The 57,671-nt window shown below is 67.9% G+C and carries 43 protein-coding genes (2 of these 43 cut by a window edge); 26 read left to right on the top strand and 17 right to left on the bottom strand.

What is annotated here, in order from left to right; genetic code table 11:
• Positions 1-778, bottom strand: partial view of a tetratricopeptide repeat protein gene (locus tag EDC25_RS06025; RefSeq protein ID WP_164484028.1) — the 5' end (the start) only. Its footprint begins 2,192 nt before the window's first position; 778 of the gene's 2,970 nt are visible here — the first part of the coding sequence; it begins with the start codon at positions 776-778; the stop codon falls past the left edge of the window.
• A gap of 151 nt (positions 779-929) precedes the next feature.
• Complete coding sequence (locus tag EDC25_RS06020; protein ID WP_123521979.1) at positions 930-1,796, bottom strand: YihY/virulence factor BrkB family protein; 867 nt, start codon at positions 1,794-1,796, stop codon at positions 930-932.
• A gap of 316 nt (positions 1,797-2,112) precedes the next feature.
• Between EDC25_RS06020 and EDC25_RS06015 the strand changes: the two genes are divergently transcribed.
• The 14 genes from EDC25_RS06015 (at position 2,113) to EDC25_RS05950 (ending at position 17,797) form a co-directional block, all read left to right on the top strand.
• Positions 2,113-3,132 carry an N-acetylornithine carbamoyltransferase gene (locus EDC25_RS06015; protein WP_123521980.1) on the top strand — a complete coding sequence of 340 codons (1,020 nt, stop codon included), beginning with the start codon at positions 2,113-2,115 and terminating at the stop codon, positions 3,130-3,132.
• Between the two features lie 56 nt (positions 3,133-3,188).
• Positions 3,189-4,421 carry an argininosuccinate synthase gene (locus tag EDC25_RS06010; RefSeq protein WP_123521981.1) on the top strand — a complete coding sequence of 411 codons (1,233 nt, stop codon included), beginning with the start codon at positions 3,189-3,191 and terminating at the stop codon, positions 4,419-4,421.
• Positions 4,414-5,499, top strand: a complete 1,086-nt coding sequence (locus EDC25_RS06005) for an acetylornithine deacetylase (protein ID WP_123521982.1) — start codon at positions 4,414-4,416, stop codon at positions 5,497-5,499. The genes EDC25_RS06010 and EDC25_RS06005 overlap by 8 nt, the downstream gene beginning before the upstream one ends.
• Positions 5,496-6,818: an acetylglutamate kinase gene (locus EDC25_RS06000; RefSeq protein ID WP_123521983.1), complete on the top strand. Its 1,323-nt coding sequence runs from the start codon at positions 5,496-5,498 to the stop codon at positions 6,816-6,818. The genes EDC25_RS06005 and EDC25_RS06000 overlap by 4 nt, the downstream gene beginning before the upstream one ends.
• A 5-nt stretch (positions 6,819-6,823) precedes the next feature.
• Complete coding sequence (locus tag EDC25_RS05995; protein ID WP_123522039.1) at positions 6,824-7,444, top strand: GNAT family N-acetyltransferase; 621 nt, start codon at positions 6,824-6,826, stop codon at positions 7,442-7,444.
• Positions 7,441-8,397, top strand: coding sequence for an N-acetyl-gamma-glutamyl-phosphate reductase (gene argC / locus EDC25_RS05990; RefSeq protein ID WP_123521984.1), 957 nt, complete (start codon positions 7,441-7,443; stop codon positions 8,395-8,397). The genes EDC25_RS05995 and argC overlap by 4 nt, the downstream gene beginning before the upstream one ends.
• A complete protein-coding gene (gene argH / locus EDC25_RS05985) occupies positions 8,394-9,692 on the top strand; it encodes an argininosuccinate lyase (RefSeq protein WP_123521985.1) in 1,299 nt (432 codons plus the stop codon). The genes argC and argH overlap by 4 nt, the downstream gene beginning before the upstream one ends.
• Before the next feature lie 253 nt (positions 9,693-9,945).
• Positions 9,946-10,653 (top strand): response regulator transcription factor, encoded by a 708-nt coding sequence (locus tag EDC25_RS05980; protein ID WP_164484029.1) that lies wholly within the window; start codon positions 9,946-9,948, stop codon positions 10,651-10,653.
• Positions 10,654-10,847: 194 nt separating this feature from the next.
• The gene (locus EDC25_RS05975) at positions 10,848-14,459 is read left to right on the top strand and encodes a response regulator (protein ID WP_205984953.1); all 3,612 of its coding nucleotides are present in this window, start codon (positions 10,848-10,850) and stop codon (positions 14,457-14,459) included.
• A 4-nt stretch (positions 14,460-14,463) separates the two neighbouring features.
• Positions 14,464-15,291, top strand: coding sequence for a CheR family methyltransferase (locus tag EDC25_RS05970; RefSeq protein ID WP_123521987.1), 828 nt, complete (start codon positions 14,464-14,466; stop codon positions 15,289-15,291).
• Positions 15,292-15,293: 2 nt separating this feature from the next.
• On the top strand, positions 15,294-15,896 hold the full coding sequence (locus EDC25_RS05965) for a chemotaxis protein CheB (RefSeq protein ID WP_123521988.1): 603 nt from the start codon (positions 15,294-15,296) through the stop codon (positions 15,894-15,896).
• Positions 15,871-16,815, top strand: a complete 945-nt coding sequence (locus EDC25_RS05960) for a two-component system response regulator (RefSeq protein WP_164484030.1) — start codon at positions 15,871-15,873, stop codon at positions 16,813-16,815. The genes EDC25_RS05965 and EDC25_RS05960 overlap by 26 nt, the downstream gene beginning before the upstream one ends.
• A gap of 70 nt (positions 16,816-16,885) precedes the next feature.
• A complete protein-coding gene (gene queD / locus EDC25_RS05955; RefSeq protein WP_123521990.1) occupies positions 16,886-17,239 on the top strand; it encodes a 6-carboxytetrahydropterin synthase QueD in 354 nt (117 codons plus the stop codon).
• Positions 17,240-17,392: 153 nt separating this feature from the next.
• Positions 17,393-17,797 carry a phasin family protein gene (locus EDC25_RS05950; RefSeq protein WP_123521991.1) on the top strand — a complete coding sequence of 135 codons (405 nt, stop codon included), beginning with the start codon at positions 17,393-17,395 and terminating at the stop codon, positions 17,795-17,797.
• 477 nt (positions 17,798-18,274) lie between these two features.
• On the opposite strand, the gene EDC25_RS05945 is transcribed toward EDC25_RS05950, so the two are convergent.
• The 3 genes from EDC25_RS05945 to EDC25_RS05935 form a co-directional block, all read right to left on the bottom strand.
• Positions 18,275-20,050: a hypothetical protein gene (locus EDC25_RS05945; protein ID WP_123521992.1), complete on the bottom strand. Its 1,776-nt coding sequence runs from the start codon at positions 20,048-20,050 to the stop codon at positions 18,275-18,277.
• Between the two features lie 60 nt (positions 20,051-20,110).
• Complete coding sequence (locus tag EDC25_RS05940) at positions 20,111-22,447, bottom strand: Ig-like domain-containing protein (RefSeq protein WP_123521993.1); 2,337 nt, start codon at positions 22,445-22,447, stop codon at positions 20,111-20,113.
• Between the two features lie 106 nt (positions 22,448-22,553).
• The gene (locus EDC25_RS05935) at positions 22,554-23,324 is read right to left on the bottom strand and encodes an AMP nucleosidase (protein ID WP_123521994.1); all 771 of its coding nucleotides are present in this window, start codon (positions 23,322-23,324) and stop codon (positions 22,554-22,556) included.
• Between the two features lie 209 nt (positions 23,325-23,533).
• Here EDC25_RS05935 and EDC25_RS05930 point away from each other — a divergent pair, with 209 nt between their 5' ends.
• A complete protein-coding gene (locus EDC25_RS05930) occupies positions 23,534-26,395 on the top strand; it encodes a TonB-dependent receptor plug domain-containing protein (RefSeq protein ID WP_132577306.1) in 2,862 nt (953 codons plus the stop codon).
• 515 nt (positions 26,396-26,910) lie between these two features.
• Here the strand turns inward: EDC25_RS05930 and EDC25_RS05925 are convergent.
• Positions 26,911-29,019 carry an alpha/beta fold hydrolase gene (locus tag EDC25_RS05925; protein WP_164484031.1) on the bottom strand — a complete coding sequence of 703 codons (2,109 nt, stop codon included), beginning with the start codon at positions 29,017-29,019 and terminating at the stop codon, positions 26,911-26,913.
• Positions 29,020-29,141: 122 nt separating this feature from the next.
• On the opposite strand from EDC25_RS05925, the gene scpC reads away from it, so the two are divergent.
• From scpC to dnaG, 4 genes are all read left to right on the top strand, one after another.
• Positions 29,142-30,656, top strand: a complete 1,515-nt coding sequence (scpC, locus tag EDC25_RS05920; protein WP_132577304.1) for a succinyl-CoA:acetate CoA-transferase ScpC — start codon at positions 29,142-29,144, stop codon at positions 30,654-30,656.
• A 4-nt stretch (positions 30,657-30,660) separates the two neighbouring features.
• Positions 30,661-31,128, top strand: a complete 468-nt coding sequence (msrB, locus tag EDC25_RS05915; RefSeq protein WP_132577303.1) for a peptide-methionine (R)-S-oxide reductase MsrB — start codon at positions 30,661-30,663, stop codon at positions 31,126-31,128.
• 142 nt (positions 31,129-31,270) lie between these two features.
• Positions 31,271-33,142, top strand: a complete 1,872-nt coding sequence (locus tag EDC25_RS05910; RefSeq protein WP_132577302.1) for a hypothetical protein — start codon at positions 31,271-31,273, stop codon at positions 33,140-33,142.
• A gap of 56 nt (positions 33,143-33,198) precedes the next feature.
• On the top strand, positions 33,199-34,947 hold the full coding sequence (dnaG, locus tag EDC25_RS05905; protein WP_123521997.1) for a DNA primase: 1,749 nt from the start codon (positions 33,199-33,201) through the stop codon (positions 34,945-34,947).
• Positions 34,948-35,046: 99 nt separating this feature from the next.
• Here dnaG and EDC25_RS05900 read toward each other — a convergent pair whose 3' ends face one another.
• From EDC25_RS05900 to EDC25_RS05870, 7 genes are all read right to left on the bottom strand, one after another.
• Positions 35,047-36,348 (bottom strand): AMP-binding protein, encoded by a 1,302-nt coding sequence (locus tag EDC25_RS05900; RefSeq protein WP_123521998.1) that lies wholly within the window; start codon positions 36,346-36,348, stop codon positions 35,047-35,049.
• Positions 36,338-36,910, bottom strand: coding sequence for a TIGR00645 family protein (locus EDC25_RS05895; protein ID WP_123521999.1), 573 nt, complete (start codon positions 36,908-36,910; stop codon positions 36,338-36,340). Before EDC25_RS05895 ends, EDC25_RS05900 begins: the two co-directional genes overlap by 11 nt.
• A 10-nt stretch (positions 36,911-36,920) precedes the next feature.
• Positions 36,921-37,475, bottom strand: coding sequence for an L-threonylcarbamoyladenylate synthase (locus tag EDC25_RS05890; RefSeq protein ID WP_132577301.1), 555 nt, complete (start codon positions 37,473-37,475; stop codon positions 36,921-36,923).
• Between the two features lie 2 nt (positions 37,476-37,477).
• Positions 37,478-40,045: a DNA topoisomerase I gene (locus tag EDC25_RS05885; RefSeq protein ID WP_123522000.1), complete on the bottom strand. Its 2,568-nt coding sequence runs from the start codon at positions 40,043-40,045 to the stop codon at positions 37,478-37,480.
• 267 nt (positions 40,046-40,312) lie between these two features.
• Positions 40,313-41,038 (bottom strand): orotidine-5'-phosphate decarboxylase, encoded by a 726-nt coding sequence (pyrF, locus tag EDC25_RS05880; RefSeq protein ID WP_123522001.1) that lies wholly within the window; start codon positions 41,036-41,038, stop codon positions 40,313-40,315.
• A 9-nt stretch (positions 41,039-41,047) separates the two neighbouring features.
• Positions 41,048-41,932 carry a 5'-nucleotidase, lipoprotein e(P4) family gene (locus tag EDC25_RS05875; protein WP_132577300.1) on the bottom strand — a complete coding sequence of 295 codons (885 nt, stop codon included), beginning with the start codon at positions 41,930-41,932 and terminating at the stop codon, positions 41,048-41,050.
• 70 nt (positions 41,933-42,002) lie between these two features.
• Positions 42,003-43,319 (bottom strand): acetyl-CoA C-acetyltransferase, encoded by a 1,317-nt coding sequence (locus EDC25_RS05870; protein WP_123522003.1) that lies wholly within the window; start codon positions 43,317-43,319, stop codon positions 42,003-42,005.
• 64 nt (positions 43,320-43,383) lie between these two features.
• On the opposite strand from EDC25_RS05870, the gene EDC25_RS05865 reads away from it, so the two are divergent.
• Both EDC25_RS05865 and EDC25_RS05860 read left to right on the top strand, forming a co-directional pair.
• Positions 43,384-45,519 carry a tetratricopeptide repeat protein gene (locus EDC25_RS05865; protein WP_132577299.1) on the top strand — a complete coding sequence of 712 codons (2,136 nt, stop codon included), beginning with the start codon at positions 43,384-43,386 and terminating at the stop codon, positions 45,517-45,519.
• Between the two features lie 11 nt (positions 45,520-45,530).
• Positions 45,531-46,157 carry a YbhB/YbcL family Raf kinase inhibitor-like protein gene (locus tag EDC25_RS05860; protein WP_123522005.1) on the top strand — a complete coding sequence of 209 codons (627 nt, stop codon included), beginning with the start codon at positions 45,531-45,533 and terminating at the stop codon, positions 46,155-46,157.
• Between the two features lie 42 nt (positions 46,158-46,199).
• Here the strand turns inward: EDC25_RS05860 and EDC25_RS05855 are convergent, their stop codons facing one another.
• Positions 46,200-46,994 carry an undecaprenyl-diphosphate phosphatase gene (locus EDC25_RS05855; protein WP_123522006.1) on the bottom strand — a complete coding sequence of 265 codons (795 nt, stop codon included), beginning with the start codon at positions 46,992-46,994 and terminating at the stop codon, positions 46,200-46,202.
• Complete coding sequence (locus EDC25_RS05850; RefSeq protein ID WP_123522007.1) at positions 46,991-48,430, bottom strand: hypothetical protein; 1,440 nt, start codon at positions 48,428-48,430, stop codon at positions 46,991-46,993. The genes EDC25_RS05855 and EDC25_RS05850 overlap by 4 nt, the downstream gene beginning before the upstream one ends.
• A 409-nt stretch (positions 48,431-48,839) precedes the next feature.
• Here EDC25_RS05850 and glnA point away from each other — a divergent pair, with 409 nt between their 5' ends.
• A complete protein-coding gene (gene glnA, locus EDC25_RS05845) occupies positions 48,840-50,246 on the top strand; it encodes a type I glutamate--ammonia ligase (protein ID WP_123522008.1) in 1,407 nt (468 codons plus the stop codon).
• A 105-nt stretch (positions 50,247-50,351) separates the two neighbouring features.
• The gene (locus EDC25_RS05840) at positions 50,352-51,785 is read left to right on the top strand and encodes an FG-GAP repeat protein (protein WP_132577298.1); all 1,434 of its coding nucleotides are present in this window, start codon (positions 50,352-50,354) and stop codon (positions 51,783-51,785) included.
• 82 nt (positions 51,786-51,867) lie between these two features.
• On the opposite strand, the gene EDC25_RS05835 is transcribed toward EDC25_RS05840, so the two are convergent.
• Both EDC25_RS05835 and EDC25_RS14670 read right to left on the bottom strand, forming a co-directional pair.
• Positions 51,868-54,441, bottom strand: a complete 2,574-nt coding sequence (locus EDC25_RS05835; RefSeq protein ID WP_132577297.1) for a serine/threonine-protein kinase — start codon at positions 54,439-54,441, stop codon at positions 51,868-51,870.
• Between the two features lie 13 nt (positions 54,442-54,454).
• Positions 54,455-55,030: an RNA polymerase sigma factor gene (locus EDC25_RS14670; protein WP_164484033.1), complete on the bottom strand. Its 576-nt coding sequence runs from the start codon at positions 55,028-55,030 to the stop codon at positions 54,455-54,457.
• Between the two features lie 184 nt (positions 55,031-55,214).
• On the opposite strand from EDC25_RS14670, the gene EDC25_RS05825 reads away from it, so the two are divergent.
• The 3 genes from EDC25_RS05825 to EDC25_RS05815 form a co-directional block, all read left to right on the top strand.
• The gene (locus EDC25_RS05825) at positions 55,215-55,718 is read left to right on the top strand and encodes a hypothetical protein (RefSeq protein ID WP_165910880.1); all 504 of its coding nucleotides are present in this window, start codon (positions 55,215-55,217) and stop codon (positions 55,716-55,718) included.
• A 74-nt stretch (positions 55,719-55,792) separates the two neighbouring features.
• Positions 55,793-57,304, top strand: coding sequence for a hypothetical protein (locus EDC25_RS05820; protein WP_132577295.1), 1,512 nt, complete (start codon positions 55,793-55,795; stop codon positions 57,302-57,304).
• Positions 57,305-57,325: 21 nt separating this feature from the next.
• Positions 57,326-57,671, top strand: the 5' portion of a protein-coding gene (locus EDC25_RS05815) for a hypothetical protein (protein WP_123522013.1). 101 nt of this gene lie beyond the right edge of the window; only the first 346 of its 447 coding nucleotides appear in the window; the start codon lies at positions 57,326-57,328; its stop codon lies beyond the right edge, outside the window.

Here is a 57,671-nt window from a genome sequence, read left to right as displayed (position 1 = left end):
GCGTGACCTGGCTGTCGGCCAGGCGCAGCAGCGACCAGCTCAGCTGCGGCTGGCCGTTTTCCAGTCGCCACAGGCCGGTCAGCGCGTAATCGGCACCGAGCACTTCACGCAACCACGACTGCCAGCGTGCATCGCCCACCGGCGGCACATCGCTGCGGCCGTCACCGCGCAGCAGGCGTACCTGGTCGTCACCGCCCAGCGCCACCGCCAGCAGCTCGCTGCCGGCGCCGGACAGCCATGCCGGCGCCTGTGGATCGGACTGGATCATCAAGGCGATCGACGGCCGCGCGCTGGCGCTCACCGCCGTCGGCGGCGTCGGCGATGGCGCTGGCGTGCGCCATGCCCAGGCCGCCAGCAGTGCCAGCAACAACAGCAGCGCCGCTGCCGCAAGCGGCCAGCGCCAGCGACCACCGTTGTCCACCACAGCAGCGGTTGAGCCACTTGCTGCCGGCGACATCTCGGCTGCTACCGAAGGCACCTCTTCGGCCGGAAGCACCGCCGCCCGTGGCGCGTCGGCCACGCGCTCCACCGGTACCAGGATGCGGTAGCCGCGACGGTGCAGGGTTTCGATCAGGCGTGGTGACTGGGCGCTGTCGCCCAGGGCATGGCGGATCTCGCTGATGGTCTGCGGCAACACATTCGGCGTCAGCGCATCATGGCCCCAGACCTGATCGAGGATCTGGTCGCGACCGACCAGCGCCGGCGCCTGCTCCAGCAGCACCCGCAACAGGTCGAAGGCGCGGCGGCGCAGGGCAACGGATTCACCGTCTGCGGTCAACGTCCCTGTCTGGTCATCCAGTACAAACCGGTCGAAGCGAAACTGCACCCTGCCCCCGTGATTGATCCAGCCACCGGGGAAGCTTACCCCGGAAGTTTCGCAATGGCGCGGATGCGGGCGGTGACGGCGGCGGCAAATGCGTCGCGCCGCGTCACTGGTGCCGGGTCTGGCTGCTGCCGTCGACCGGCAACGCTTCGGCATGCGGACTGCGCGCGATGCGTACGCCGCGCACCTGCGCCAGCACCCGCGTCGCCTCCGCACCCAGCAGCAGGATCAGCGCCGCGTAGTACATCCACACCAGCAGCACCACCACCGCGCCGGCCGGACCGTAGGCGCCTCCGACATTGCTGTGGTCCAGGTACAGGCCGATGCCGAACTTGCCGATGGCGAACAGCAGCGTGGTGATCAGGGCGCCGGTCACCGCCTCGCGCCAGGGAATGATGACATCGGGCAGCACCTTGAACACGCAGGCGAAGACGCCGATGAACACCACCAGCGTCAGCGCCGCCTCGATGCCGCGCCAGGCCAGCGCGTCGCCAGGCACGTACAAGGCGATCAGGCCGCTGATGGCAAACGACAACACCACCAGCAACACCAGCGTCACCAGCAGCGCCGCCGCCTGCGCCCGCGAGCACAGCCAGCCCAGCCAGGCGCGTCGTGGTCTGGCGCGCACGTCCCAGACCCGGTTCAGTGCCGCCTGCAGCTGCGCCAGCGCACCGGAGCCGGCGAACAAGGTGACGAAAATGCTGATGATGCCGGCGACATTGCCGATGTCCGGCCGCGAGCGGGCGTTCTCGATCACCAGCTCGGCGGTGACCGCCGCCTGGTTGCCGACGATGTCGGCCAGGCCGCCGGTGACCTGGTCGCGCATGCCGGGGTCGAACAGGCTGACCAGCCACAGCGACAACACCAGCATCGGCGCGAACGACAGCGCCGAATAGAACGCCAGGGCGGCGGCTCGGGTCATCAGCTCGTGTTCGCTGAAGCCACTGATGATCGGACGCAGGATGGATCGCATGGGCACTCCTTCGGCAAGCGCTTGGTGAGGCTTGCCCCGATCATGGCAAAGCCAGGCTGACGCTGCGGCAACGGCGCTGGCGTCCCGGTTGCGGCCAGGCCGGGCCGGCGCTAGCATGCCCGGCATGTTGTGCACCGCAGCGATCGCGAATGGCCTTTCCGGCGCCCGTCTGGCGTCCGGTATGACCTCGCGCGCGCGTCGACTGGAACCGAACCTGTCCGGCCGGTCCTGAGCGCGTCCGCACGCGTCTGCATGAAAACCCGGCCCCCGTGCCGGGTTTTTTCGTTTCCGCCCTTGCCTCCCCAAACCTACCGCCATGGCCATCCGACACTTCCTCAGCACCCAGGACCTCAGCCGCGACGAACTGGAGCGCCTGCTCGACGCCGCCGACGGCTACCGCAACACGAAGTTCGGCGACGCCCTGCGCGGCAAGTCGGTGGCGCTGCTGTTCCTCAACCCGTCGATGCGCACGCGCACCTCGTTCGAGCTGGGCACCTGGCAGCTCGGCGGCCATGCCGTGGTGCTGCAGCCGGGCAAGGACGCCTGGGGCATCGAGTTCGCACCGAATGCGGTCATGGACGGCGACGCCGAGGAGCACATCGCCGAGGTCGCGCGCGTGCTGTCGCGCTACGTGGACCTGATCGGCCTGCGCGCCTTCCCGAAGTTCGTCGACTGGCAGGAGGACCGCCAGGACAAGGTGCTGAAGTCGTTCGCACGCCACGCGGCCGTGCCGGTCATCAACATGGAGACCATCCTGCATCCCTGCCAGGAACTGGCGCACGCGATGATGTTGCGCGACCGGCTGGGAACGAAGGACTTCCGCGGCCGCAAGTACGTGCTGACCTGGACGTATCACCCCAAGCCGCTGAACACCGCCGTCGCCAACTCGGCGCTGCTGATCGCCACCCGCCTGGGCTTCGATGTCACCTTGCTGTGCCCGACGCCCGAGTATGTGCTTGACGAACAGTTCATGCAGCAGGCGCGCGGCAACGTCGCCGAATCCGGTGGCTCGCTCAGCATCAGCCATGACATCGAATCGGCCTACGGCGGTGCCGACGTCGTCTATGCGAAGAGCTGGGGCGCCCTGCCCTACTTCGGCAACTGGGGCCCGGAAAAGCCGATCCGCGACGCCCACCGCCACTTCATGGTGGACGAGGCGAAGATGGCGCTCACCAACAATGCCGTCTTCAGCCATTGCCTGCCGCTGCGCCGGAACATCAAGGCCACCGACGCGGTGATGGACGCCGACTACTGCGGCGCCATCGACGAGGCCGAGAACCGCCTGCATGTGCAGAAAGCGGTGATGGCCTGGCTGGCCGGCCCAGCGCCGGCCTGAGCCGCGCACGACACATCCATCCTCCGACTCCGATCCAGATCCAGCAGGTTCCCGCCATGTCCACCAGTTCCGCTCCCCCTGCTGCCGACGGCAGCAAAGACATCGTCCTGGCCTTCTCCGGTGGTCTCGACACCAGCTTCTGCATTCCCTGGCTGCAGGAACGCGGCTGGGCCGTGCACACCGTGTTCGCCGACACCGGCGGTGTCGATGACGAGGAACGTGCCTACATCGAAGCGCGTGCCAAGGAACTGGGCGTCGCCAGCCACGTCACCATCGACGGTGGTCCGGCGATCTGGAACGGTTTCGTCAAGCCGTTCGTCTGGGCCGGCGAACCCTACCAGGGCCAGTATCCGCTGCTCGTGTCCGACCGCTACCTGATTGTCGACGCGGCGCTGGAGCGCGCCGCCGAGCTTGGCACGCGCGCCATCGCGCACGGCTGCACCGGCATGGGCAACGACCAGGTCCGTTTCGACCTCGCCGTGAAGTCGCGTGGCGATTACCGCATCGTCGCGCCGATCCGCGAGATCCAGAAGGAGCACACGCAGACGCGCGCCTACGAACAGGCCTATCTGGAAGAGCGCGGCTTCACCGTGCGCAGCAGCCAGAAGCACTACACGATCAACGAGAACCTGCTCGGCGTGACCCTGTCCGGCGGCGAGATCGATGCCTGGGAAGCCCCCGGCGAAGGGGCGCGCGGCTGGTGCGCCGCGCGAGCGCAGTGGCCGACGCAGCCGTTGCGCGCGACGCTGGGCTTCGTGAAGGGCGAAGCGGTGTCGCTCAACGGCGAGAAGATGGCAGGTCATTCGCTGCTGGCAGGACTGAACCGCCTGTTCGCGCCGTATGGCGTCGGTCGCGGCATGTACACCGGCGACACCACCATCGGCCTAAAGGGACGCATCGTCTACGAGGCGCCGGGCCTGACCGCGCTGCTGGCGGCGCATCGCGCGCTCGAGGAAGCCGTGCTCAGCAAGCAGCAGAACCGCTTCAAGCCCGAGGTGGCGCGCAAGTGGGTGGAGCTGGTGTATGAAGGGTTCTACCACGACCCGTTGAAGGCCGACCTGGAAGCCTTCCTGGCCAGCAGCCAGCGCTGCGTCAACGGCGAGGTCACGCTGGAAACCCATGGCGGCAGCGTGTCCGCGGTCGCCGTGCGTTCGCCACACATCCTGGCCAGTGCCGGCGCAACCTATGCCCAGAGCGCCGACTGGGGCGTTGCCGAGGCCGAGGGTTTCATCAAGCTGTTCGGCATGAGCTCGACGCTGTGGGCGCAGGTCAACGGCGACCATGCTTGAGGCCACGCTGCGCCACCTGAAAGCGCTGGTCTCCTTCGACACCCGCAATCCACCGCGGGCGATGGACAGCGGCGGCATCTTCGCCTACCTGCGCGAAGCGCTGTCCGCGCGCGGCTTCAATGTCGACGTGGCCGATCACGGCGCCGGCGCGGTGTCGCTGTACGCCGTTCGCGGCCAACCGCGATACCTGTTCAACGTGCACCTGGACACAGTGCCGGATTCGCCGCACTGGACCGCCAGCCCGTTCGAGCTGCGGCTGACGGCGGACCGGGCGATCGGCCTGGGCGCCTGCGACATCAAGGGCGCCGCGGCGGCGCTGGTCGCGGCAGCGGAAGTCACCGAAGGCGATGCCGCCTTCCTGTTCTCCTCCGACGAGGAGGCCAACGACCCGCGCTGCATCGCCGCCTTCCTGGCGCGCGGCATTCCCTACGAGGCGGTGCTGGTCGCCGAGCCGACGCGATGCGAAGCGGTGCTCGCGCATCGCGGCATCAGCTCGGTGCTGCTGCGCTTCGCCGGTCGCGCCGGCCATGCCTCCGGCACGCAGGCCCCTGCCGACAGCGCCGTGCACCAGGCCATCCGCTGGGGCCAGCGCGCCCTCGACCATGTCGAGGGCTATGCGCACCAGCGCTTCGGCGGGCTCACCGGCCTGCGCTTCAACATCGGCCGCGTCGAAGGCGGCATCAAGGGCAATGTGATCGCACCGGACTGCGAAGTGCGCTTCGGCTTCCGGCCGTTGCCGTCGAACGACATCGACGTGCTGCTGCAGGAATTCGCCTCGCTGGCCGAACCCGCCGCCGCGGCGTTCACCGAGACCTTCCGTGGACCTTCGCTGCCGGCCGGCAACATCGCCACCGCCGAGGAACGCCGCCTCGCCGCCCGCGACGTCGCCGATGCACTCGGCCTGGGCATCGGCAACGCCGTCGACTTCTGGACTGAAGCGTCGCTGTTCTCGCAGGCCGGCTACACCGCGCTGGTCTACGGTCCGGGTGACATCGCCCAGGCCCACAGCGCCGACGAATGGGTCGCCCTGGATCAACTGCAACACTACGCCGAGCGGGTCACCGCCATCCTGTCATGATCAAAGTCCACGATCCGCAAACCCGCCAGACCATCGTGCGCCTGCTCTCCAGCATGGCCAGCGCGAAGGAGATCTCGCAATACCTCAAGCGCTTCTCGCAGCTGGATGCGGCGCGCTTCGCCGTTGTCAAGGTCGGCGGCGCGGTGCTGCGCGACGAGCTGCAGGACCTGACTTCGTCGCTGGCCTTCCTGCAGGATGTCGGCCTGACGCCGATCGTGCTGCATGGCGCCGGGCCGCAGCTCGACGAGGAGTTGTCCAAAGCCGGCATCGCGAAGCAGACCGTCGACGGCCTGCGGGTGACGTCGCCGGAAGCCCTGGCCATCGTGCGTCGCGTCTTCCACGCCCAGAACCTGGCGCTGGTCGAGGCACTGCAGGGCGCCGACGCGCGCGCGACGTCGATCGTTTCCGGCGTCTTCGAGGCGGCGCTGCTCGACCAGGAGCGCCTGGGCCTGGTCGGCCGCGTGACGCGCGTGGACCTGGCGCCGATCCATGCCAGCCTGCGCGCCGGTTCGATTCCGGTGATCGCCAGCCTGGGTGAAACCGCCGGCGGCCAGATCCTCAACATCAATGCCGACTTCGCCGCCAACGAGCTGGTGCAGACGCTGCAGCCGTACAAGATCATTTTCCTGACCGGCACCGGCGGCCTCCTCGACGAGCAGGGCAGGATCATCGATTCGATCAACCTGTCCACCGAGTTCGACCACCTGTGCGCGCAGCCGTGGATCAATGGCGGCATGCGCGTGAAGCTGGAGCAGATCAAGCACCTGCTCGACCACCTTCCGCTTTCTTCCTCGGTGTCGATCACGCGTCCGTCGGAACTGGCGAAGGAACTGTTCACGCACAAGGGTTCCGGCACGCTGGTCCGCCGCGGCGAAAAGGTCATGGTGGCCGACCGCTGGTCGCAGCTGGACCTCGGGCGCCTGCGCGAGCTGATCGAGGACAGCTTCGGCCGCAAGCTGGTTGCCGACTACTTCGAGCGCGCGCCGCTGCTGCGTGCCTATGTCAGCGAGAACTACCGCGCGGCGATCATCCTGTACGACGTTGACGGCCAGACCTACATGGACAAGTTCGCCGTCCTCGAGGATGCGCAGGGCGAAGGCCTGGGCCGCGCCGTGTGGGACGTGATGCGCGCGCAGACGCCGAGCCTGTTCTGGCGCTCGCGGCATGGCAACCCGGCCAACCATTTCTACTACGCGCAGTCCGACGGCTGCTTCAAGCAGGCACACTGGAAGGCGTTCTGGTACGGAATGGACGACTGGGCGTCGGTGCAGCGCTGCGTCGAGCACTGCGGTGTCCGCCAGGCGACGCTGGGGGGATGATCGCCATGTCCGCCGATCCGGCGCAGCAAACCTGGAATGGCGCCGTCGGGCTGAGCGGTCGCCATGTCCGCCTGCAGGCGCTGTCGACCGGGCACCTGCCGTCATTGCGTCGCGCCGTGACAGAGCTGGATGCGTTGCCCTATACGGCCATGCCGACGGCGCAGACCCTGGAGCGCCATGTCGAACGTGCCCTTGAAGCCGCGGCGGCAGGCTCGTCGCTGCCTTTCGTAGTGATCGATACCGACGGCGACGTCATCGGCAGCACGCGGTTCTACGACATCGACCGCAGCATCCCGAAGCTGACGATCGGCTATACCTGGTACCTGCCACGCGTACGCCGCAGCGGCGTCAACAGCGAGTGCAAGCTGCTGCTGCTCGGCCATGCCTTCGAGGTGTTGCGCTGCCAGCGCGTCGCTTTCGAGACCAGTACGCTCAACCTGGCATCGCGCAAGGCGCTGGCGGGGATCGGCGCGCGCGAGGAAGGCATCCTGCGACGGCACAAGCGGCATCCGGATGGCAGCGTGCGCGACACCGTGGTGTTCTCGATCATCGACAGCGAATGGCCCGCCGTGAAACAGCACCTGCAGGCGCGGCTGGCACGACATGAAGGAAGCATCCCGTCATGAGTACAACTCCCCGGCTGCGCGTCGGCCTCGTCGGCGCGCGCGGCCATACCGGCAGCGAACTGGTCCGCCTGCTCGCCAACCATCCGGCCTTCGAGCTGGCCTGGATCTGTTCGCGTGAACTGACCGGACAGCGGCTGGCCGATCACGCCGACGCCTACCGCGGCGACCTGCGCTACATCGCGCCGGATCCCGCCGCCTTGCCGGCGCTCGGCGCCGATGCCGTGATCCTGGCGCTGCCGAACGGCAAGGCCGCCGGTTTCGTCGCGGCCTTCGATGGTGCCGGCACCGATGTGGTCATCATCGACCTGTCGGCCGACTACCGCTTCGATGACCGCTGGTTCTACGGCCTCCCCGAACTGACGCGCGCGCGCTATCGCGGCGAGCGGCGCATCAGCAACCCCGGCTGCTATGCCACCGCGATGCAGCTGGCACTGGCGCCCGTCGTCGCGCTGCTCGACGGCCCGGCACAGTGCTTCGGCGTTTCCGGCTATTCCGGCGCCGGCACGACGCCGTCGGACCGCAACGATGTCGACAAACTGCGTGACAACCTGATGCCGTACGCGCTGGCCGACCATATCCATGAACGCGAGGTCAGCCGCCAGCTGGCGCACGCCGTCGAGTTCATGCCGCATGTGGCGCCGCATTTCCGTGGCATCACCCTGACCGCCAACGTGCACCTGCGCGAGCCACTGGACCGGGACACGCTGGTGCGGCTTTTTCGCCAGCGATACGAGGGCGAGCCGCTGGCGCGCGTCGTCGATGACGCGCCCTGGGTGAGCGCGATCGCCGGCCGCCATCACGCCGAGATCGGTGCCTTCACGATCGCGCCCGGCGGGCGCCGCGCCGTGGTCGTCGCGACGCTGGACAACCTGCTCAAGGGTGCGGCCACGCAGGCCGTGCAGAACCTCAACCTGGCCTTCGGCCGACCGGAATGTGAAGGAATCCCGACATGAGCCAGCCGCTTTGGCAGAAGGACGGCGTGCGCATCGACCCCCGCATCATGCAGTTCCTGGCCGGTGACGACGTCATCCTCGACCGCGAGTTCCTGCCCTTCGACATCGAGGCCAGCCGCGCACACGCGCAGGGCCTGCAGCGCATCGGCCTTCTGACGGCAGACGAGCTGGCCAGCATCGAACGCGAACTTGCGGCGCTGGCGGATGCCTTCGCCGCGGGCGACTTCGTGCTCGACGAACGCTTCGAGGACGGCCATTCGGCCATTGAAACCTGGCTTACCGAAAGGCTCGGCGACACCGGCCGCCGGATCCATACCGGACGCAGCCGCAACGACCAGATCCTGGCGGCGACCCGCCTGTGGCTGAAGGCACGGCTGCGGCAGCTGGCGGACGTCTGCACCGACACCGCGCGCATCGCACTGACGCAGGCCGCGCGCCACGAACAGACCGCCATGCCCGGCTACACCCACCTCCAGCGCGCGGTGGTCAGCACCGTCGGCCACTGGTACGCCGGTTACGCGGAAGCCTTCATCGACAATGCCCGCCGTGCCCGCGACACGCTGGCGTGGATCGACTGCAACCCGCTCGGCACCGCCGCCGGCTATGGCGTCAACCTGCCGCTGGACCGGGAGTACACCACGCAGGCGCTGGGGTTCGCGCGCATGCAGGTCAATCCGGCCTATGCGCAGCTGTCACGCGGCAAGTTCGAAATGGCGGCACTGGAAGCCCTGTCCAGCGCGATGCTGGACCTTCGCCGCCTGGCTTGGGACCTGTCGCTGTTCACGACGTCGGAGTACGCCTTCGTCGCCTTGCCGGCGCAGTACACGACCGGGAGTTCGATCATGCCCAACAAGCGCAACCCGGATGTGGTCGAACTGATGCGCGCCAGCTACGCGGCGGTGGCCGCGTCGCGCAGCGAGATCGAGCAGCTGCTGTCGCTGCCCTCCGGCTACCAGCGCGACCTGCAGCTGGGCAAGGGCGCACTGGTGCACGGATTCGGGCACGGCCTGCGCGCGCTGGCGTTGCTGCCGGCGCTGATCGACCATCTTGACTGGCAGACCGCACGCCTGGACGCCGCCATCGAACCCTCCATGTTCGCCACCGACCTGGCCATCGAGCTGGCGGCAAGGGGCGTACCGTTCCGCGATGCCTATCGGCAGGTCGCCGACGCCGTGGAACAGACTGGCGAGCGCAGCGCTGGATCGAGCATCGAACAGCGGGTGTCGGCGGGTGCCTGTGGCGCCCTCCGCCTGGACATGCTCGCGGCCCGCCTCCAGGGACTTGCCGGCGACTGATGCGTGGGCAGCGACAGGTACCCGACACCTTGCGAATACGCACCGATAATCACGCGTATTCACTGGTTATTTCTTATGAAAAGGCCGTCTGTTTTTCAATAAGTATTGGTAAACTTTACCTGCAGCACAGGTGCTGCAGGCGTCCTTGCCAGCATACTTCCACCGGCGGCGGGCCTGGCCCATCCGGAAAGTGGGAACGATTCCGACAAGTCCCGTTTGCCCCAAGGGCAATGAACACCGTCCAGAGACATCCGTGAAGACAAACGCCATTCCTTCGCCGGTGCGCATCGCCGTTGCAGAGGATGACGAAATCTTCCGTGAAAAGGTGTTGATTCCCATTCTGCGCAAGAATGGTTATGAAGTGGCCGGTTTTCCCGATGCCGGGTCGCTGTATGCGAACCTCGGCAGCTATACCCCGCATATCGTGATTCTCGATGTCGGCCTTCCTGACGAGAGCGGGCTGGCGGTCGCACGCCGCCTGCGCGTCGATCCGTCCATGCGCATCCTCATGCTGACGGGCCTGCGCGAAGTGCCGGACCACATCCGCGGACTGACCAACGGCGCCGACGCCTATCTCTCCAAGCCGGTGCCGGAAGACCTGCTGGTCGCCACCGTGGAAAGCCTGGTCCGTCGCCTGGACGCGCCCGAACAGGGACCGGTGGGCCAATGGCATACCGATGCCGATGGCTGGCGCCTGGTGTCGCCGGCCGGCCGGAACCTGGACCTGATGGCACTGGAGCGGTTGCTGATCGCGGAGCTGCTGAAGAACGCCGGCACCCCCGTCGATCGCGAAACGCTGATCAACCTGCTTCGCAACGACGATGATGCCGACTTCGATCCCCATCGCCTGGAAATGATCATCCATCGCCTGCGCCGGCGCGCCAGCGGCGCGTTCGGGGCCGAGTTACCGCTGCGTGCCGTCCGCGGTATTGGTTACCTGTTTACCACCGTCCAGGGCTGAATGCCCGGCACGGGCGCCACGCCACCGGGGCGCCTGCACGGCCAGGGTGTAACCTCGTCGCATCCGGGGCTTGCCGAAGGACGTCGATATGGGCAGCCCTGCCTGCGATCCTCACGCGGTCTCACCGTTGCCGCCAAGACATCATAAAGTTCCGGGAGAAACCGCGAATGGAAACACCTGAAGCAGAATCATGGATGAAGAATCTCCCGATCAGCCGGAAGGTATCGCTGGGTGTCATCCTGTTGCTGGTGACATTCGTTTCGGCAGGCGTCGCGACGCTGTACACCTTCGACCGCATCAACGTGTTCCGGGCCGAATCGGCGCAGACATCGGAAACGGTCGAGAAGATCCACCGCACCTCGCGCTTGCTGCGCGATCGTGACGTCGCGGCGAAGAACTACCTCCTGTTCCCGCATGGCGACCGCCGCGCGCGCTACGACAGCTTCGACGGCGTCATCGATGCCGCCCTGGACGACCTCGAGCCGGCGGTGTCCGGCAATCCGGAACAGCTGCAGGTCATCCGCGACCTGCGACGCCTGCTGCTCGACTGGAACAAGGTCGCCGCGCCGCTGATCGAAAGCGTTCCCGCCGACCATGACGCCTACGTCGAATTCATCAGCGAATTCTCGAAAGACAACTTCAGCGGCCTGGGTGACCGCACCGACCAGATGATCAGTCGTCTGGAGTACGCTCTGGATATCGAGATCCTGCAACGCACCGAGGCGTTCCGGCAGGTCAACGCGCTGCAGGAAGCGGTGCGCATGATCGTCCTCGGCAGCCTGGTTGCGGCCATCCTGATCGCCATCCTGATGGGCTGGCTGACCGACCGGATGATCTCGCAGCCCATCCGCGGCCTCGCGCAGCGGATGACGCGCCTGGCGGAGGGCGACCACGAAATCGACATCCCCGGCCTCGGCCGTGGCGACGAGGTCGGCGCCATGTCCAAGGCGCTGGGCGTGTTCCGCTCACAGTCGATCGAGGCGGCGCGCGGCGCATGGATCAAGACCCACCTTTCCGAAATCGGCGTGGCGCTGCCGCGCGGGAACAGCCCCGAGGCGATGGCCGAACTGCTGCTTTCGGAACTGGCCGAGCGTCTCGGCGTGCGTGTCGGCGTGTTCTACGTCCTCGACGAATCGCAGGAGCCGCTGCTGCTGCTGTTCGCCAGCTGGGGCCTGGTCCGTCGCAAGCACCTCGGCAATACGTACCGCCTGGGCGAAGGCCTGGTCGGACAGTGCGCGCGCGAACGCAAGCCGATCACCCTGGAGCAGGTGCCGCACGACTACATCCGGATCCAGTCGGGCACGGGCGATGCGGCGCCAGGTTCGATCGTCGTGCTGCCGCTGGTGACCGACGACCGTCTGCTCGGCGTGCTCGAGCTTGGATTCCCGGGCCGCGTCGACGATGCCAGCCAGACCGTGCTGGAAGAACTGACGCCACGCGTGGCGCTGATGCTCGACCGCCTGACCAAGTCCAAGCAGATGGAAGAGCTGCTGCGGCAGACGCAGCTGCAGGCCATGCGCCTGGAAGCGTCCGAAGAAGAGCTCCGCGGCCAGCAGGAAGCACTGTTCTCCGCGAACGAGGACCTGCAGGCGAAGACCGTCGAGCTGGAGGAACAGTCGCAACGCCTGCAGGCCTCGGAGGAGGAACTGCGCGTCCAGGCGGAGGAGCTGCAGGCCTCGAACGAGGAACTGCGCCTGAAGACGGACACGCTCAACGAGCAGAAGCGCATGCTCGAGGAGCTGCAGGTCGAGACCCAGCGCCGTGCCGAGGAACTGGCCCGCGCCAGCCAGTACAAGTCCGACTTCCTGGCCAACATGTCGCACGAGCTGCGCACGCCGCTGAACAGCCTGCTGATCCTGTCCAAGAGCCTGACCGACAACGAGGCCGGACATCTGGACGAGGAAGAGGTCGAGTCGGCCCGCATCATCCACCAGTCCGGCGGCAACCTGCTGCGCCTGATCAACGACATCCTTGACCTGTCGAAGATCGAAGCCGGCAAGATGGAACTGTCGTTCGAGGAAATCTACGTCCACGAGCTGGTCGCGGCGATGCGCGTCAACTTCCGCCCGGTCGCCAACGAGAAGGATCTGGAGTTCATCGTTGAAGTGGAGGACGATCTGCCGGAGACCTGGCAAAGCGATCCGGTCCGCGTCGAGCAGATCACCAACAACCTGCTCAGCAACGCCTTCAAGTTCACCCACCAGGGCCATGTGAAGCTGCGTGTCGAACGCCCCGACGCGGCCCTGGCCGCCCGCGCCGGACTGGCCGGTGTCGAGGCCCTGGCCTTCCGCATCATCGATACCGGCATCGGCATCGAGAGCCAGACCATGCAGCGCATCTTCGAGCCGTTCGAACAGGCCGATGCCAGTACCAGCCGCCACTACGGCGGCAGCGGCCTGGGCCTGTCGATCGCGCGGCGCCTGGCGCAGATGCTCGGCGGCGCCCTGGTCGCCGACAGCGAAGCGGGCAAGGGCAGCGATTTCGCCCTGGTGCTGCCGCTGAAGCAGCGCGACGGTGAGCAGGCCACTCGCATCGTCAGCATCGAGCCGCCGCAGGAACGGCCGCAACCGCAGGCGCCCCGTCCGGCGCCGCGCGCCGCTGCCGCGCCGCCGCCCAAGCGGCACGGCGTCGTTGACGATCGCGAGGCGATCGGCGTCGGCGAGGTGGCGATCCTGGTGATCGAGGATGACGAGCGCTTCGCCAAGATCCTTGTCGACATGATCCGCAGGAAGGGCTACCGCGCACTGGCGGCGGATTCCGGCGAGTACGGCCTGGAGCTGGCGCGGCAGTATTCCCCGACGGGCATCATCCTCGACGTCGGCCTGCCGGGCATGGATGGCTGGGAGGTCATCGAAGCGCTCAAGGCCGACCCGACCACGCGCGGCATTCCCGTGCACTTCATTTCCGGCCAGGACGAGTCGGGCCGTGGCGAGGAACTGGGTGCCGTCGGCTTCCTCACCAAGCCGGTGGATCGCAACGCGGTGTTCACCGCCCTCGACCGCCTGCTCGCGCACGCGCAGCATCGCGAGCGCCACGTGCTGATCATCGATGCCGACGAAGCATCGCGGCAGTCGCTGGCGGGCCTGGTCCGTTCCGACCAGGTGAGCATCAGCGAAGCCGGCAATGCCGAAGAGGCGCTGTCACGGCTGAAAGAAGGTCGCCCCGACTGCATCGTCCTCGACATGAACCTGCCGGGCGCATCGGCGCTGGAGTTGCTCGAGCAGGCGGCCCAGGCCGGCCCGCTGCCGCCGGTGGTGATCTGCTCCGACCGCGAGCTGCGCGCCGACGAAACCCTGCGCCTGCGCCAGTACACCGACAGCATCGTCATCAAGGGCGGGCGCTCCGACGAGCGACTGCTCGACGAGATCAGCCTGTTCATGCACAGCATCCGACCCGCCGGCAGCACGCCGGGGCGGCAGACCGATCCGGAGCTGACCGGCCGCACCGTGCTGGTCGTCGACGACGACATGCGCAACGTCTTTGCGCTGTCGAAGACCCTGCGCAATCGCGGAATGAACGTGATGATGGCGCAGGACGGCGAGAAGGCGCTGCGCCAGCTGCGTGACAATCCCGGCATCGAACTGGTGCTGATGGACATCATGATGCCGGGGATGGACGGCTACGAAACCACGCGCGCCATCCGTGCCCAGCCCCGGTACAGCAAGCTGCCGATCATCGCGGTGACGGCCAAGGCGATGCCCGACGACCGCGACAAGTGCCTGAAGGCCGGCGCCAGCGACTACCTGGCCAAGCCCATCGACGTCGACAAGCTGGTGTCCATGATCCGCGTCTGGCTGCAGTCCTGAGGCCATGTTCCGTTCCAGCATCGAGGACATCGAGATCGAACTGTTCGTGCACGCCCTCAAGCGTCGCTTCGGACACGATTTCAGCAACTACGCGCCGGCGTCGCTGAAGCGGCGCGTGCGCCTGCTGGCGCGCCAGTTCAAGTGCGACCACATCTCCGACCTGGCCTCCAAGGTGCTGCACAACCCGCAGCTGCTGCCCGACGTCATCGCCGGGCTGTCGGTACCGGTCTCGGAGATGTTCCGCGACCCGCCGGTGTTCCGGGCGTTGCGTGACGAGGTGCTGCCGCGTCTGGCCTCGTATCCCGAGATCAACATCTGGCAGGCCGGCTGCGCCTTCGGGCAGGAGGTGTATTCACTCGCCATCCTGCTCAAGGAAGCCGGGCTGTACGAGCGTAGCCACATCTACGCCACCGACTTCAACGACGTGGCGCTGGCGCGCGCACAGGAAGGCATCTTCGCCGCCCGTGATGCCAAGCTGTATTCGCGCAATTACCAGGAGGGCGGCGGCACGCGTTCGCTGTCGGACTATTACCACGCCCGCTACGAGTTCATCAAAATGGATGAATCGTTGAAGGAGCGGATCACCTTCGCCAACCACAACCTGGTCTGCGACAGCGTGTTCTGCGAGGCGCACCTGATCATCTGCCGCAATGTGCTGATCTACTTCAACGACGAACTGCAGGACCATGTGCTCAAGCTGTTCAGCGACAGCCTCGTTCGTGGTGGTTACCTGTGCATCGGCAACCGCGAGAACATCCAGTTCTCCGCGAGCGCCACCGACTTCATGGCGATCGACCGGCAGAGCCGCATCTATCGCCGGATGCCGCACTGAACATGGATTCGCCGCGCCCCACCTGCATCGTCATCGGCGCGTCGGCGGGCGGCATCGGCGCGCTCCGCATCCTGCTGTCGCGAATGGACCCGCGTCTTTGCGCGATGATCGTCATCGTCAGCCACACCGGCTCAACGGACATGCGCAATTTCTGCGACGTGCTGGCCGAGCAGTCCGCCCTGCCCATCGAGGAAGCCTGCGAACGCACGCGACCGCAGCCCGGCCACGTCTATGTCGCGCCCAGCGGCTATCACCTGCTGTTCGAACCGGATGGCCGTTTCGGCTTTTCAGTCGATTCCAAGATCGGCTTTTCCCGCCCTTCCATCGACGTCCTGTTCGAGTCGGCCGCCGAGGCCTTCGGACCGACGCTGGCGGCGATCGTGCTGACCGGCGCCAACAGCGATGGCGCCGCCGGCCTGCTGCGGGTGCGTGAACTGGGCGGCCTGGCCATCGTCCAGGACCCCGATGACGCCGAGATCGACACCATGCCGCGCGCCGCGCTCGAGCTTGCCGGCGCCGACCATTGCCTTGACCTCCGGTCGATGGCCACCCTCGTCAACTCCCTCTGCGGGCCCCGAGATGAAAGCGAAGATCCTCTCCGTTGACGACAACCCCGCCAACCTGATCGGCGTGCGCCGCCTGCTGGAGAAGGTGGACGGCGTCGAAATCGTCGAGGCACGGACCGGCAACGAGGCACTGGCGGCGACGCTGGACCACGACTTCGCGCTGATCCTGCTCGACTTGCACATGCCGGACATGAGCGGCTTCGAGGTCGCCGCCTTCCTTGCCCAGGAAGAGCGCACGCGCGAGACACCGATCGTCTTCGTCACCGCCACCCACGCTGACGAACTGCATGAAGCGCGTGGTTACCGTTCCGGCGCCGTCGACTACATCACCAAGCCGCTTGACGAGCGCATCCTGCTCTCCAAGGTGCAGGTGTACCTCGAGCTGCACCGGGTCCGGACCGAACTCCGGCAGGTCCGCGAGGCGCTTGCGGCCTGTGCGCACCAGTGCGAGAAGGAGGCCGAAGAGCGCCGCCGCAGCGAGGCGCACGCCATGCATCTGGCCTGCCACGACGGCTTGACCGGGCTGGCCAACCGGCGCCTGTTCACCGAACGCGGCGCCGCAGTGCTCGCCAGGCTGGAAGCGGCGCATACCGCGGCGGTGGTCCTCGTCGATCTGGTCCGCTTACGCGACGTCAACGCAAGGCACGGACTGGGCGCGGCCGACCGCGTCCTGGTCGTGATCGCCAGGCGCCTTGCGGCGACGATCGCCGACGACGCCCTGCTCGCCCGCATCGGCAGCGACGAATTCGGCATCCTGCTGCCCGATGTCGATACCGCCGCCCTGGACGGGACCATCCTTCGCATTCGCCGCGCCCTGGAATCACCGATCGATGTCGGCAGCGGCCTTGATGGCGTCGCCCTCTGCGCCCGTATCGGCGTGGCGGTGGCCGCGGATCCGGAGGCCTCCTTCGAGCAGATGCTTGTCCGCGCACGCCAGTACATGGACGACAACGCCTGATCCGCCTGTCCTGGCCGGTACGCGGCCGGATCGCCCGACGGCCGCGGCGCCGCCCGGCTAAACTTCCGCGATGGACATCTTCAAGATCTTCACCATCGAGGCGGCACACCGGCTGCCCAACGTCCCGCCGGGGCACAAGTGCGCACGCCTGCATGGGCACTCGTTCCGCGTCGAGATCCATGTCAGCGGCGAGCCCGGGCCGGAATCGGGCTGGGTCATGGACTTCGCCGACGTGAAGAGTGCGTTCCAGCCGCTTTACGACCAGCTCGACCACCACTACCTCAACGACATCGAGGGACTGGACAATCCGACCAGCGAGCGTCTGGCCGACTGGATCTGGCAGCGCCTGCAGCCACGCCTGCCCGGACTGGCCCGGGTGGTCGTCCACGAGACCTGCACCTCCGGCGCCATCCGCAGCGGTTGACGCGCCGCAATATCCAGGCGAGGATCTTATCCTGTTGTTTCACAAGGTGCTTATCGCCTGCTTGAATGAAATCTGATCAACGATGTTGCGCCGCACAATGGACGCTGGTAAAGTGTTGACCACACCCCGCAGTGCCTATGGAGGCAAGCAACCATGTTCGAGCAGATCAACACCCAGTGGGTCAATCTTGGCAAGCGCTTCGCCGACACCGCCCTGAAGGCGCACGGCCTGGCCGTCGAAGGATTCGAGAAGACCCTGAACCTCAACCTGAAGACCCTGGAAGACCGCGTCGAAGCCACCGTCGGCTTCATCAGCGAGTTCTCCGGCGCCCGTGCCTTCGAGGACGTCAAGGCCCTGTGGCCGAAGGGCGTCAGCCTGGCCAAGGAATCGGCCGAGAAGCTGGTCGCCGTCGGCCAGGAAGTCATCGCCGTGACCGTCAAGACCAACGAAGCCATCGGCGCCCTGTACGCCAGCGACGTTGAAGCCGCGACCTCGACCCTCGAGGCGCAGGCCAAGGACGTGTCGGCCAAGGTCCGCAAGGCGACCGCCGGCAAGTAATTCAAGCTGGGGATGGCGTCGCTTGGCGCCGCTCAATCCCAGGGTGTCGCGGATCGGTCGATCCTCCCTCGACCTGTAAGACCGCGGCACCTTTTCGCAACCGGCGCAGCCTCCCCTGCGCCGGTTTTTTTGCGCCGCCGATTGGCGCAAGCGGAGCCCGCTTCCCCGCCATCCGCATCGATTACTCGATGCACCGGACGCAGCGGTCGTGCCACGGGCATCGCTGCACCCATGCGTGCCAGCAGGACCAGACCGGCCGAATCCCGGATCCGGCGATTTCACCATCACCACGCCGGCCTTCGGTCCGGTTCCTGTCGCGCCGGCCATGGCCGCGCTGCCAGCCGGGCAGCGATTGCATGGCCGGCGCGGGACGAACCCCGGCTCACCGGAATCCGGCCAGGCTTGGCGCGCCCATGAAAAAGCCCCGCTGCGGCATTTGCAGCGGGGCCATCCGGGACGCAGGGACTGTCGGGTCGATCAGCGCCGAACGCGCATCACCTGCAGGAACTCCAAGCCGCGATCGACCGGCACCAGGCTGCCGGCGGTGTAATCGACGGCATCGTACATCGAATTGAAGGCATCGCCGAACCGCTGTATGTAGCGCTGCACCGTCTCGGAGCGTTCACGGCCGCGCTGGCGTTCCAGCTTGCGCGCCTTGTCCTCGTCGTTCATCGCCCCCGGATCGCCGTCCCAGATCTGGTCCAGGGCCGACTCGGTGATGCTGTTGACGATCTCGCTGTACTTGCGCATCAGTCCGCCGTAGAAGGCGCCCTGGTAGCTGAAATGGAGCAACGGCGGACGTGCCGGTGCGGCAGCGCCAAGGAAAGCGGGTACCTGCGCTTCCGCCCCTTCGCCAACGCCGATGGCCAGCGCCACGTCGTTCAGGCCGATCCAGGATGGCGGCGCATCCTCCAGACCGTCTGCGGGCAGACGTTGCGGCGCGGCGCCCGGTGCCAGTTCCAGGCTCGACAGCTGCGGCACGAAGCTCTTCAGCATGCCGATCAGGCCTAGCGGGCTGGGCGAAGCGATGACCACCGCACCTTCAATGGATTGCGTGTCGGGCGTCGTGTCGAGCCAGTCCAGCCGCTGCAACACGACGCGCATGCCGGTGAACCAGCCGGCGGCCGCGTAGAGGCCGGCGGTCTGCCGGCCGATGTCGCGCGCACTCGCGTTGAGATCGGCAAGTTCCGGGCAGCGATACGGCTCCGCGGCCACCGCATTCGCCTGCACCTGGATGAACTCGGCCAGTTTGTCGAGCTTGAGGCCGAAGCCGAATTCGGTCGGCATGCGGCCGTCGAAACCGCCGAGTCCCGGCACGGGCGCCACCATGTCCTTGAAAGCCTGGGCGACCGCCGGCTTGAGTTCGATCAGGCTGTGGCTGTCCATGCCGGTGCCGTCGATGCGGGTATAGCCGCCGATGATCCTCGGCAGGTGTTCGACCATGCCCATCAACTCGGCGCGGCAGACACTGCTCAGCGCAGCGCCGTCACGGCCGAGCTTGCGGCTGAACCAGGTGTCGTTGCCGTCGGTGCCCAGCAGCGCCGTCGCCAGCCGCCGGTTGTCGAGCAGCACGGTGCCATAGGGCGTGTAGCCGAATTCGCGGTTGAGCTGCTGAAGCGTGCCGGCATCGGCCAGGCTCCTGGCGGGCTGGCGCAAGCCGAGCAGGTCCGGCAGCGCGGCAACTTCCGGTCCGGCGTCGAGGGTCAGGACCAGGTGCTGGTCGATGATGGCCATCACCACCGCGAACGAGCCGCTTTCATCCGGCGCCATCCGCCAGTAGGTCTGGCCGTCGACTTCCGCGGTCGGGATCGCCTTGCCGACAACCGCCTCGATCTCGCCCATGAAAGCGCGAAGCTTCGCGGCATCACCCAGTTCGATACGGACCACCGGCATCACCCCGACGCCGTAGATGGCGGCACGCGCGCGGCGCGAAAAGCCGATGCGCTCCCAGCCTTCAATCGACATCTTGTCGCGTGCCAGGTCGATCAGGCCGATGATCCGGCGCTGCTCTTCCTCCGTCTCGCCGACCTTCCCGACCTCGGCGCGCAACTCGTCGAGCATCGTGCCGTAAAGCTCCCCCACCGGCTTGAGCATTTCTTCGTAGGCCTGGACGGTGGCTTCCGGCATCGCCTCCAGGTTCGCGAACACGTAAGGCGTCTCGGCGGGCACGTAGGCCAGCGGCGATGACAGGTCTTTCTTCGAGGTACTGCAGGCACCAAGCAGGCCCGCAAGCAGCATGACGACGATGCGCATGTGGATGTCCTTGTCAGGAGGTAGTGGCGCGACGACGTGACCGCCGTCGCGCCACCCGGATTACCAGGGCAGGTGGACCATGACGGTGACGGTGGCGCGACCGGTGCCGCCGCGACCGTCCGAGATCTCGTATTCGAAGCTGTCGGACCCGACATAGCCGGGAACCGGCACGTACGTCAGCGTGCCATCCGGATTGATGGTGATGTCGGCACGCCCGCTGTTGTTGATCACCTGGGTGATGGTCAGCGGATCGCCATCGGGATCACTGTCGTTGTGCAGCACGTTGATGACGACGTAATCCAGCTTGAACACGCGCGAAGTATCGTCCACGGCCACCGGCGGGCGATTGGCCGGACCGTCGACCACCGTGATGGTGACGGTACCGGTGGCGCTGTTGCCGGCACTGTCGACGACCGAGTAGGTGAAGGTGTCGGTGCCGATGAAGCCGGCCGCCGGCGTGTACTGCACCTGTCCGTTGGCATCGAACGTCGCGCTGCCGTTACCGGGCTGGCCGATGGCGGTGACGCTGAGCTCGTCGTCTTCCGGATCGCTGTCATTGGCCAGCACGTTCAACGACACCGGCGTGCCGACGGAAGTCTGTGCCGAGTCGGGGTTGGCGACCGGCGGCAGGTTGGCCGGCATGTCGACGGTGATGGTGACGGTCGCCGTCGCCGTCAGTCCTTCCGGATCGGTCACGGTATAGGTGAAGGTGTCCGTCCCGGTGAAGCCGCTGGCCGGCGTGTACACGATGCTGTCGCCCGACACCGTCACGCTGCCGTTGGCCGGCTGCGAGGTCGATGTGATGGCCAGGCTGTCGCCATCCGGATCGCTGTCGTTGGCGAGGACCGGGACGGTAACGGCCGTATTGACCGGCGTGACCGCGCTGTCGTCCACGGCGACCGGGGCCTGGTTGATGTACTCGCGGGGCCCGACGTGGGTGGTGATTTCCTCGCGCTGGATGCGGTAGGTGTCCACTTCGCGCTTGTGCGCCGGCGGATTGCGCAGGGCGCGCTCGATCCATGCGGCCGGTGCCGGCACCGGCTCGCGCTTCCATTCGGTGATGGTGCGCGTGACCGGCGGCGGCGGCGGCGCGGTGCTTTCCTCGACGGTGACGAACGACAGCTCGACGCGGCGATTGCGCGAACGGTTGTCGGCGCTGTCATTGGCGAAGCGCGGCGACCGCTCGCCACGACCGCTGGCATGGAGGATGCCGGCGGGCACGCCCTGGCCGGCCAGCCAGTCACGGACGGCCGCGGCGCGGCGCTCGGACAGGCCCTGGTTGTAGTTCTCGGTGCCGATGTCACAGGTGTGGCCGACGATCTCGACGGCGCCGACGTTGCTCTCGCGCAGGCGCTGCACCAGCGGGGCCAGTTCCGCCTGGGCGGCCGGCGTCAGCATGGCGCTGTCGAAGGCAAACAGGGCTTCGCCGCTCAGCGAGACCTCGTTGCGGATCACCTGCGGTTCGGCCAGCGGTGCCGCCTCGGTGATCTCGCGGCTGATCTCGACGTCGCGGTAGGGCTCCACCGGGCGGTAGGGCGTTCCGAAGTCATAACGCCAGAGCAGGCTCGCACGCGTGTCGTTGCGGTCGCCGCCATAGGCCGGACGGTCGAAGGGACCCTCCTTGCGATGATGCGAGACATTGAGCGCCAGGCTGTGGCTGGACCCGCGGAAGAACTTCTCCACGCCCACCGATGCCGAGGTCTGGCTGGCGGTTTCATCACCGAGCATCGCGTCGCCGCGCTCGTAGTCGAGGCCGCCGCGCACGCGCAGCAGCGCATCCTCGAAGAAGTGGCCGACGCGGAAGCCGATGCCGTCCTCGTACGGGTGCTCGAACAGCTTCGTCACGGTTTCGGTGGTCAGTTCCTGGCGCCAGGGACGACCGCCTTCCACGCCGGTGACGATCTCCGTGAAGATGTCCGTACGGCTCGCCACCAGGCGCTCGTCGCTGAAGGCGCGCGAGTAGTAAAGGTCGAACGAGGTGTTGCGCTTTTCCAGGCCGAAGCCGATGGTGGCCTTGCGGTCGTCGAACACGTTCCGGTCGGCGGCCAGGAACACCTTGCTGACCAGCACGCTGTCGGGCGCGTTGATGGTGTCGTCCACCGTCCTTCCACCCCACAGCCAGTTGTAGGCGAACTTCAGGCCGCCGGCGCCACCCTGTCCGAACCAGCCCTCGCCGAGGAAGGCGCGGGTGCCGTCATAGGCGAAGACGCCGAGGATCTCGCCCAGCACGTCCCCGTCCTGGTCGATGCCCAGGCCGATCCGGCCCTTGTCACCGGTATAGGTGATCGGAACGACGCCGCCGGAGCGATCGGGTTCCGGTGCCGTGGCGATGTCCTGCGCGGTGGCACCGCCGGCCAGGGCCAGCGAGACGGCGGCGGACAGGATGCTGCGGTTCATGGGCCTACCCCTGTGTTTTCAGAATTGGATTATTTTCCGGCATTATGCCGAAAAAGCGCGAAAAGCGCCGTGTTTGCGCCAGATCCCGGGATGTTCCGCCATCCACTCAGAAGCGCAGGTGGCGCACCGACTGGCCTTCGTCCCGGATTTCCTTCAGGGCATCGATGCCGATCCGGATATGGGTCTCCACGAAGCTGCTGGTGACCTTCTGGTCGCTGGCCTCGGTCTTCACGCCTTCCGGCACCATCGGCTGGTCGGACACCAGCAGCAGCGCGCCGATCGGGATCTTGTTGGCGAAGGCGACGCTGAAGAGCGTGGCCGTCTCCATGTCGATGGCCATGCAGCGGGTCCGGCGCAGGTAGGTCTTGAATGCCTCGTCATGCTCCCAGACGCGGCGGTTCGTGGTGTAGACCGTACCGGTCCAGTAGTCGAGGCCGGCGTCGCGGATCGTCGAGGACACCGCCCGCTGCAGGGTGAAGGCCGGAAGCGCCGGCACTTCCGGCGGGAAGTAGTCGTTGCTGGTGCCGTCGCCACGGATGGCGGCGATGGGCAGGATCAGGTCACCGAGCTGGTTCTTTTTCTTCAGGCCACCGCACTTGCCAAGGAACAGGACCGCCTTCGGCTTGATCGCCGACAGCAGGTCCATGATGGTCGCCGCGTTGGCGCTGCCCATGCCGAAGTTGATGATCGACAGCCCGTCGGCGTGGGCGTTCGGCATCGCCTTGTCGCGGCCGACCACCTCGACCTGGTGCCAGGCGGCGAACCATTCCACGTAGTTGCTGAAGTTCGTCAGCAGCAGGTAATCGCCAAATCCGTCGAGGGGCGTGCCGGTGTAACGGGGCAACCAGTTGCCGACGATCTCGGACTTCGTGCGCATGGGCGCTCCAGTATCAGGGAGGAGTAACCGCGCATTGTAATCCCGCCCCACCGACTGGTGCAGGGTTGGCATTCCTTCTGTGATGCAGTCAACTTGGAAAAGTGCCACGTTTCAGTCATAAACGTCGCAGCCCTCGCGGCCGTCGGAACAGTTGGCCGCCCGCGCGGGAGATCCGGCCCATCCACATGCACACCACACAGGGGAATTCCATGTCGCAGATCCGCGTCAGGCGGCTGTCGCTCGCCGTCCATACCGCACTCCTTGGCGTCTTCGCCGCCGCGCCCGTCCTGGCCCAGTCCGACGAAGTCATCCTCGACCGCGTCGAGGTCACCGGTTCGCGCATCAAGAAAGCGGCCATCGAAGGCCAGACACCGGTGATGACGCTGACCCGCGAGGACATCGCGCGTTCGGGCCTGACCTCGGTCGGCGACATCGTGCAGCAGCTGACCGGATCCGGCTCGTCGCTCAACACCCGCTTCAACTCCAGCGGCAACTTCGGTTTCGCGCCGGACGGCGGTGGCGTCGGCGCCGGCTCGGCGACGGTCGACCTCCGCCACCTGGGCGCCAAGCGCGTCCTTGTCCTCGTCGACGGCATCCGCTGGGTCAACGAGGCCTCGGCCTCCGGCGTATCGGCCGCGACCGACCTCAACACGATCCCCGTTGCCATCATCGAACGCATCGAGGTGCTGGAGGACGGCGCCTCGTCGATCTACGGCTCCGATGCCATCGCCGGCGTCGTCAACATCATCACCCGCAAGCAGTTCGATGGCGCTTCCGTGTCGGTCTACTACGGCGAATACCAGGAGGGCGGCGACACCAGGTCGGGCGACTTCGCCATCGGCGGCTCCGGCGACCGTTACAGCTTCTTCCTCGGCGGCAGCTACACCGAACAGAGCGGCATCTCGTCCACGCGCTACCGCCACGCCGCCGTCCCGGTTCCCGGCACCGGCCTGACCTTCGGCTCCTCGGCGACGCCGAACGGCCGTTTCATCTTCGTCGATCCGGACGGCGACGTGCGCAGCATCACCACGCCCAACGGCAGCTTCTTCCCGAACGGTGCCAGCTACCCCGATGACTTCATCGGCTTCGGCACCGCCAACCGCTTCAACTTCGCCGAATACAACCTGATGTTGACGCCGAGCGAACGCAAGGGCGTGTTCGGGCAGGCGCGCTTCAATGTCACCGACAACGTCACCTGGTACGTACGCACGCTGTTCAACAACCGCAAGTCGCTCAACCAGGCGGCGCCGGAACCGATCTTCCTCGGCCCGGACGCCGGCACCGGCAATCCGTACGCGGACGACATCTTCATCTCGGCCAGCAACCCCTACAACCCGTTCGGCTTCGACCTGATTTCCTCCGGTCCGGGGGCCAACCTCATCATGATCGGCCGGCGTCCGGTCGAAGGCGGAGCCCGCCGCTTCTACCAGGATGTCGACACCTGGTATGTCGCCACCGGGCTGGAAGGCGCATTCGAGGCCGGCGACCGTTCGTTCTTCTGGGACCTGAACTTCGTCGCCAGCGACAACAAGGCCGACCAGACCAACCATGGCAGCTACAACATCCGCCGCATCAACATGGCCCTGGGACCGCTGGCGGCCTGCGAGGCCGATCCGCAGTGCGTGCCGCTGGACATCTTCAACGGCGTCGGCTCGATCACGCCGGCCATGCTGGGCTACATCCAGCCGATCGTCCGCGACGGCAGCGAGAACAGCCTGCGCCAGGTCTCGGCCAACCTGTCCGGCGACCTGTTCGACCTGCCGGCCGGTCCACTGGCCTTCGCGACCGGTATCGAGCACCGCAAGCTCGATGGCAGCTACACGCCGGACGCGCTCACGGTGGCCGGCGAGTACAACGGCGTGCCTTCGCTGCCGACGTCCGGCGAGTACGACGTCAGCGAGTATTTCCTCGAGTTCAACATCCCGGTCTACGCCACCGCTTCCAGCCAGCTCAACCTGAGCGCCGCCGGCCGCTATTCGGACTACTCGACCTTCGGCGGCGAAAGTACCGGCAAGCTCGGCTTCCGCTGGCAGTTCGGCGATGACCTGGTGTTCCGCGGCAGCGTCGCCGAAGGCTTCCGCGCGCCCTCCATCGGCGAACTGTTCGGTTCCACCAACCGCTTCGACGCGACGATCACCGATCCCTGCCTGATCGGCCTTGACGGTTCTCCGCCGGGCGGCAACGCAGCCAACTGCGCCCAGCTGGGGGTGCCAGTCGGCGCCGAGCAGGCCAACAGCCAGATTTCGGTGAACACCGGCGGCAACGCCAGCCTGAATCCTGAAACCTCCGACAGCGCCATGCTGGGCCTGGTCTGGAGCCCGGCCTTCGGCGCCAACACCTCGTGGTCGGAGCGCTTCGACATCGAGCTGACCTGGTACCGGCACAAGATCGAGAACGCGATCCAGGCGCCGGACGCGCAGACCCAGCTCAACCGCTGCGTGGAAACGCTGGATCCGTTCTACTGCGACGGCATCACGCGTGCGAGCACCGGCGGCATCAACGGCTTTGCCAACCAGCTGCAGAACCTCGGCACCATTGAAACCGACGGCCTGGACTTCGACGTCTTCTGGACCTTCCCGGCGTTCGACTGGGGCCAGTTCCGCCTGGCCTGGCAGAACACCTGGGTCAACGATTTCGAAGCCCGGAACGAAGTGGGTGACCTGGAACCGCGCGGCGTCGGCATCGAGGTCAACGACAGCGCGATCCCGGAGTGGACCTCGAACCTGTCGCTCACCTGGCGTCTGGGCGACTTCTCCGCCGGCTGGACCGTGCGCCACATCAGCGACATGGTCGAGGACTGCGGCGATGCCTGGAGTTTCGAGCTGTGTTCGAATCCGGACGCAGCCAGCGAGTCCGGGACCAACCGCTTCGGTTCGACCACCTATCACGACCTGCAGGCGACGTGGAACACCGACTGGTTCAGCGGCACCTCGTTCACGCTCGGCGTTAACAACGTGTTCGGCAAGGAACCGCCGGTGTGCCTGTCCTGCTCGTTGAACGGCTACGACCCGTCGAACTACGACCTGCCGGCCGGACGCTTCATCTACGCCCGCGCCGAGATCAAGTTCTGATCACGCAGCGGGCCGGCATCGGGATGGACCGTCCCGGTGCCGGCCCGCCTGCAGTCGTCCACCAGGACCCTGGCGCCGCCGTGCTGCCCAGGCGCGCGGCGGTCACTCCGCCCCGCGTCGGAAACACCGGCGTGTCCGGGCGGGCCGCGGTCGTACCGCCGCCCCGGTCGCGGCCACTGGATCGACCTGGCCACCCGTTGGCGGCGCCAACGCCATGACCGCGTGGCTGCTTCCGGCACGAAGAAGGGCGCCAACGTCGGGCACACGACGCATTCGCGCCTGCTCGCCTGCGTGACTGCTCGCCTGCGTGACTGTCGCCTGCGGGACGGTTCACCTGGTCGCCTGTTCGCGTACTGACCCGCAAGGGGCGGGTGCGGCTGCGGGCGGGTGGCACGGCAGGTCCCCCAAGGCTGCAAGGATGACCCGTGCGCATGCCCGTTGCATCAGCGCAAGGCGCGGCCTTCCGCGCACCGCCGGCCATCGGCCGGGCTGCGCGTGCACACGCAGCCCTCAGGTCACAGCGGCCACAGGTCCCAGAGCCATCCGAAGATCGCCAGTCCGATCGCGGCCAGCGCGACCAGCGTCGCAGCGATGCGGCGCGCTGGTCCGGCCACCGATCCGAACACCGCCCACAGCAGCGTCAGCACGCCGAGGACCCCGGCCACCGGGCCCAGCCAGGCGAACCAGCGTGCCCAGCCGACCATTCCGAACAGCAGGAACACCGGCGTCATCTTGAAGCTCACGGACGCGGCCACCGCCAGGCCTGCCGCATGCAACGTGCCGGCCAGTGCGGTGAGGCCGGCCAGCCAGCGCAGGATCGTGCCGGGACGTCGCGGCGCCCGGTCGATGATGCGGCCCAGCCAGCCGAACACGAGCGACAGCAGGCCGGTCACCAGTACCAGCAGCGAGGTGCCGATCCAGACACCGTAGGGCGCCAGCGCCTTGCGGTCCTCGGCCGCCTGCGCCACCAGCTTGGCGAAGGCACCGGTGGCGAAATAGGGCGCCACATAGGTGGCTGCCTTCGCCTCGCTGGCGCAGGCTTCGTCCAGCGGCGCGCCCGGGTCGTCGAAGTAGCGGTTGAGGAAGCGTCCACCACACTTGGCCGAACGCGTCGCGCCGTGGCCGGCATGCGGGAATTCCAGCAGCCGGCCGTTGCCCAGGCCCGGCATGATGTATTCGGCCAGCGGCGTCGGCGTGACCGGGTCCCAGGCGCCGTTGGTCACGACCACCGGCAGCGTCGTCTGCAGCGGCGCATAGTCGGCCGCGTCGCGCGTCGGCAGTCCCGCGGCGGCGCAGGCCTCGGCCATCTCCACGAACAGAGCGTCCTCGCCCAGCATCGCCTGGGCCAGCTCGGGATGCTTGCGGCGTTCGTCTTCGGCCACCTCGACCAGGCCATCGACATAGCCGTCCTGGCAGCGGATCGCCAGCGACATGCCGGCGCCGAAACGGGATTCGACCTGTTCCATCGAGTCGGCCAGCGCCAGCGCGCGGAACAGCCGCTGGTCACGCGTCTCCACCGCCCGCGTCAACCCGTCGATGACCGCCGGAATGGCCGGATGGGCCTTGTCGTCGTAGAGCAGGCTGAAGGGAATGCCGGCGACGATGTCGGCGAACAGGAAGGCGCGTCCGGTCGGCCAGGTCTCGTTCGGTCTGACGGTGAGGCCAACCGGCTCGTCGAGCATCGAGCGGATCGCGGCGAGATAGCGCCGCGGCTGGTCCGGATAGGCTTCAGCGCAGGCCGGTTGCCCGCCGCAGGCGGCAGCCAGGCGGTCGAGGTCGCGCTGGTACCAGCTCGCCACGCGCATCAGGTCGCCGATGTCGAGCGGCACGATGCCGTCGATGGCCAGCGCCTTGATGCCGTCCGGATCGACCTTGGCGTAGGCCTGCGCCAGCACCGATCCGTAGGAAATGCCCCAGACGTTCCAGCGCTCGAAACCGAGCGCCTGGCGCAACGCGCGCACGTCGCGCGCGTTCTCGAAGGTGTTGTAGCCGCGCAGGTCGATGCCCTGGCCACGCGCAAGGTCGACGCAGGCACGCGCGTGCGCGAACACGTTGCGCTGGTGGTCGGTGAACTTCTCGTGCACCTGGTCGGCGCGGTTGCGGACGTTGAAAAACGGACAGAAGCGCGTCGAGGCGCCGATACCGCGCTGTTCAAGGATGTAAAGGTCGCGCTGTGCGACGATGCCGTGGTCCTTGAGCTTGCCGACGTAGTATTCGGCGCCCATGCCCGGGCCGCCGGTAAGGTAGACCACCGGGTCGTCGCGCTTTTCCACGGCATTGCCGTCGGCGTCCTTGCCGGTGGCGAGAATGCGCACGTAATGCAGTTCGATGCTGCGGCTGCCGGCGACCTCGCGGTTTTCCGGCACCTGGATCAGGCCGCACTCGATCGCACCCGGTTCGTACTCGATGACGCCGCGGAAGGGACAGACCACCGTGTCGGGGGTCGGCCTGCGCAGCCATTCCATCGCTGCCGGAGCCGGCGTGAAAGGCGCCTCGGCGCCGGTCAGCTGCGCAGGCGCGATCACCATCGGCCCGGCTGGCGTCGCCGTGGAATCGGGCTCCTGCGCCGTGGCCAGGCCATGGTGCAGCAATCCCGCCAGAATCAGGATGAACGACGCGCGCATGTGGGCTCCCCGGGTTGACGTTTCGCCGCGCATGGTACGCCGGCCGGCGCAGGCCGACACCTCCCGTCCAGCCACGTAGCGCCCGCTCGGCAATAATGGCCGTCCACAACGGTACTCCCGCCATGCCAGACTCCCGCATCCGCAACGAGGCGCTGCGCGCCCGCCTGACCACGGCCGAACAGGCCGCCGAGCTGATCCGTCCGGACAGCACCGTGGCCATGAGCGGCTTCACCGGCTCGGGCTATCCCAAGGTGGTGCCGATGGCGCTGGCGCGCCGGATCGAACAGGTCGCCGCGGCCGGAGAGCGCTTCCGCATCCGCGTGCTGACCGGCGCCTCGACGGCGCCCGAGCTCGATGGCGCGCTGGCCAAGGTCGACGGCATCGAGCTGCGCCTGCCCTACCAGTCCGATCCTGAAGCGCGACAGCGTATCAACGACGGCACGCTCAACTACATCGACACGCATCTGAGCCATGTCGCGCCCCATGCGTGGTTCGGTTTCTACGGCGACATCGACACGGCGATCATTGAAGTCTCCGCCATCCGCGAGGACGGCGCGCTGGTTCCGTCGACGTCGATCGGCAACAACAAGACCTGGCTCGACCTGGCGCGCCAGGTGATCATCGAGGTCAACCAGTGGCAGCCGGCCGGCCTCGAAGGCATGCACGACGTCTACTACGGGACGGCGTTGCCGCCGGACCGCGTGCCGATCCCGCTGCTGGCACCCGGCGACCGCATCGGCGAAACGATCCTGCGCTGCGATCCGGCAAAGATCGTCGCGGTGGTGGAAACCAACGGGCCGGACCGCAACAGTCCGTTCAAGGCGCTGGACCAGGCGAGCATCGACATCGCCCGCCACCTCGTCGATTTCCTCAAGCATGAAGTGGCGCGCGGGCGGATGCCGAAGAACCTGCTGCCGCTGCAGTCCGGGGTCGGCAACATCCCCAACGCGGTGCTCGCCGGCCTGGCTGAAGGCGGCTTCCGCGACCTGACGGCGTTCACCGAAGTGATCCAGGACGGCATGCTCGACCTGCTCGAAGCGGGTGTGCTGGCGACCGCCTCGGCAACGGCCTTCTCGCTGTCGCCGGAAGCGAACGAACGCTTCAAGCAGAAGATCGACTTCTTCCGCGAGCGCATCGTGCTGCGTCCGCAGGAGATCTCCAATCATCCAGAACTGGTGCGCCGCCTCGGCTGCATCTGCATGAACGGCATGGTCGAGGCCGACCTCTACGGCAACGTCAATTCCACGCACATCATGGGCTCGCGCGTGCAGAACGGCATCGGCGGCTCCGGCGACTTCGCGCGCAATGGATTCCTTTCGGTATTCGTCAGTCCGAGCACGGCGCGCAACGGCAGCATTTCCTCGTTCGTGCCCATGGTCAGCCATGTCGACCATACCGAACACGATGTCGGCGTGCTGGTCAGCGAGCAGGGCCTGGCCGACCTGCGCGGCCTGGCGCCGAAGCAGCGCGCACAGGTCATCATCGACCGCTGCGCGCATCCGGACTATCGTGCGATGCTGAAGGACTACTTCGACCGCGCCAGCCGCGACAGCTACGGCAAGCACACGCCGCACCTGCTCGCCGAGTCGCTGGCGTGGCACCAGCGCTGGCTGGACACCGGCAGCATGAGGACCTGAGGCCATGAGCGATTTCGACCTGACGCCACCGGACCCGCGGCAGCGCGCCGCGCTGGAAGCCGACCTCAGTGCCGAGGAACGCCGCGTCCTGCTCGCGCACGGCACCGAGGCGCCCTTCTGCGGCCTGTTCCTGGACAACAAGCAGGACGGCGTCTACACCTGCCGCTGCTGCGGCCTGCCGCTGTTCCGTTCGTCGGACAAGTTCGATTCCGGCACCGGCTGGCCGAGCTTCTTCCAGCCGTTCGACGAGCGCCACATCCGCCGCATCCGGGACAGCAGCCACGGCATGGTCCGCACCGAAATCGTCTGCGCGCGCTGCGGTGGCCACCTCGGCCATGTCTTCCCGGACGGCCCGCCACCCACCGGCGAGCGCCACTGCCTGAACTCGGTATCGCTGGCCTTTATTGCGCGCGGCCAGCCGCTGCCGGACCGCCTGCGGCGCGGCGCACCCGAAGGCCAGCCGGCCTGTTGACGACAAGACAACACGGCAACACCAGATAACAAGAACCGACTGCAGGAATCGAGGCAAGGTTCACGAATTTTTACAAACTGTATCGCATTTGTAACCGGAATTGACGCACAATCCGGCCTGTCACAACCACAGGGAGACCGATGTGCGCACGATTTCGCTGATCCTGGCCACCTTGGGCCTGGGTGGTACGTTTACCGTTGCCCATGCCGATACGATCTTTCATAGCGGCATTGAGCCCGGCCTGACCATCGACGGCCGCGTCTACTGGCCTGGCCCGATTGCCGGTGCCGTGGTGACGGCGCGCTTCGGCGACCAGCTCGCCACCACCAGCTCGCGCGCCGATGGCCGCTTCGGCCTGGTCATCGAGCACCGTCATGTCAGCGGCACGCCGCTGGTGGAACTGACCGCGCGCGGCACCGGTACGCAGGCACATATCGAATACGCCGGCCAGCTGGGGCCATTCGACCGCCTGTTGACCGCTGCCGGCAGTGACGAGGTACTGGATATCGACGAGGAGGCCTTTGCCAACCTCACCCCTTACAGCACCGCGGTCAGTGCCTTCATGCGGGCGGAGAACGGTCATCTCCCGTTGCAGTCGCTGGCGGCATTCGAGCGTTCCGCTCGGTCGCAACAAGTCGTGCATGTCTTCGACATCGCCCACGCCATCGCCTTTGCCGCGCAAGGCGACCTCTCGCTTCCCGCCGGCTACGACACCACCTGGGCCGCGGTCACCGACATGGCGGGAACGCAGCAACTGTATGCCGACTGGTACACGGCGCGGTATGCGACCAATTGCTCGTCGCAACCTGATGCGCCCATCTGCACGATCTTCGGCGATCTCGCCGGCAACAGCACGGTGTTTCCGCCCGGCGAGCCTGTGCCCGGCCTGCGCTACGCCGTTTCCAATGGCGGCGGTTTTGACTTCGGGTCTGCACGTTTCATGGAGACCCTGGTCGTGTACGGCAGCACCTGGTCGTACTGGAGCCCCTCCGGCGATGGTCCGTTCGCAATAGACGCCAGTATCGAAAGCGATGGGCGCTACCTGTTCACCCGTCAGGATGGCGAGCCGTTGTCGACGATGGAAACCTGGCGCTTCATCAATGGCCAGCAAGTGCGGACCTTGATCGAAACCGTGAGCCTGCTTGTCCGCTTCGACCGCAGTGTCGGCAACCTCGCCGCCTATTCGAAGTCCGGCACCATCCGTTACCGCCATCCGGATAACCCGGAAATACCCACCGAGCACCTGCCGGCGCAGCCGACCCTGCCGCAGGTGTCGATCGGCAATGCGCTCGCCGACTCGCAGTCGGGTCTCCGCGGCCCGCTTGCGGGAAGCCGCTGGCTGGTCAGCGTTCCCACTGCCGGAAGTGGTGGCCCGGCCTACTGGGATGCAGACATCCACCCAGTCACTGGCAGCAACGGCGTCACCGAGCGCGGCGGTCGCGCCTTTACGGTGCTGGATGAAGGCGCGGATGACTTCACCCTCGACTACGGCGACTTCCAGATGTCCACGCGGCTGGCCAACGAGGACTACCCGGGCATCTGGCGCACCGAAGTACGCATCACCTCAGCCGACGGCACGGCGTACGCCAGCGGCATCCTGATCAAGGTGGATGCGCCGCAGATGGCCTGGAGCGCCGCCAATGTGCCCGGACTGTATCGCTCGCGGATCAATGGACACATCTGTGACGGCCCCTGGGGCGACATTGACGTCCTGTCGGAATACGGATTCTGCACCGGCACCCAGGGTTGGTTCGGCTTCCAGTTGAACGCCGATGGCACCGGCATCCAGGCGCCCAATACCTCGCCGGCAGCCGTGACCTGGGCCCTGCCGGGTGGCGCCGATGCCGGTCGCCTGCGCATCGACCGGATGTCCGGCCCGACCCTCGTCCAGTCCCGCGGCTGGGAAGTTGTCAAGGTCGTCGGCGACCGTTACTGGATCATCGAGAACATGGCACAGGGTGAGCCAGCCAGTTTCGCGCCCAGCTCGCGCGTGTACGCCATGGACCGGCAGTAGCCGGCACAGCCATCCGCTCCCGCGCCGGCTCTGGCCGGCGTGGGACAATGCCGGCCATGGCCGGACGCATTCCCTCCACCTTCATCGACGAGCTGCTGTCGCGCATCGACATCGTCGAGGTGATCGAGGCGCGGGTGCCGCTGAAGAAGGCCGGCCGCGACCACCAGGCCTGCTGCCCGTTCCACGACGAGCGCACGCCCAGCTTTACCGTCAGCCCGACCAAGCAGTTCTATCACTGCTTCGGCTGCGGCGCCCATGGCAGCGCCATCAAGTTCCTGATGGAGTACGACCGCCTGGAGTTCGTCGACGCGGTCGAGGAGCTGGCCAGGCGCGCCGGACTGAGCGTGCCCTACGAGGGCGGAACGCAACAACGGACCGACCACAGCGACGACTACGCGCTGCTGGCGGCGGCCACCGGCTGGTTCGAATCACAGCTGCGCGCGAGCACGGTGGCACAGGCGTATTTCGAGCAGCGCGGTGTCAGCGCCGAGCTGCGCGAGCGCTTCCGCCTGGGCTATGCGCCCGAAGGGTGGGACGGTCTAAAGCGCGCGATCGGCGACAACGAAGCACGGGTGCGCGGCCTGTTGCGCCACGGCCTTTTGATCGAGGGCGGGCGCAGCGGCAGCTATGACCGGTTCCGTGACCGGGTGATGTTCCCGATCATGGACCGGCGCGGGCGGCCGATCGCCTTCGGTGGCCGCGTGCTCGGCGGCGACGACGGCCCGAAGTACATGAACTCGCCGGAAACGCCGCTGTTCCACAAGGGCCGCGAACTGTTCGGCCTGTGGCAGGCGCGCCAGGCGCAGGGCAAGCTCGCGCGCCTGCTGGTGGTCGAGGGCTACATGGACGTCATCGCCCTGCACCAGCACGGCCTCGAACAGGCGGTCGCGACGCTGGGCACGGCGACGACGCGCGAGCATGCCGAGCTGCTGTTCCGCAATGCGCCGGATGTGTATTTCTGCTTCGATGGCGACCGTGCCGGGCGCCAGGCCGCGTGGCGCGCCGTCGAGTCGGTCCTGCCACGGATGACGGATGGCCGCCAGGCGTGGTTCGTCTTCCTGCCCGATGGCGAGGACCCGGACTCGCTGGTGCGCAAGGAGGGCGCCGCCGGTTTCGAACAGCGGCTGGCGCAGGCGACACCGCTGTCCTCGTTCTTCTTCAGCGAACTCGGCCAGGACGTGCAGCTGGGCAGCCTGGACGGCAAGGCGCGACTGGCGGAACGTGCGCGCCCGCTGCTCGCCCAGTTGCCCGACGGCGTCTTCCGCGACCTCATGCTGGAAGCGCTGACCGAGCTGACCGGCAGCACGCGGGCGCCGCCGCCCGTGAACCCGGGGACCACGCGTGCGGCGACGCGCCGGCGCACCCCTTCGACGCGACGCAGCCTGGTGCGCGAAGCCATCGCCCTGCTGCTGCAACGCCCCGTGCTGGCAGCCGGCATCACCGGGCCGGTCACCTTCGGCGACCTCGACCGTCCCGGCGTGCCCTTGCTGGTGGAACTGCTTGAACGTTGCCGCGCACGGCCGGAAACGACCACCGCGATGCTCCTGGAACATTTCGCGGAGCGGCCGGAGCTGGACGCGCTGCAGCGATTGGCCGTGGCCGAGCCGCCGGGTGATCCGGCGACCTGGGAGGCCGTGTTCAATCATGCCATCGCCCGGCTGGGCGTCATGCACGAGGACCAGCGGCTGGCGCAGCTGCAGGCCCTGTTGGCCGCAGGCCAGCTCGACGCCGCGGGCAAGGACGAGCTGCGTGGCCTGCACCTGCGCAAGGCGCAGCGCCGCCTGCAGGACATTCCGGGCCACTGACGTCCCGCGGCGGCGACGCGGTGCGGTGGTTCGCATCGGCGCACAGGCAACGGGGTCGCCGCGGGAATCGCCCGAGGGATCCGGCAAACGCGGGCGCGGTCAGTCCAGCAGGGCCAGCAGCGCGTCGCGGCGGATCTTGCCGGTGTCGTTGCGCGGCAATGCGTCGACGCGGACCAGCCGTCGTGGCAGGAAGACCGGATCCAGGCTTTCGCGCAGCGCCGCCATGATCGCGGCGTCATCGAGACCGGGCGCGACGACGAAGGCGATGATCCGCTGCACGCCGAGCGAGCCACTTTCGATCGATTGCAGTACGGCGGCGTCGGCGACACCCGGAATGGCCTGCAGTCGAAGCGTGATGTCACCCAGCGAGGCGCGCTTGCCGGCGATGTCGACCATGTCCTGGCTGCGGCCGCGGACCTGGAAGCTGCGTTCGCCCGACATCTCGACATGGTCATGCATCAGCACCGGGCCGTCGTAGTACGGCGCTTCCACCCGCGTCCCCTCCGCCACCGGGACCAGGCCCAGGTCGGGATACAGCGACCAGCGCTCGTCGGTCGCGGTGCGACGGTGGGCGATGATGCAGGTCTCGGTGGAGCCGAACACTTCCATCAGCGGCGCGCGGAACACCTGTTCGGCGGCGACCGCCAGGTCGCGCGGCAATGGCGCCGTGGCCGACACGATCAGTGCCGGCGGCCGGTAGTCCAGCCGCGCCTCGACGAAGCTGCGCAGGTGCACCGGCGTGGTGACGAGGATGACCGGGCCGTCCTGCCGATCCAGCGCCGCCGCCAGGTCCTGTGGGAACAGCGGCCGCTCGCAGGCGACGCCGTAGGGACCGAGCAGCGGCAGCAGCACGCAGGTCTCGATGCCGTACATGTGCTGGCTGGGCACGGTGGCGAGGATCGTCGCCTCGGGCGCGTGCTGCCGGAACACATCGAGATTGCGGAGCGTGCTGCCGACCAGGCTGGACCAGCGCTTGGCGTTCGGACGCGGCTGTCCGGTCGAGCCGGAGGTGAAGCCGATCAGCGCGATGTGCGCGGCACCCGGCGCCTCGACGTTGGCGGTTGTCGCCGGCGACGAAGGCTGCGTGGCCAGGTGCTGCCCGACCCAGTCGTCGTCGACCAGCGTCGCCGGCGAATACTGGCCGGAAATCTCGGCGACGACCTTCGGCGTGCGCGAGGGCGGCAGCAGGGTGGTGCGCCCGCCCAGCAGTGCCGCGGCGAACGCGAGCAGGAAATGCCCGCGATCCTCGCACAGGTTGATCACGTAGGGCGATGCCGGCCACCGCCCGGCCAATGCCCGCGCCTGGGCGAGGAAGGCATCGCGGTCGAGCCGCCCCTGCGCCCGGTGCAGCAGCACGCGGGTGCCGGGACCGGGAAACAGCGGTAGCCCGTCAGTGGCCATTCTTCGGCTTGCCCATCACCAGCCGGTCGGTCCAGGCCATCGCCAGCGCCGAAAGCAGGAAGGTGACGTGGATGATGACCTGCCACATGATCGCGTTGTCGGTCAGGCCGCTGTTCTTGTCGGCGACATGGATGAATGTCTTCAGCAGGTGGATCGACGAGATGCCGATCAGCGCCATGGCGAGCTTGACCTTGAGCACGCTGGCGTTGACGTGCGAGAGCCACTCCGGCTGGTCCGGGTGGTTGTTGAGATGCAGGCGCGAAACGAAGGTCTCATAGCCACCGACGATCACCATCACCAGGAGGTTGGCGATCATCACCACGTCGATCAGGCCGAGCACGGCGAGCATGATGTAGGTCTCGCCCGACATCAGGTCGCTGCTGCTGGGACAGTGCTTGAACAGGACGCAGTCGGAGAGGTGCCACAGCTCGATCATGAACTGGTACACGTAGATCGCCTGCGCGACGATCAGGCCCAGGTACAGCGGCACCTGCAGCCAGCGGCTCCAGAAAATGAAATCGCCGAGGGTCTTCAGCAGGCGCACGTCGCGCGGGCGCGACACGGGGGCATGTTCAGTCACGCAACAACTCTCCAGTCAGTACGTCTCGAATCACGGTCGGGCGGGACAGGTGGGCGGTTTCGCCTTCCACGACCGCATCGACTGCGGCACGCAGTCCGGGCTCGACCTCGGCAAGCGTGCGCGGCGCCGGCATGCCGCTGCGGTTGGCGCTGGTCGATACCAGCGCGCCTTCGAAGGCGGCGGACAGCGCACGTACCAGCGGATGGGCACTCACCCGCACCGCCAGCGTGCCGCGATCACCGGTCAGCCATGCCGGGCAGGCCGGCGACACCGGGAACACCCAGGTGTGCGGTCCGGGCCAGCTTTCGCGCACGGCGCGCATTCTGTCGTCAGCCACCGGCGCCAGCAAGTGCGCAACGCGTGAAAACGCATCGGCGACCAGGATCACGCCCTTTCCGGTCGGCCGCTGCTTGAGCGCATAGACGGCGTCCAGGGCGGCGCCATCCATGGGGTCACAGGCCAGTCCCCAGACGGCCTCGGTCGGATGCAGCACGATGCCGCCCGAACGCAGGGCGGCGACCGCGGTGTCGATCGCCGCCCCTGCCATGCTCAGTCCCTGGCGGCCTTCTTCGCAGGCGCCTTCTTCGCCGCCGACGTCCTCGCGGTCGTGGACTTCGCTGCCGTCTTCTTTGCCGCCGCCCCGGCGGTCGACTTCTTCGTTGCGGTTTTCTTCGTCGCCTTCTTCGCGGCGGCCTTCTTCGTCGCCTTCTTTGCCGGCGCCTTGGCATCCGCCGTGGCGCCCGCCGTCTTGCGCGTCGCGGTCTTTTTCGCCGCCTTCTTCGCGGCGCCACGACGCTTGGCGGGCTTGCCCTTCTCGGCGAGCAGCGCCTCGGCGGCGGCGAGATCGTAGCTCTCGGGTTCCGCGTTCTTGGGCAGGCTGGCCATCAGTTCGCCGTTGGTGACGTAGGGACCGAAGCGACCCCGCAGGACCTGCACGCGGCCGTCATCGAAGCTGGCGATGATCCGGTTGGCGAGCGCCTCTTCCTTCAGGCGCAACAGTTCCAGGCCCCGCGCCAGGTCGATTTCGTAGGGATCGTCGGTCTTGGTCAGCGAGGCATAGGTCGAACCGCGCTTCACGAAAGGCCCGAAGCGGCCGATGCCGACGGTGATCTCGGTGCCATCCCCGTCGGTGCCCAGGCTGCGCGGCAGGCGGAACAGGTCCAGCGCCTCGGCCAGCTCGATGGTGTGGATGCTCTGACCCGGCCGCAGCGAGGCGAACTTCGGCGGCTCCTCCTCCTCGCGCTGGCCGATCTGTGCGAACGGCCCGTAGCGGCCCAGGCGCACGCTGACCTGGCGGCCGCTGCGCGGATCGACGCCAAGCACGCGGGCGCCGGTGGCTTCGGCGCGATCGACGGTTTCCGCCTTCTCCTCCACGCGCGACTTGAAGGGCTTCCAGAAGCGCGCCAGCAGCGGCTTCCAGTCTTCCTCGCCACGCGAGATCGCATCCAGCTCGTCTTCCAGCCGGGCGGTGAATTCGTAGTCGACGTAGCGGTCGAAGTGGCCGGACAGGAACTTGGCGACCGCGCGCCCGACATCGGTCGGCCGGAAGCGGCGGTTGTCGAGATAGACGTACTCGCGCCCGGTCAGCGTCTGGATGATGGAGGCATAGGTGGACGGACGGCCGATGCCGTATTCCTCCAGCGCCTTCACCAGCGAGGCTTCCGAATAACGCGGCGGCGGCTCGGTGAAGTGCTGGCCGGCCTCGATGGCGTGGCAGGGCACCAGTTCGCCCTCGCGCAGCACCGGCAGGCGGCGGCCCTCGTCCTCGTCTTCCTCGCCCTTGCTGTCCTTGCCTTCCTCGTACACGGTGAGGAAGCCGGGGAACGCCACCGTCGTACCGGTGGCGCGGAAGGCGTTGTCGGGTCCGCAGGCCATGTCCACCGACACCGTGTCGAGCAGCGCCGGCTTCATCTGGCAGGCGATGGTGCGCTTCCAGACCAGTTCGTAGAGCTTGAGCTGCTCGTCGCTGAGGTAGGGACGCAGCGATTCGGGGCGGCGCAGCGCCGAGGTCGGACGGATCGCCTCGTGCGCCTCCTGCGCGTTCTTGGACTTGGTGCGGTACACCTGCGCCGCACCGGGCAGCAGGTCGGCACCGTACTGCTGCAGGATCGCTTCGCGCAGTTCGGTCAGCGCATCATTGCTGAGGCTGGTCGAATCGGTACGCATGTAGGTGATGAGGCCCTGCACGCCTTCGTCGCCGATGGCGATGCCTTCGTACAGTTGTTGCGCCAGGCGCATGGTGCGGCTGGTGGAGAAGCCGAGCTTGCGCGCCGCTTCCTGCTGCAGGGTCGAGGTGATGAACGGCGGCGCCGGCTTGCGCTGGCGCTGCTTGCGCTGGACTTCCATCACCTTGAGTAGGCCGATGGCGTCATCGGCCCTGCCCTGCGCCGCCGCTGCCGCCTGCAGCTTCGCCTGCGCGGCGTGGGCGTCGGTGGCGTTGGTCAGGTCGAACTGCTCGAACTTCTTGCCCGCCAGTTTCAGCAGGCGTGCATTGAAGCGCTGGCCGCCCTGGCTGAGCCGGGCTTCCATCGTCCAGTATTCGCGCGGCACGAAGGCTTCGATCTCCTCCTCGCGCTCGACGATCATGCGCAGCGCCGGCGACTGCACCCGGCCCGCGGACAGTCGCGGGCCGACCTTGCGCCACAGCAGCGGCGACAGGGTGAAGCCGACCAGGTGGTCCAGCGCGCGCCGGGCCTGCTGGGCGTTCACCAGGTCCATGGAGATGTCGCGCGGATTGGCGACCGCTTCCCGGATCGCCTTGGGCGTGATCTCGGAAAACACCACCCGGTGCAGCTGCTTGCCATCGAGCAGGCCGCGCTCGCGCAGCACCTCGACGATGTGCCAGGAAATCGATTCCCCTTCGCGGTCCAAGTCGGTCGCGAGGAACAGGGCGTCGGCCTTGGCCGCCGCCCTGGCGATCGCATCGACGCGCTTCTCGCTGTCGCTGTCGACTTCGTAGCGCATCGCGAAGTCGTGGTCGGGATCGACCGCGCCTTCCTTGGCGACGAGGTCGCGGATATGGCCATAGGACGCGAGGACATCGAAGTCCTTGCCCAGGTATTTGTTGATGGTCTTCGCCTTGGCGGGCGACTCGACGATTAGCAGGTTCTTGGCCATCACTTCCTCATTAACGTGCCGCCGCGTCCCGGACACACAGGCGTCCCCTCGCGCGCATGCGCGCACGTACACAGGGTTAGTGATCGCGCAGCCGCCCGGTCCTGTCAAGCTGTTCCGCCCGGGCGCAAAAAAACAGGCGGCCGAGGCCGCCTGTGAGATTGGTAGAGATCGCTGATTGCAGGACGCCATCGTCACTTGGCGCAGCGCCATACTACTTGGGGCGTCATCTTTATGCAACACATCGCCAATCAAACGCAAACCGCTGTTTCAATTGGCTTTCTCGAAGACCGACCGGATCGTCGCCTGGATGTCGGCCGCGGCGGCACGCGGGTCCGCCGCAGCGCGGATCGGCCGTCCGACCACGATGTGGTCGGCGCCGTTGAGGAAGGCCTGCCTGACATCGACCGTGCGCTTCTGGTCGTCGCCGGTATTGCCGACCGGCCGGATGCCGGGACAGACCACCAGCAGGCTGTGATCGACGTGCTCGCGCAGGTCCGCCACTTCCAGGCCTGACGAGACCACGCCGTCGCATCCAGCCGCCAGCGCGGCCTTAGCGCGTGAGAGCACCAGGGCGCGGGCATCGCACTGGAACCCCAGGTCGTCGAGGTCGCGCTGGTCCAGGCTGGTCAGCGCCGTCACCGCGAGCAGCTTCAACGGGCCCTTCACCTCGGCGGCGGCGCGCATCATTGCGTCGTTGCCATGGATCGTGCAGAACGTCGCCGGATGGCGGCCCAGGCCGCGGACCGCCGAGGCCACGGTCGCCGGCACGTCGAAGAACTTCAGGTCGACGAACACCTTCTTGCCGCGCGCATGCAGCTTCGCCAGCAGGTCGAAGAAGTCGCCACTGGTCAGCAGCTCCATGCCGATCTTGTAGAAGCGGCCGTGCCCGCCAAGCAGGTCGACCAGCTCCAGCGCTTCGGCGGCCGTGGGGACGTCGAGCGCGATGATCAGGCGCTCGTCGACGGGAATCGGCTTGTCCGACAGCCAGGCCATGGCAGGCGCTCAGCGCGTGCGCAGCGCGCGGCGCTTGGCCGCGGTCGCGTCGTCGGCACCACGCGTGGCCGCGCCTTCCCAGCCGCCATAACTCGGGTTGGGCAGCATGAACCAGCGCACGCCCCACCAGTTGCGATAGGCCTCCATCATCGCCGAGCGCTCGTCATTGCCCTTGCCGCGCAGGCCGTCGAGGAAATCGCCGAGGTTGTCGCCGAACATCATCACCACGCGATAGCGCTCGCCGACGAACTGGCGGCGGGCACCTTTCTCCGGGCTCCAGCCCTGCGCTTCGTCGATGGTCAGCACCGTATCCTCCGGATCGGACATCGGGAAACCCAGGGCACGCAGGTTGTCGTAAGTGGCGGGCTTCTCCGCGGCGGTGCGGTTGGTGACGTAGAAAACGGTCACCCCGCGCTGGGCGGCGGCGCGCAGGAACTCAACGGCGCCCGGCAGCGCCCGCGAGCGGCGCTCGTTGACGAAGTCTTCCCAGGTCGCCGCGTCGAAGGTTTCATCGCGGTCGATCAGGCGCGCCTGGTAGGCGGAGTTGTCGATCACCGTCTCGTCGGCATCGAGGATGATGGCCGGCGGCAGGTGTTCGACGCGCTGGCCGCCGCGCTCGTCACGCGGCAGCGCATCCCAGCTGCGATCGGCGAGGGCGCGATCGAGCACCTCGGCGGCGGCGCCATAGACGCTGCGTACGCTGGCCTCGTACTCGGCCGCCACCTGCATCCAGAGGACGGCATTGAGGTTGTTGTGGGCCTCGACCTGCGTCGCGGCGGCGACGGGACGACCGGGCGCCGGTGCATACGGGCGCTCGTCGCGGACATGGCTGTGGCCGCAGGCGACCAGCGAGGTCAGGACCAGGGCCAGGGCAAGGTTTCGGATCGGTTTCATTCGGGCACTTCCTGGAAGACGCGCCGGTCACCCGGACGCATGGAACCGGCGGCGCGGCTTCGCCGCGCACTCAACGTTCGATGATGGCCGCCACGCCCATGCCGCCGGCCGTGCAGACGGACAGCAGGGCACGACCACCGCCGCGCTCCTCGAGCTGCTTGGCTGCCGTGGCGATCAGGCGCGCGCCGGTCGCCGCGAACGGATGGCCGACCGCGAGCGAGGAGCCCACGGGATTCAATTTTGCCGGATCGATGGCACCCAGCGGCGCGTCCAGGCCGAGCACGTCGCGGCAGTATTCCGGCGATTCCCAGGCGCGCAGCGTGCACAGAACCTGGGCGGCGAAGGCTTCGTGGATCTCGTAGATGTCGAAATCCTGCAGCGCCAGGCCGTTCGCCTTGAGCAGCTCGGCGACGGCGATCGTCGGTGCCATCAGCAGGCCCTGGCCGTGCACGAAATCCACGGCGGCGACGCGCGCATCGCGCAGCCACGCCCGCACCGGCAGGCCACGGTCCTCGGCCCAGTCGGCGTCCGCCAGCAGGACGGCGCTGGCGCCATCGGTCAGCGGCGTCGAATTGCCCGCCGTCAGCGTGCCGTGGCCGGAGGACCTGTCGAACGCCGGCTTCAGCGTCGCCAGCTTTTCCAGCGTGCTGTCGGCACGCAGGTTGTTGTCGCGCTGGACGCCACGGAACGGCACGACCAGGTCGCTGAAGAAGCCGCGCTCGTAGGCCGCCGCCGCCTTCAGGTGGCTGGCCAGCGCCAGTTCGTCCTGTTCCTGTCGGGTGATGCCCCATTCACGCGCCATGCGCTCGGTATGCTGGCCCATGCTCATGCCGGTGCGCGGCTCGCCGACGCCGGGAAACTGCGGCTTCAGTTCGCCTGGACGGAATCCGCGGAACGCACGCAGGCGCTCGCGCAGGCTGCGGGCACGGCCGACGTCGAGCAGGCGGCGCGAGAAGCGCTTGCCGAACACCACCGGCACGTCGCTGGTCGTATCCGAACCCCCGGCCACGCCGGCGTCGATCTGACCGGTTGCGATCTTGTTGGCGATGACGATGGCGGCGTCGAGGCTGGTGCCGCAGGCGCGCTGCAGCGTCAGTCCCGGCGTGCCGGCATCCAGGCCGGAGGACAGGACGATCTCCCGCGCCAGGTTCCAGTCGGCGCTGTGCTTGATCACCGCGCCGAAAGTGAGCTCGCCCAGGCGCAAGCCGTGCAGGTTGTAGCGCTCGACGAGGCCTGCGACGGCCTTGAGGCCGAGGCCGAAGTTGCCGACATCGACATAGGCGGTGTTGCTGCGGCAGAAAGGAATGCGCGTACCGCCAACGATGGCGACCGGACGTTGCGGGCGCGCAACCGGCGCGCGGGCTTTGGAGGAAGCGGCGGAAGGCATCGCTTGAATCGGACCCTGTGGCCTGGCGGTGTGGAGCGGTCACCGCGGAACCGGCGAAATCAGGGTGAATGGTACACTAGAGCGCTTTGCCGCGACCCGCGCGGCACCGACTCTGGACGTCACCGACATGCTTGAAGAGATCCTCAAGATCCACCAGTCCGGGCAACTGGACGAGGCCGAACAGCGCTACCGCGAATGGCTCGCCGCCAATCCGGCCGATCCGGAAGCCCTGCACCGGCTGGCCGTCCTGCGACGCCAGCGCGGCGACCTCCGCGAGGCACTTGAACTGGCCGGCAAGGCGGCCGAAACCGCCCCCGACCAGGCCCGCTACCAGGTGACGCTGGCGGGACTGCACCTGGACGAACCCGATTACGACGCCGCGCTGAAGCACTACGAAAGCGCGCTGCGCATCAATCCCAACATGCTCGCTGCCGCACTGGGCCTGGTCCAGGCGGGGCTTGCGCGTGGCGATCTCGCCGCAGCGCGATCCGCCATGGCCCGCGCCGAACGGATCGATCCGGAGCACCCGCAGTTGCGTTACCAGAAGGCGAAACTGGCACAGGCGCTGGGCAACCACCAGCTCGCCGTGAAGCTGTTCCTGGACCTCGCGAAACTGACGCCGAACGAGCCCGCCCTGCATGCCAATGCCGCCAAGAGCTTCATCGCGCTCGGCCAGATCGGCATCGCCGAACAGGCGCTGCGCAATGCCCTCGGCCTCAATCCGGATTACGTCGACGCGCGGATTTCGATGGGCCAGTTGATGATGCGCGAAGGACGGCCGGCCGAAGCGTGGCAGGAATTCGAGCGCGCCATGAAGGTCCATCCCGGCCATCCGCTCGCGCTGGTGGGCCGTGGCGACCTGCGCGGCCTGCGCGGGGACCTGGCCGGCGCCGTCGAGGACTACCGGCAGGCGCACACGACCGCACCGGATGTCCCGGAAATCGTCGCGGCGCTGGTGCTGGGCCTGGGCGCGGCCGGCGACGCCGACCAGGCGCGGGAGGTGCTGCTGGCCGCACTGCAGAGGCAGCCGGCCAGCACCGAGCTCCGCCGCCTGCAGCTGAGCATGCTCAGGAACGACGGCGAAGCTTCGCTCGCCGCCTGCCGGGAATGGAGTGCCGTGGACCCCGACAACCTCGAGCCCACGCAGCATCTGGCCAGCCTGCTGGAGCTCAGGGGCGATTTCGAGGGCGCCGAATCCCTCGCCAACGAAGTCCTCCAGCGCGACAGCCGCGCCGCGTTCTCGCGCCTGCTGATGGTGCGTTCGGCCTTGCGCCGCAACAACCCCACCGAGGCCCAGGAGCAGATCAACCGCCTGCCGGAAACCGGCCTGGAACCGGCGCTGCGCATCGAGCGCAACCGGCTTCGCGGCTTCACGCGGGACCAGCTCGACGACCATGCCGGCGCGGTCGACGCCTGGTCGGTCTGCCACCAGCTGCAGCGCGGCCTGGTGAAACCGGTCACGCCACCCGGCGTTGCCGGCATTCCCGCCGCCGTCGGCACGACCGACGACCCGTCGGAGCCGACTTTCCTGCTCGGCACGCCCGGAATGGGCGTTGAAGGACTGGCCTCCCTGCTGGCCCAGGCCGGCGTGCGGATCATGTCCGACCGCTTCGGCAGCAGGCCCAGGAAGGATGCGATCAGCACCGGCCAGTTCGTCGAGCTGGCCGCAAAGGCCGCTTCGGACCAGGCTGCGGTCACCGCGTTCCGCGACAGCTACCTGTCCGGTCTGGGCGGCATCGGCCTGGCTCCCGAGCCGACGCTGGTCGACAACCTGCCTTTCCCCGACCTGCGCTACCTCGGGCTGATCGCCGCCGCGTTCCCGAAAGCCCGCTACCTGGTCATCGAACGGGACCCGCGCGACGCACTGCTCGCCTGGCTGTCGCACGGCATCGCCCAGGGCGTCGCCATGCCTGCCGAGCAGGCCGCCGCCGGCGCCTGGCTTGCCGCGCTCGACACGCACCTGAAGGCCGCCCTGGCACGTGTGCCCGCGGATCGCGTCCTGCGCATCCATGCGCGCGAACTGGACGAGCCCAAGGCGCTGGTGCAGCGCATCGCCGGATTCCTTGACAACGCCTCGCTCGCGATCGCAGACCAGGTCGACGTCCGCCACACCCGCGGCGGCCTGCCAACCTTCCTTCCCGACGGCCGCTGGCAGGCCTATCGCAACGTGCTTGCCGAGGCGTTCGCCCCCCTTTCCTGACGGAGGCATCCATGCAGCTGACCAGCAACAGTTTCGCCGACGGCGCCGCCATCCCGGCCGAATTCGCATTCGGCCAGCCGGGCCCGGACAGTCCATGCATCCTCGCCGGCAACCGCAATCCGCACCTGGCATGGTCGCAGGTGCCCGAGGGCGCACGCTCCTTCGCGCTGACCTGCCTCGACCCGGACGTGCCGACGGTGCCGGACACCGTCAACCGCGCCGACTGCGTGGTGCCGGCGGACCAGCCCCGCGGCCAGTTCGTGCACTGGCTGCTGGCCAACCTTCCCGCCAGCCAGCGCAGCATCGAGGCCGGTGCCTTCAGCGCCGGCGTCACCGCCCGCGGCAAGCGCGACGCGGCGCCGGCGGCCGGTGGCCTGCAGGGCATCAACGACTACACCGGCTGGTTCGCCGCTGATGCCGACATGGCCGGCGATTACCTCGGCTATGACGGCCCCTGCCCGCCCTGGAACGACGAGCGCCTGCACCACTACCACTTCCGCCTGTTCGCGCTGGACGTGGAGACGCTGGAGCTGCCGGTCAACTACACGCTCGCCGATCTCAACGCGGCGATGGAAGGACACGTGCTGGCGGAAGCCGAACTGGTCGGCACCTATACCCTGAACCCGGCGCTGCGCTGACCGCCGCCGCGCATCCGCCGCGCCCGCCACGGGGCGCGGCGCTCAGGCACCCGCGGGCAGGCCGAGCAGCAGCGCCAGGCCCAGCACGATGCGATAGACGGCGAAACCCGTGAAGCGGTGGCGCTTGACGTACCCCAGCAGCCAGCGCACGGCGATGAAGCCGGTGACCATGGCGGCCACGAAGGCCACGGCCAGTTCACCCCACCTCTCCGCCTGGGCCGGCTCGTCGAGCAGGTATTCAAGGAAGGCGTAGCCGCTGGCCGCGAACATCGTCGGAATGCCGACCAGGAACGCGAACTCGGCCGCCGCCGGGCGACGGTTGAGACCGGCCAGCATGGCCACGAAGATCGCCGCCGCCGAGCGCGACACGCCGGGAAACACGCCGGCGACGACCTGCGCCAGGCCGACCAGGATGGCGATCGTCCAGGTGACATCGCCGCGATCGGGCCGACGTTCCGCCAGGCGCTCGGCGCACAGGATCCAGATGCCGCCGAGCACCAGCGCCCAGGCGATCGGCGTTACCGTTCCCGGCAGTTCCCAACCGAGCAGGCGCACCGGCAGTCCCACCATCGCGGTCACCGCGAAGGCCAGCGCCAGCTTGAAGGCATAGTCGCGCTGTGCGCGGTCGTGCCAGCCGGTCAGCAGGCTCCAGATCCGCTCGCGGAACACCAGCGACACGGCAACGATCGCGCCGGCCTGGATGACGATGTTGAACAGGTCCGAGCGCGCACCCAGCCAGTGCTGCGCGATCAGCAGGTGGCCCGTACTGGACACCGGCAGGAACTCGGTCAGGCCCTCGATCACGCCAAGCAGGAGGGCGGCGAACACATCGGTCATCGTGGCAGGTGGCGTGGCCGCAGGTCGGGGACGGGGACGGGGACGGGGACGGGGACGGGGACGGGGACGGGGACGGGGACGGGGACGGCATCATAGGCCATCGCGCCCGGCATCTCCGCGCGCAGGAGGAATGGCGCGACCAGTGCCACCAGCACCAGCCAGTACAGGTATCGGAACTCGGCGCTGGGCGCCAGCACCGGCAGGGGCAGGCACAGGAACAGCGCCGAACACAGCAGCGGCCGCAGCAGCGGATGGACGCGACGCCGCCACGTCGCCGCCAGCAGCAGGACCACGACCAGCAGGTAGGGCCAGCCGGCAAATACCGGTGTCGGCACCAGCGCTGCCAGGGCCGCGACCGCCCGATCGCGCAGCGCGGAAGGTGCGACCTCCAGCGGCGGGTTCACGTCCAGCCGGTGCCAGCCCGGTTGCAGGACCAGGCCGGCCGGCACGCCTTCGCGCGCCAGGCCGAACAGCATCGCCATCAGCCGGGCACGGTGCCGGAGCAGGTCCAGCGGTGCGTCCAGCCACAGCCTTCCCCAGGCCGCATGCAGGTCGGTCATCTGCGCTGGCGAGGGATCGAAGTACAGGCTGATCTCCAGCTTGCCGGTGGCGAAGATCGACGTGTTGCTCCACGGCGTGAACACCTCGCGCAGCGCCTCGACCGTCAGCGGACGCGCCTGCCAAGAGGGCGGCACGCGCAGTTCGTCCCGGGCGATGGACACCGCGGCGATGTCCCACAGCGCGGTGACCGGCCAGACGGTGCGACGCGTGACAGAGGAATGCAGCGAGGGCAGCGTCGACAGCAGCGCCACCACGCCAGCGAGCAGCAGCGTGACGACGGCCCTGGCAGGTGGCCGGCGGTCCGCCAGCGAAGGCCAACGGCCGGCGACATACCACAGCAGGGGCAAGACCAGCGTCAAAGCGTTGTGGCGATAGGCGCAGGCGAGTGCGCAGAAAAGAACCGCCAGCAGAAGGCGTCCCGGCCCGGGCCGGCGGCGCTCGTGCACCAGCGCCGCAACGGCGAGCAGCGCGAAGGCCGCCATCGGCACGTCCTTCCAGATGTGCACGGCAATGCCCGAGACGGCCGGCCACAGCCCGACCAGCAGCACGAATGGCAGCTGCCAGCGCGCACGCGCGAACAGGCCCTGCGCCAGCCAGGCCAGTGCCATCCAGAACAGGGCCAGGTGCAGCAGCAGGATCGGACCCGGACCGGAGAACACGCGCTCCGTCAGCGACCACGTCAACGCGAGGATGGGCGGATGGACGTCGGTATAGCGCCCGCTGCGCGCCTGCGCCCACTGCGAGGCGGAATCCGGACTCATGAAGCCCGGCCAGAACAGCCAGGCCAGTGCAAGCAGGCACAGTCCGGCGACCGGCCAGACCAGCCAGGACCGGGGGGCTGCGCCCGGATGTGCGCGCGACAGGATGACGCTCACGACCGCGCAACCGGACGCGGGGCGCAGCGGCTGGCCATGCAGTGATGCCGATCGCCCCGCGCCTGCAGCCGGCAATGGCGACTGGACATCGACGCCTCACGTCGTCCACGTCCGTCGCTACTGCCACGCGGGCACACGGCACGCACGCTGCTGCCGCCGGGTCGCAGGCCGCGCGTGCGGGCGCCCGGCCCATGCCGTTTGTGAGCGATGTCCGACATCGAGGTCCCGTTGCCGCAATCGTGCACGCGGAATGCGCGCACGCTGCGCACAGTCTGCACGAATCCGGTGCACTGCTGCCAGCAGGTGCACCGTCAACGGCCCTGGGGGCCAAGGCCGTACGGAGTTTTTCGTTCTGGCACCGCAATTGCAATCGGGATGGCGCCCTTTTTCCCGCCATCACGGAGCCACCATGTCCGACCACGTCGCCAAGCTGATCCATGACAACGCCGTCGAATTCGTCGACCTGCGCTTCACCGACATGATCGGCAAGCAGCATCACGTCACCTTCCCCGCCCGCGCCGCCGATGAAAGCCTTTTCGAGGACGGCAAGATGTTCGACGGTTCGTCGATCACCGGCTGGAAGGGCATCAACGAGTCCGACATGGTGCTGATGCCCGACGCGAGCACCGCCGTCATCGATCCATTCTCCGAGCACCCGACGCTGATCCTGACCTGCGACATCCTCGAACCGGCGACGATGCAGCCGTACAGCCGCTGCCCGCGCTCGATCGCACGCCTGGCCGAGGCGCACCTGAAGGCCAGCGGCATCGCCGACACCGCCTTCTTCGGGCCGGAGCCCGAGTTCTTCGTGTTCGATTCGGTGCGCTGGCGCAACGAGATCGGCCGCGCCGGTTTCGAGATCGGTTCCGACGAGGCGCACTGGTCCTCCTACGACAGCCAGGACGGACACAACCACGGCCATCGCCCCGGCCCGAAGAGCGGCTATTTCCCGGTGCCGCCGGTGGATTCGCTGCACGACCTGCGGGCGCAGATGTGCAAGGTGCTCGAGGCGATGGGCCAGGAAGTGGAAGTGCATCACCACGAGGTGGCCACCGCCGGCCAGTGCGAGATCGGGACGAAATTCAACACCCTGACCGCCAAGGCCGACGAGCTGATGACGCTGAAGTACGTCGTCCGCAATGTCGCCCACCAGAACGGCCGCACCGCCACCTTCATGCCCAAGCCGCTGGTCGGTGACAACGGCTCGGGCATGCATGTCCACCAGTCGCTGAGCAAGGATGGCAAGAACCTGTTCGCCGGCGACGGCTACGGCGGCCTGTCGCAGCTGGCGTTCTGGTACATCGGCGGCATCTTCAAGCACGCCCGCGCCATCAATGCCTTCTCCAACGCAAGCACCAACAGCTACAAGCGCCTGGTGCCGGGCTTCGAGGCGCCGGTGATGCTGGCCTATTCGGCGCGCAACCGTTCCGCGTCCTGCCGCATTCCCTGGGTCTCCAGCAGCAAGGCGCGCCGCATCGAGACGCGCTTCCCGGATCCGGTCAACTCCGGCTACCTGACCTTCACCGCGCTGCTGATGGCCGGTCTTGACGGCATCCGCAACCAGATCGATCCGGGCGCACCGATGGACAAGGACCTCTATGACCTGCCGCCGGAAGAGGAAAAGGGCATTCCGACCGTCTGCCATTCGCTGGACCAGGCGCTGGAAGCCCTGGACGCCGACCGCGAGTTCCTGAAGGCCGGCGGCGTCTTCACCGACGATTTCATCGATGCCTACATCGAAGTGAAGATGCAGGAAGTGACGCGCTTCCGCGCTGCCACGCATCCGTTGGAGTTCGCGATGTACTACTCGATCTGAGGCGACAGTCCAGCCGCGGCGGCGCCATTGAAGCGCCGTCCGCGGCGTGCGCTTTCCGGCATTCCGGCTGTTCTCGCATTCGAACCCACCACGAATGCCGCCGACATGACCCGCCGACCCTGCCCGCCGCACCACCTCTTTCCGTTGCTTGCATCAATGGTCAGCCTGGCCATGGCCGCCGTGACGGCCGATGCCGGGACGCCGCCGGAGCACGGCCTGGTACGAATCGCCGTGCTCACCGGCAACTACCACGGCCTGCCCGAACAGGACAGCGGCGATGGCCCGGAATTCGGGGCCAGCATCGCCATCGACGGAGACTGGATGGCGGTCGGCGCACCTGGCACGGTGGTGGGCAATCCGCCGGGCGAGAAACTGGGTGCGGTGTTCCTGTTCAAGCGCAATGGCCAGCAATGGGAATACCGGCACCGGGTGACCGGGTTTCCCTGGGGGCCGGCCCCGCGCTGCGGGCACAGTGTCGCCCTGAAGCTGCCGCGCGTGGCATTGGGCTGTCCTGAGGCAACGCAACCGGCGGTCCCCGGCTCCAAGGCCGGGGCGTTTGTCAATGCCAGCCTGCATGAGGACAACTGGAACCCTGCCTGGGGCGTCATCAGCAACGATGTCGGCGCCGAATGCGGCCGCGCAATCGCCCTGACCCCATACGTGCTGGACGCACCCCATCACACGCTTGTCGGTTGCCCGGGCGACGACCAGGGGCGCGGCAGCATCTGGAGGTTCACCAACGGCAACCAGAATGGCAAGTTGACGGCGGCTGATGGCCAGCCGGGCGACCGCTTTGGGGAGGCCTTGTCGCTGTACCGGCTGGTTTTCGCCGGCACCTGGCAGACGCTGGCCGTGGGTGCGCCGGGTCGGTCACTCGGTCCGGCGGCGCAGTCGGGCGCGGTGTATGTCTTCCAGGGCGCCGATTTCATTCCGACATCGACGCTCACCTATCCCAATGGCCACCTGTACCCACACACCCGATTCGGTACGGCGGTCGCCGCCAACTTTTCCAACATCCTGGTCGGTGCACCGGGCGGAACCGGAAGCGGCAGTGCATGCCAGACCGTCCCCCGGTGCGGCAATATCCATCGTTATACCCAGCCCGAGGGCATCTGGCTCCGGCAGGATGGTGGCGAAGCGGTCAACGCCGGTGGTGAGCCACCGGGTGGCCAGGCCGGCATGGAATTCGGTTCGGTATTGGCACTGGGCTCGGGCAACTGGCTTGCCGCGTCCGCCCCGTTGGCCGACCGCAGTACGGCAACTTTGCCGCCCGCCATTGCCGCCGATGTCGGCATGGTCGAGCTGCGCCGGGCCGATGATGGAAGCTACGGCGCCGGCACCGGCGAGACGCGGGGCGAATTGCGTCCGGGCACCATTCTGCCCGGCGCAAGCGGTGGGCGCTTTGGCACCGGCCTGGCGTTCGGCGCCGACCATCTGGCTATCGGGTACCCGCGCCAGAGGACGTTGATGGGCCAGCGTCGAGGCCAGGTGTGGGTCTACGTTTCCGACCGGATCTTCGTCGACGGATTCGAACCCTGAGCCCTGCCGTCCAACGCATCGGACCCGACTTTCTGATGTGCTGCACACCGGTGCAGGGGCTGACCAACTGCCCCGGCCGGACTCAGTCGCCCGGCAAGGCCGCGAGCGCAGCCCGGATCTGCATGCCCAGCGGATGCGCCGGCCCATGCTCGCCATCGCATGCTTCCAGGGCGGACTGAAGTTCGGTGCGAGCCTGTGCCACTCGCCCGGCCGCGGCCAGCGCCTCGGCGTGGTGCACACGGCAACTGAGGGTATTGGGATGCGCAATGCCCAGGGAATCCGACTTTCTTCCGCACAGCATCGACAACTCGGCCAGCGCTGTGTCCCAAACGCCGAGCTGGAATCGGGCGCGCGCCGCCACCTCGCTGCCTTCAAGCGTGAACAGGTGGCTGTCGCCAAAGCGCTCGTGGGCATGTCCGACCATGGCTTCAGCCAGTGTCAGCGCGTCGTCGGCGCGGCCGTCGAGCAGGCGTTGTTCGGCCAGGTTGTTGTGCATGATCAAGGTGATCGGATGGGTGGGGCCATACTCGAGCCGCGCCACTTCGTAGGCGCGCTCGCGCAGTGCCCGCGCCCGCTCCAGATCCCCGGTTTCGGCCAGCGCATTGGCCAGATTGCCCTCCACCGTCAGCCGGCGCCAACTGCCTGGCGGGTCGTGATCGGCAACCAGGGCCGCACCACGTTCCAGATACGGCACCGCCTCGCTGAAACGCCGCTGCTGGTTCAGGATGCCTCCCAGATTGCCGAGCAGGACGCGCACATTGCCATGGCTTGCGCCGAACAGGGTTTCGGCTTCGGCCAGCAAGCGACGACTCTCCGCTTCCGCCGCCATCAGGTCGCCCTTGTCGATCAGCAACCGAACCAGATCCCCACGGGCGGCAAAGTGGTTGCTGTAACCGGCGGCGCTGGGCCGAGCGGATTCGTATTCGGCCAGGGCCTGCCGCAACCAGCGCTCGGCCGCCTCGCTGTTGCCCTGCTGTATTGCCAGACCTCCCAGGCGATGCATGGCCGCCAGGCGCTGTGAATCGACCGTCCCATCGTCGCGACCCGCGGGTCGCACGGCAAGAACCTGCTCCAGAAGCCCGCTTGCACGCTGCACGTGATCCTGCTCCTGAAGCGTTGCGGCCAGTGCGAGCATCAGGTAGACGGTGATCCGGTGCTGCGGTCCGAGTGACTTCTGCGCGCGTGCCAGCACCGACTCGATCGCCGCCTGCGGTTGTTGGGTATCGGGAAGTTCGGATCGGACATGGACCAGGACCGATTCAATGTCGAGCACGGCCTCACTGTCGGCGGGATACAGGCGCTGTGCCAAGGCAAGTGCCTCGGCGAGCAGCGGCTCGGCCTGTGCGTGCAGGCCCAGGCTGCGGTAGCTGTTGCCGATCGTCATCAATGCGCGGACCCGTGCCGCCGGATGACCGTCGAATTGACGGTCCAGACCGGCCACGGCACCATCAAGGACATCACGCACGCGCACATCGGCCCCCTCCATGGCGACGTTGGGAGCGGCAAGAAGGTCGGCGAGAAAGGCGCTGACCGCAGCCTGCTCCGCACCCGCCGCCTGGGCGCGGTCACGCTCTGTCGCGGCCTGGTGCAGCCCGGCCAGCGCCATGGCCAGGCCCAGACCCAGACTGCCGATCACCGCCGAAACCAGCCAGCGACGGCGGCGCCTGACAGGCGCCGTACGGATGCGCGCCAGCCGCCGCTGCACACTGCCCAGATCCGGGCGTTGCGTCGGATCGGCCGCCAGCAGATCGGCCAGCAGCAGACGCGGCGTCTTTGGCAGGGGCAAGGCGAGTGCACTTTCACGCGCCAGATCCCGGGCATGGGCATTGCGCAGCGTCGCCAGATCGGCGGCATCAACCGGCAGGCGACCTGTGCACAGATGGAACAACACCGCACCCAGCCCGTACAGGTCGACCGCCGGACCCGCCGCCTCGCCGCGCAACTGTTCCGGCGCCATGGCCAGTGGCGAACCCAGCAGCCCGAAGCGCTGCGCCTCGGCACGACTGGCAGCAGAGCCGAAATCCATCAGCACGATGCGTCCGCTGTCCTGCTCGCGCATGACATTGGCCGGCTTCAGGTCACCATGCACCAGTCCTGCGCCGTGAACAGCCTGCAAGGCGCCCACCAGCTGCTCGCCGATGGGCAGCACTTCGTCCCAGTCCATCGGCCCGCCGGCCGCCACCCGCTCGCGCAGGGAGACGCCGACGATCCGGTCACTCCACATGCCGGCGCGGCCATCGTGGACGGCGGCGCCATACACGGCGAGCACGTTCGCATGCCGCACCTGCGCCAGCCGCCGGGCTTCGGCAATGAAGGCACGTGGCTGGATGGCATCATCGTCGCGCAGCAGCTTCAGGGCGACATCGCGCTCCAGCACCGTGTCGAAGGCATCGAACACTTCGCCTGAACTGCCGGCGCCGATGCGCCCGCGTACCCGCAGGTGCCCCCAGCTGAAACCGTCGCCGCGGCCCGCTTCCGCAGCCCCGGCCGGGCGCACCTGGCGGGACGCGGCCATTGCCGTGCACAGCCGGGCCAGCCGCCGCAGGCGTTCCAGTTCCGGCGAGCCGGCACCCAGGGCCCGTTCGGCCTCCTGCCAGTCCACCGCATCTCCATCAATGAGGCGGTCGAGCCAATCCTGCACCTGTGATCCGTTCACCGCCGGCGCCCGCTCAGCCCTGGCCCAGGCGCTCGCTCAGGGCAGCGATGGCACGATGCACCAGCATGCGCGCGGCATTGGCCGACGGCCGCTGCATGGCGGCGGCGATCTCCTCGAAACTGAAGCCGAACTCCAGGCGCAGGATCACCGCTTCGCGCCATTCCGGCGTCAGCTCCGCCAGCGCGCGCTCGTAGTCCCACACCAGATCCGGCCCGATCGCCTGTACCAGCATGGAATCGTCGGCGGCGTAGTCGAGAACCTCGTCCGACACCCGGCCAGCAGCGCGCAGACTGCGGCCGATTTCGCTGCGCACCACGTTGAGCAATGCCGTGCGCAGGTAGGCCAGGAACGCACCTTCGCGCTGCGGCTGGAAGTGGTCGATGGCCTTGAGCGCCTTGATCAGCGCCACCTGCACCACATCGGCGGTTTCCGCCAGGTCGCGCGCCACCGGCGGCAGGCGTCCATGCGCCCAGCGCATCAGGATCGGCAGGTATAGCGCACACAGGCGCTCGCGCGCCGCGCTGTCGCCGTCGCGCACCCGCGACAACAGCGTAGCGGTTGATTCCAGGGGCGGGGCTGTGGACTCCATTGCGGCGATGGTAACCGCGATGCTCCGAGGCGACCACGCCGGCAGCGACTGCGTCCTCCATGCCGCTGACAACGCCGGAAGAGGGTGCAAGCGCACGCCGCCGGTGCGCGTGCGTTTCTCGCCACGGCGGCGGTTTCCTCCTTCAGGGCGTGTGCCCGAACCGACCCACCACGGGAGATCAACCATGACCCGACCCCTGTCACTGCGCCATCTGCCGACGCTCCTCCTCGCACTGGCTGCAACCACCTCGACCACAGCCGCGCAGGCGCCGGTCGAAGGCTGGTTCCAGCACGACGACCGCCGGGTGCAGCTCGAACACGGCATCGCCGTTCAATTCAGTGATGCCCAGGCCGGTGGCCGTCACAGCCTGGTGCTGCTGCTGGCCGAGTCAGCGCCGGATGCCGAACTCGGTCGCGGCAAACGCAATCCGCTCGGCAACATCGAGGCCGGCCTGCCTTTCGACAGTGCCCGCTTGCTGCTGCACGTGGATGACAGCCGGAATCCGCCAGTCATCCATCGCCTGTCCTTCGCCGGCCTGATGGCCCTGAGCCCCGGTGGTGACACGCTGGAACTGGTGAACGGACGCATCCGCGGCAGCTGGGAGGTGCCGGCCGATGCCACCAATGGACGCTGGCAGAGCGCGCTGTCCATTGACCTGCCGGTGCTGGACCTGGACGGCGGCGATTGACGGCCACTGCGGGCAGCGTGCGCTCCCGCCTGCGCGCCGGGTTTAGCTGCACATCAATCACCACAGGAGCCGCCATGAACAGCCGTTGCACTACCCGCCTCACTTTCTGCCTTGCCGTGCTGGCGTTGCCCGCGTCGGGACCGACGGCAGCCAGCCTGGCGCAGCAGGTCGCCGAAGAGGTCGATGCCGACATCGCTGCCGGCACCGATCTGCGCTTCCACGGCCGGGGCGCCGCCGCCCCGGCGTTTGTGCGCAGCGCCACGGTCGCCGGCAACTACACGGACCTGCCCGCCCAGAGCAGCAGCGGGCCGGAGTTCGGCCACGCCGTCGCCATCGATGCTGACTGGCTGGCTGTCGGCGCGCCCGGCACCCTGGTCGACCACGGCGCCGGGTTTGGCGGTATCAAGCCGGCCGGTGCGATCTTCCTGTTCCGCAAGCAGGACGGCGAGTGGATCCCCAGCCAGCGTCTGACGCCGGCGACCTTCGGCCTTGCCCCGCGCTGCGGTCAGGCCGTCGCCCTGCGTGGCCGTCACCTGCTGGTCGGCTGCCCGGGCACAGGCAGCCTGCCGCAGCCCGGCAATCTCCAGGGCGGATACGCCGCCTGGCACCTTGATCAGGATACGGACAACTGGGAGCCGCTTGCGATCCCGGCGCAAACCACAGCCGGCTCGCAGTGCGGCCATGCGGTGGCGCTGACAGGGCCCAACAGTGACGGCATGACGCGGGCGGCGGTGGGATGTCCGGGCTGGAACAGTCATCAGGGGCGCGTCCTGGTCCACGCATTCAGCGACCTCGGCGGCAGCTGGGGCGCGGCTTCCGCGCGGACCGCCGGCAACGGCAACAGCAACGACCGCTTTGGAGCCAGTGTCTGGATCGATCAGAATTCGCGGGGCAATGGTTACGTGCGGATGGCGGTGGGCGCACCGGACAAGCTCGACGACCTGTTCCCGCAAACAGGACGTGTGTACCTGTTTGAAGGATCCGCACTCGTCGAGGCCGCCAGCCTCGTTGGCCTGACCTCGCAGGATCGCTTCGGCACCTCGGTGGCACTCGCCGGCAACACGCTGGTTGCAGGTGCCCTGGGGAGCATTACCAGCCAGTGTTCGAGCGGCAGCTGCGGGCGCGTCGCACGCTATGTCCGGCAGAGCAACGGGCAATGGGTGTTCCAGGACGGCGGTGTCGCGGTCAACGTCGGGGGCACGCCGCCCGGCGTGCAGCCGGAGATGCAATTCGGGAGCGCGGTCGGCATCGGTTTCGACAACTGGATCGCCGTCGCGGCGCCGCGCACCAATGGCAGCGGCTCGTCCTTGCCGCCGGCTCCGGTTGCCAATGTCGGCATGGTCGAGTTGCGGCGCGCCGGTGACGGCAGCGCCAGCGTCGACGGCAACGCCTGGCAGGCAGAGCTGCGACCGGGTGTGGTCACCGGCCTGCAGCTGGGCGGCGGGCGCTTCGGTACCGCCCTGGACTTCTCCAGCAGTCACCTGGCCATCGGTTATCCACTTTCCGGCACGCTGATCGGAGGCCGCCGCGGTGCGGTCTGGATCTACGAGGACGATCGCATCTTCGGCGATGGCTTCGAGCCCTGAGTCCCGGCCGGCGCTCGCCGCGTGCGGCCGCTGGTGTTCGCCGAGCAGGTGCGCCGGCACTTCCGCTTCCTGGCCGGACTCGATATCGACGGGCCACGCATCCATGTCCAGCCACCGCGGGAATGCAGCATCGTCTACGGCAATGCACGGCTGTGGCTGGAGATCCTGCACGACTGGGGCAGCGCGCCGTTCCTGCGCGTCACCCACCGCGATGCCGGCAGCGGCCGGCACCTGCCGGCCGTTGCCCTTGCCGAAATCCTGGCCTTGCATGCACCGGATGTACTGGGCAGTGAACCGCGCTGGAACCACGCTGCCGACGATGCGCCCTGGCTGGCCTGGGCGGCACGGCAGGTGCGCCGCCACGCCC

It is taken from the genome of Pseudofulvimonas gallinarii (genome assembly GCF_004343305.1).
Classification (GTDB): Bacteria; Pseudomonadota; Gammaproteobacteria; order Xanthomonadales; family UBA2363; genus Pseudofulvimonas; species Pseudofulvimonas gallinarii.
This window is presented reverse-complemented; position numbering and strand designations above follow the sequence as displayed.

Excerpts from the sequence above, each read along its gene's own strand:
- EDC25_RS14670 (WP_164484033.1), bottom strand. The coding sequence starts at position 55,030 with ATGGAGTCCACAGCCCCGCCCCTGGAATCAACCGCTACGCTGTTGTCG.
- EDC25_RS06000 (WP_123521983.1), top strand. The coding sequence starts at position 5,496 with ATGATCAAAGTCCACGATCCGCAAACCCGCCAGACCATCGTGCGCCTG.
- argH (WP_123521985.1), top strand. The coding sequence starts at position 8,394 with ATGAGCCAGCCGCTTTGGCAGAAGGACGGCGTGCGCATCGACCCCCGC.
- msrB (WP_132577303.1), top strand. The coding sequence starts at position 30,661 with ATGAGCGATTTCGACCTGACGCCACCGGACCCGCGGCAGCGCGCCGCG.
- EDC25_RS05960 (WP_164484030.1), top strand. The coding sequence starts at position 15,871 with ATGAAAGCGAAGATCCTCTCCGTTGACGACAACCCCGCCAACCTGATC.
- EDC25_RS05995 (WP_123522039.1), top strand. The coding sequence starts at position 6,824 with ATGTCCGCCGATCCGGCGCAGCAAACCTGGAATGGCGCCGTCGGGCTG.
- EDC25_RS06015 (WP_123521980.1), top strand. The coding sequence starts at position 2,113 with ATGGCCATCCGACACTTCCTCAGCACCCAGGACCTCAGCCGCGACGAA.
- EDC25_RS05970 (WP_123521987.1), top strand. The coding sequence starts at position 14,464 with ATGTTCCGTTCCAGCATCGAGGACATCGAGATCGAACTGTTCGTGCAC.
- EDC25_RS06010 (WP_123521981.1), top strand. The coding sequence starts at position 3,189 with ATGTCCACCAGTTCCGCTCCCCCTGCTGCCGACGGCAGCAAAGACATC.
- dnaG (WP_123521997.1), top strand. The coding sequence starts at position 33,199 with ATGGCCGGACGCATTCCCTCCACCTTCATCGACGAGCTGCTGTCGCGC.
- scpC (WP_132577304.1), top strand. The coding sequence starts at position 29,142 with ATGCCAGACTCCCGCATCCGCAACGAGGCGCTGCGCGCCCGCCTGACC.
- EDC25_RS05885 (WP_123522000.1), bottom strand. The coding sequence starts at position 40,045 with ATGGCCAAGAACCTGCTAATCGTCGAGTCGCCCGCCAAGGCGAAGACC.
- EDC25_RS05945 (WP_123521992.1), bottom strand. The coding sequence starts at position 20,050 with ATGCGCATCGTCGTCATGCTGCTTGCGGGCCTGCTTGGTGCCTGCAGT.
- EDC25_RS05975 (WP_205984953.1), top strand. The coding sequence starts at position 10,848 with ATGAAGAATCTCCCGATCAGCCGGAAGGTATCGCTGGGTGTCATCCTG.
- EDC25_RS05860 (WP_123522005.1), top strand. The coding sequence starts at position 45,531 with ATGCAGCTGACCAGCAACAGTTTCGCCGACGGCGCCGCCATCCCGGCC.
- EDC25_RS06020 (WP_123521979.1), bottom strand. The coding sequence starts at position 1,796 with ATGCGATCCATCCTGCGTCCGATCATCAGTGGCTTCAGCGAACACGAG.
- EDC25_RS05930 (WP_132577306.1), top strand. The coding sequence starts at position 23,534 with ATGTCGCAGATCCGCGTCAGGCGGCTGTCGCTCGCCGTCCATACCGCA.
- EDC25_RS05820 (WP_132577295.1), top strand. The coding sequence starts at position 55,793 with ATGAACAGCCGTTGCACTACCCGCCTCACTTTCTGCCTTGCCGTGCTG.
- EDC25_RS05925 (WP_164484031.1), bottom strand. The coding sequence starts at position 29,019 with ATGCGCGCGTCGTTCATCCTGATTCTGGCGGGATTGCTGCACCATGGC.
- EDC25_RS06005 (WP_123521982.1), top strand. The coding sequence starts at position 4,414 with ATGCTTGAGGCCACGCTGCGCCACCTGAAAGCGCTGGTCTCCTTCGAC.
- pyrF (WP_123522001.1), bottom strand. The coding sequence starts at position 41,038 with ATGGCCTGGCTGTCGGACAAGCCGATTCCCGTCGACGAGCGCCTGATC.
- EDC25_RS05890 (WP_132577301.1), bottom strand. The coding sequence starts at position 37,475 with ATGGCAGGGGCGGCGATCGACACCGCGGTCGCCGCCCTGCGTTCGGGC.
- queD (WP_123521990.1), top strand. The coding sequence starts at position 16,886 with ATGGACATCTTCAAGATCTTCACCATCGAGGCGGCACACCGGCTGCCC.
- EDC25_RS05935 (WP_123521994.1), bottom strand. The coding sequence starts at position 23,324 with ATGCGCACGAAGTCCGAGATCGTCGGCAACTGGTTGCCCCGTTACACC.
- EDC25_RS05840 (WP_132577298.1), top strand. The coding sequence starts at position 50,352 with ATGACCCGCCGACCCTGCCCGCCGCACCACCTCTTTCCGTTGCTTGCA.
- argC (WP_123521984.1), top strand. The coding sequence starts at position 7,441 with ATGAGTACAACTCCCCGGCTGCGCGTCGGCCTCGTCGGCGCGCGCGGC.
- EDC25_RS05855 (WP_123522006.1), bottom strand. The coding sequence starts at position 46,994 with ATGACCGATGTGTTCGCCGCCCTCCTGCTTGGCGTGATCGAGGGCCTG.
- EDC25_RS05950 (WP_123521991.1), top strand. The coding sequence starts at position 17,393 with ATGTTCGAGCAGATCAACACCCAGTGGGTCAATCTTGGCAAGCGCTTC.
- EDC25_RS05965 (WP_123521988.1), top strand. The coding sequence starts at position 15,294 with ATGGATTCGCCGCGCCCCACCTGCATCGTCATCGGCGCGTCGGCGGGC.
- EDC25_RS05875 (WP_132577300.1), bottom strand. The coding sequence starts at position 41,932 with ATGAAACCGATCCGAAACCTTGCCCTGGCCCTGGTCCTGACCTCGCTG.
- EDC25_RS05825 (WP_165910880.1), top strand. The coding sequence starts at position 55,215 with ATGACCCGACCCCTGTCACTGCGCCATCTGCCGACGCTCCTCCTCGCA.
- EDC25_RS05870 (WP_123522003.1), bottom strand. The coding sequence starts at position 43,319 with ATGCCTTCCGCCGCTTCCTCCAAAGCCCGCGCGCCGGTTGCGCGCCCG.
- glnA (WP_123522008.1), top strand. The coding sequence starts at position 48,840 with ATGTCCGACCACGTCGCCAAGCTGATCCATGACAACGCCGTCGAATTC.
- EDC25_RS05900 (WP_123521998.1), bottom strand. The coding sequence starts at position 36,348 with ATGGCCACTGACGGGCTACCGCTGTTTCCCGGTCCCGGCACCCGCGTG.
- EDC25_RS05940 (WP_123521993.1), bottom strand. The coding sequence starts at position 22,447 with ATGAACCGCAGCATCCTGTCCGCCGCCGTCTCGCTGGCCCTGGCCGGC.